The 57,671-nt window shown below is 33.2% G+C and carries 54 protein-coding genes, 3 tRNA genes and 1 riboswitch (1 of these 58 only partly in view); of the genes, 24 read left to right on the top strand and 33 right to left on the bottom strand.

Going from position 1 to position 57,671, the window contains the following annotated elements:
* The first annotated feature begins 93 nt into the window (after positions 1 to 93).
* Both FcAc13_RS06850 and ribB read left to right on the top strand, forming a co-directional pair.
* Positions 94 to 810 (top strand): epoxyqueuosine reductase QueH, encoded by a 717-nt coding sequence (locus tag FcAc13_RS06850; protein ID WP_187755460.1) that lies wholly within the window; start codon positions 94 to 96, stop codon positions 808 to 810.
* Between the two features lie 195 nt (positions 811 to 1,005).
* Positions 1,006 to 1,143: riboswitch (FMN riboswitch) on the top strand.
* A 110-nt stretch (positions 1,144 to 1,253) separates the two neighbouring features.
* Positions 1,254 to 1,931, top strand: a complete 678-nt coding sequence (gene ribB / locus FcAc13_RS06845) for a 3,4-dihydroxy-2-butanone-4-phosphate synthase (RefSeq protein WP_187755459.1) — start codon at positions 1,254 to 1,256, stop codon at positions 1,929 to 1,931.
* 50 nt (positions 1,932 to 1,981) lie between these two features.
* Here the strand turns inward: ribB and ruvX are convergent, their stop codons facing one another.
* From ruvX to rsmE, 5 genes are all read right to left on the bottom strand, one after another.
* A complete protein-coding gene (gene ruvX, locus FcAc13_RS06840) occupies positions 1,982 to 2,398 on the bottom strand; it encodes a Holliday junction resolvase RuvX (protein WP_187755458.1) in 417 nt (138 codons plus the stop codon).
* A gap of 3 nt (positions 2,399 to 2,401) precedes the next feature.
* Positions 2,402 to 2,959, bottom strand: a complete 558-nt coding sequence (locus FcAc13_RS06835) for a YqgE/AlgH family protein (protein WP_187755457.1) — start codon at positions 2,957 to 2,959, stop codon at positions 2,402 to 2,404.
* Positions 2,960 to 3,050: 91 nt separating this feature from the next.
* The gene (locus FcAc13_RS06830) at positions 3,051 to 3,503 is read right to left on the bottom strand and encodes a GNAT family N-acetyltransferase (RefSeq protein ID WP_187755456.1); all 453 of its coding nucleotides are present in this window, start codon (positions 3,501 to 3,503) and stop codon (positions 3,051 to 3,053) included.
* Positions 3,503 to 4,468, bottom strand: coding sequence for a glutathione synthase (gene gshB, locus FcAc13_RS06825; RefSeq protein ID WP_187755455.1), 966 nt, complete (start codon positions 4,466 to 4,468; stop codon positions 3,503 to 3,505). Before gshB ends, FcAc13_RS06830 begins: the two co-directional genes overlap by 1 nt.
* 144 nt (positions 4,469 to 4,612) lie before the next feature.
* On the bottom strand, positions 4,613 to 5,338 hold the full coding sequence (gene rsmE / locus FcAc13_RS06820; protein WP_187755454.1) for a 16S rRNA (uracil(1498)-N(3))-methyltransferase: 726 nt from the start codon (positions 5,336 to 5,338) through the stop codon (positions 4,613 to 4,615).
* A 199-nt stretch (positions 5,339 to 5,537) separates the two neighbouring features.
* Between rsmE and folB the strand changes: the two genes are divergently transcribed.
* The 4 genes from folB to FcAc13_RS06800 all read left to right on the top strand — a co-directional run bounded on the left by folB (position 5,538) and on the right by FcAc13_RS06800 (position 7,882).
* Positions 5,538 to 5,909 (top strand): dihydroneopterin aldolase, encoded by a 372-nt coding sequence (gene folB, locus FcAc13_RS06815; RefSeq protein ID WP_187755453.1) that lies wholly within the window; start codon positions 5,538 to 5,540, stop codon positions 5,907 to 5,909.
* An 11-nt stretch (positions 5,910 to 5,920) separates the two neighbouring features.
* A complete protein-coding gene (locus FcAc13_RS06810) occupies positions 5,921 to 6,895 on the top strand; it encodes an MBL fold metallo-hydrolase (RefSeq protein WP_187755452.1) in 975 nt (324 codons plus the stop codon).
* A 343-nt stretch (positions 6,896 to 7,238) separates the two neighbouring features.
* Positions 7,239 to 7,445 carry a hypothetical protein gene (locus tag FcAc13_RS06805; protein ID WP_187755451.1) on the top strand — a complete coding sequence of 69 codons (207 nt, stop codon included), beginning with the start codon at positions 7,239 to 7,241 and terminating at the stop codon, positions 7,443 to 7,445.
* 8 nt (positions 7,446 to 7,453) lie between these two features.
* On the top strand, positions 7,454 to 7,882 hold the full coding sequence (locus FcAc13_RS06800) for an EamA family transporter (protein ID WP_187755450.1): 429 nt from the start codon (positions 7,454 to 7,456) through the stop codon (positions 7,880 to 7,882).
* 286 nt (positions 7,883 to 8,168) lie between these two features.
* Here the strand turns inward: FcAc13_RS06800 and moeA are convergent, their stop codons facing one another.
* The 3 genes from moeA to FcAc13_RS06785 form a co-directional block, all read right to left on the bottom strand.
* Positions 8,169 to 9,410, bottom strand: coding sequence for a molybdopterin molybdotransferase MoeA (moeA, locus tag FcAc13_RS06795; RefSeq protein WP_187755449.1), 1,242 nt, complete (start codon positions 9,408 to 9,410; stop codon positions 8,169 to 8,171).
* 114 nt (positions 9,411 to 9,524) lie between these two features.
* A complete protein-coding gene (gene ychF, locus FcAc13_RS06790; RefSeq protein ID WP_187755448.1) occupies positions 9,525 to 10,616 on the bottom strand; it encodes a redox-regulated ATPase YchF in 1,092 nt (363 codons plus the stop codon).
* A 477-nt stretch (positions 10,617 to 11,093) separates the two neighbouring features.
* The gene (locus FcAc13_RS06785) at positions 11,094 to 11,822 is read right to left on the bottom strand and encodes a copper homeostasis protein CutC (protein ID WP_187755447.1); all 729 of its coding nucleotides are present in this window, start codon (positions 11,820 to 11,822) and stop codon (positions 11,094 to 11,096) included.
* 101 nt (positions 11,823 to 11,923) lie between these two features.
* On the opposite strand from FcAc13_RS06785, the gene FcAc13_RS06780 reads away from it, so the two are divergent.
* On the top strand, positions 11,924 to 13,117 hold the full coding sequence (locus FcAc13_RS06780; protein WP_187755446.1) for a sugar efflux transporter: 1,194 nt from the start codon (positions 11,924 to 11,926) through the stop codon (positions 13,115 to 13,117).
* 88 nt (positions 13,118 to 13,205) lie between these two features.
* On the opposite strand, the gene FcAc13_RS06775 is transcribed toward FcAc13_RS06780, so the two are convergent.
* Entirely contained in the window at positions 13,206 to 14,669 is a 1,464-nt protein-coding gene (locus FcAc13_RS06775; protein WP_220679932.1) for an aminoacyl-histidine dipeptidase, read from the bottom strand.
* Positions 14,670 to 14,825: 156 nt separating this feature from the next.
* Here FcAc13_RS06775 and gpt point away from each other — a divergent pair, with 156 nt between their 5' ends.
* The 4 genes from gpt to proA all read left to right on the top strand — a co-directional run bounded on the left by gpt (position 14,826) and on the right by proA (position 19,650).
* Positions 14,826 to 15,374: a xanthine phosphoribosyltransferase gene (gene gpt, locus FcAc13_RS06770; protein ID WP_187755445.1), complete on the top strand. Its 549-nt coding sequence runs from the start codon at positions 14,826 to 14,828 to the stop codon at positions 15,372 to 15,374.
* A gap of 89 nt (positions 15,375 to 15,463) precedes the next feature.
* A complete protein-coding gene (locus FcAc13_RS06765) occupies positions 15,464 to 16,750 on the top strand; it encodes an alpha/beta fold hydrolase (protein WP_187755444.1) in 1,287 nt (428 codons plus the stop codon).
* 31 nt (positions 16,751 to 16,781) lie between these two features.
* Positions 16,782 to 17,882: a glutamate 5-kinase gene (gene proB / locus FcAc13_RS06760; protein ID WP_223064549.1), complete on the top strand. Its 1,101-nt coding sequence runs from the start codon at positions 16,782 to 16,784 to the stop codon at positions 17,880 to 17,882.
* Positions 17,883 to 18,393: 511 nt separating this feature from the next.
* The gene (gene proA, locus FcAc13_RS06755; protein ID WP_187755504.1) at positions 18,394 to 19,650 is read left to right on the top strand and encodes a glutamate-5-semialdehyde dehydrogenase; all 1,257 of its coding nucleotides are present in this window, start codon (positions 18,394 to 18,396) and stop codon (positions 19,648 to 19,650) included.
* A gap of 62 nt (positions 19,651 to 19,712) precedes the next feature.
* On the opposite strand, the gene trhP is transcribed toward proA, so the two are convergent.
* From trhP to FcAc13_RS06635, 24 genes are all read right to left on the bottom strand, one after another.
* Complete coding sequence (gene trhP / locus FcAc13_RS06750; protein ID WP_187755443.1) at positions 19,713 to 21,089, bottom strand: prephenate-dependent tRNA uridine(34) hydroxylase TrhP; 1,377 nt, start codon at positions 21,087 to 21,089, stop codon at positions 19,713 to 19,715.
* Between the two features lie 628 nt (positions 21,090 to 21,717).
* Positions 21,718 to 21,791: transfer RNA gene (locus FcAc13_RS06745), tRNA-Cys, on the bottom strand.
* A 37-nt stretch (positions 21,792 to 21,828) separates the two neighbouring features.
* Positions 21,829 to 21,904 (bottom strand) — tRNA-Gly (locus tag FcAc13_RS06740).
* Positions 21,905 to 21,934: 30 nt separating this feature from the next.
* Positions 21,935 to 22,022, bottom strand: a tRNA-Leu gene (locus FcAc13_RS06735).
* 758 nt (positions 22,023 to 22,780) lie between these two features.
* Positions 22,781 to 23,215 (bottom strand): A24 family peptidase, encoded by a 435-nt coding sequence (locus FcAc13_RS06730; protein ID WP_187755442.1) that lies wholly within the window; start codon positions 23,213 to 23,215, stop codon positions 22,781 to 22,783.
* Between the two features lie 128 nt (positions 23,216 to 23,343).
* Entirely contained in the window at positions 23,344 to 24,597 is a 1,254-nt protein-coding gene (locus FcAc13_RS06725; protein WP_187755441.1) for an RCC1 domain-containing protein, read from the bottom strand.
* A 382-nt stretch (positions 24,598 to 24,979) separates the two neighbouring features.
* Positions 24,980 to 26,224, bottom strand: coding sequence for an RCC1 domain-containing protein (locus tag FcAc13_RS06720; RefSeq protein WP_187755440.1), 1,245 nt, complete (start codon positions 26,222 to 26,224; stop codon positions 24,980 to 24,982).
* A gap of 380 nt (positions 26,225 to 26,604) precedes the next feature.
* Entirely contained in the window at positions 26,605 to 27,855 is a 1,251-nt protein-coding gene (locus tag FcAc13_RS06715) for an RCC1 domain-containing protein (RefSeq protein ID WP_187755439.1), read from the bottom strand.
* Between the two features lie 12 nt (positions 27,856 to 27,867).
* A complete protein-coding gene (locus FcAc13_RS06710; protein ID WP_187755438.1) occupies positions 27,868 to 29,892 on the bottom strand; it encodes a VWA domain-containing protein in 2,025 nt (674 codons plus the stop codon).
* 17 nt (positions 29,893 to 29,909) lie between these two features.
* The gene (locus FcAc13_RS06705) at positions 29,910 to 30,698 is read right to left on the bottom strand and encodes a TadE/TadG family type IV pilus assembly protein (RefSeq protein WP_187755437.1); all 789 of its coding nucleotides are present in this window, start codon (positions 30,696 to 30,698) and stop codon (positions 29,910 to 29,912) included.
* A gap of 17 nt (positions 30,699 to 30,715) precedes the next feature.
* Positions 30,716 to 31,195 (bottom strand): TadE/TadG family type IV pilus assembly protein, encoded by a 480-nt coding sequence (locus FcAc13_RS06700; protein ID WP_187755436.1) that lies wholly within the window; start codon positions 31,193 to 31,195, stop codon positions 30,716 to 30,718.
* Between the two features lie 22 nt (positions 31,196 to 31,217).
* Positions 31,218 to 32,387 (bottom strand): hypothetical protein, encoded by a 1,170-nt coding sequence (locus tag FcAc13_RS06695; RefSeq protein WP_187755435.1) that lies wholly within the window; start codon positions 32,385 to 32,387, stop codon positions 31,218 to 31,220.
* 17 nt (positions 32,388 to 32,404) lie between these two features.
* Positions 32,405 to 33,844 (bottom strand): type II and III secretion system protein family protein, encoded by a 1,440-nt coding sequence (locus tag FcAc13_RS06690; protein ID WP_187755434.1) that lies wholly within the window; start codon positions 33,842 to 33,844, stop codon positions 32,405 to 32,407.
* A gap of 1 nt (position 33,845) precedes the next feature.
* Positions 33,846 to 34,712 (bottom strand): SAF domain-containing protein, encoded by an 867-nt coding sequence (locus FcAc13_RS06685; protein WP_187755433.1) that lies wholly within the window; start codon positions 34,710 to 34,712, stop codon positions 33,846 to 33,848.
* Between the two features lie 62 nt (positions 34,713 to 34,774).
* Positions 34,775 to 35,995: a tetratricopeptide repeat protein gene (locus FcAc13_RS06680; protein ID WP_187755432.1), complete on the bottom strand. Its 1,221-nt coding sequence runs from the start codon at positions 35,993 to 35,995 to the stop codon at positions 34,775 to 34,777.
* 86 nt (positions 35,996 to 36,081) lie between these two features.
* A complete protein-coding gene (locus FcAc13_RS06675) occupies positions 36,082 to 36,933 on the bottom strand; it encodes a type II secretion system F family protein (protein ID WP_187755431.1) in 852 nt (283 codons plus the stop codon).
* A 15-nt stretch (positions 36,934 to 36,948) separates the two neighbouring features.
* Entirely contained in the window at positions 36,949 to 37,878 is a 930-nt protein-coding gene (locus FcAc13_RS06670) for a type II secretion system F family protein (protein WP_187755430.1), read from the bottom strand.
* Complete coding sequence (locus tag FcAc13_RS06665) at positions 37,875 to 39,182, bottom strand: TadA family conjugal transfer-associated ATPase (protein WP_187755429.1); 1,308 nt, start codon at positions 39,180 to 39,182, stop codon at positions 37,875 to 37,877. The genes FcAc13_RS06670 and FcAc13_RS06665 overlap by 4 nt, the downstream gene beginning before the upstream one ends.
* Before the next feature lie 255 nt (positions 39,183 to 39,437).
* On the bottom strand, positions 39,438 to 39,653 hold the full coding sequence (locus tag FcAc13_RS06660; protein ID WP_187755428.1) for a Flp family type IVb pilin: 216 nt from the start codon (positions 39,651 to 39,653) through the stop codon (positions 39,438 to 39,440).
* A gap of 318 nt (positions 39,654 to 39,971) precedes the next feature.
* Positions 39,972 to 40,229, bottom strand: a complete 258-nt coding sequence (locus FcAc13_RS06655; RefSeq protein ID WP_187755427.1) for a Flp family type IVb pilin — start codon at positions 40,227 to 40,229, stop codon at positions 39,972 to 39,974.
* A gap of 413 nt (positions 40,230 to 40,642) precedes the next feature.
* Positions 40,643 to 40,975 (bottom strand): DMT family transporter, encoded by a 333-nt coding sequence (locus tag FcAc13_RS06650; RefSeq protein WP_187755426.1) that lies wholly within the window; start codon positions 40,973 to 40,975, stop codon positions 40,643 to 40,645.
* A 140-nt stretch (positions 40,976 to 41,115) separates the two neighbouring features.
* Positions 41,116 to 42,075: a tRNA dihydrouridine(16) synthase DusC gene (gene dusC, locus FcAc13_RS06645; RefSeq protein WP_187755503.1), complete on the bottom strand. Its 960-nt coding sequence runs from the start codon at positions 42,073 to 42,075 to the stop codon at positions 41,116 to 41,118.
* Positions 42,065 to 42,820 (bottom strand): molybdopterin-synthase adenylyltransferase MoeB, encoded by a 756-nt coding sequence (locus FcAc13_RS06640; protein WP_187755425.1) that lies wholly within the window; start codon positions 42,818 to 42,820, stop codon positions 42,065 to 42,067. The genes dusC and FcAc13_RS06640 overlap by 11 nt, the downstream gene beginning before the upstream one ends.
* 437 nt (positions 42,821 to 43,257) lie before the next feature.
* Positions 43,258 to 43,803 carry a cysteine hydrolase family protein gene (locus FcAc13_RS06635; RefSeq protein ID WP_187755502.1) on the bottom strand — a complete coding sequence of 182 codons (546 nt, stop codon included), beginning with the start codon at positions 43,801 to 43,803 and terminating at the stop codon, positions 43,258 to 43,260.
* A 269-nt stretch (positions 43,804 to 44,072) separates the two neighbouring features.
* On the opposite strand from FcAc13_RS06635, the gene aspS reads away from it, so the two are divergent.
* The 13 genes from aspS to xerC form a co-directional block, all read left to right on the top strand.
* A complete protein-coding gene (gene aspS / locus FcAc13_RS06630) occupies positions 44,073 to 45,833 on the top strand; it encodes an aspartate--tRNA ligase (protein ID WP_187755424.1) in 1,761 nt (586 codons plus the stop codon).
* A 54-nt stretch (positions 45,834 to 45,887) separates the two neighbouring features.
* Positions 45,888 to 46,340 (top strand): dihydroneopterin triphosphate diphosphatase, encoded by a 453-nt coding sequence (nudB, locus tag FcAc13_RS06625; protein ID WP_187755423.1) that lies wholly within the window; start codon positions 45,888 to 45,890, stop codon positions 46,338 to 46,340.
* A gap of 179 nt (positions 46,341 to 46,519) precedes the next feature.
* A complete protein-coding gene (gene agp, locus FcAc13_RS06620; protein WP_187755422.1) occupies positions 46,520 to 47,794 on the top strand; it encodes a bifunctional glucose-1-phosphatase/inositol phosphatase in 1,275 nt (424 codons plus the stop codon).
* Between the two features lie 268 nt (positions 47,795 to 48,062).
* Positions 48,063 to 48,806: a YebC/PmpR family DNA-binding transcriptional regulator gene (locus tag FcAc13_RS06615; protein WP_187755421.1), complete on the top strand. Its 744-nt coding sequence runs from the start codon at positions 48,063 to 48,065 to the stop codon at positions 48,804 to 48,806.
* The gene (gene ruvC, locus FcAc13_RS06610; protein ID WP_187755420.1) at positions 48,806 to 49,288 is read left to right on the top strand and encodes a crossover junction endodeoxyribonuclease RuvC; all 483 of its coding nucleotides are present in this window, start codon (positions 48,806 to 48,808) and stop codon (positions 49,286 to 49,288) included. The genes FcAc13_RS06615 and ruvC overlap by 1 nt, the downstream gene beginning before the upstream one ends.
* Positions 49,289 to 49,455: 167 nt before the next feature.
* Complete coding sequence (gene ruvA, locus FcAc13_RS06605; RefSeq protein ID WP_187755419.1) at positions 49,456 to 50,076, top strand: Holliday junction branch migration protein RuvA; 621 nt, start codon at positions 49,456 to 49,458, stop codon at positions 50,074 to 50,076.
* 47 nt (positions 50,077 to 50,123) lie between these two features.
* A complete protein-coding gene (ruvB, locus tag FcAc13_RS06600) occupies positions 50,124 to 51,134 on the top strand; it encodes a Holliday junction branch migration DNA helicase RuvB (protein ID WP_187755418.1) in 1,011 nt (336 codons plus the stop codon).
* Positions 51,135 to 51,892: 758 nt separating this feature from the next.
* Complete coding sequence (locus FcAc13_RS06595; protein WP_187755417.1) at positions 51,893 to 53,584, top strand: ShlB/FhaC/HecB family hemolysin secretion/activation protein; 1,692 nt, start codon at positions 51,893 to 51,895, stop codon at positions 53,582 to 53,584.
* A 724-nt stretch (positions 53,585 to 54,308) separates the two neighbouring features.
* Positions 54,309 to 54,440 (top strand): LPS translocon maturation chaperone LptM, encoded by a 132-nt coding sequence (gene lptM, locus FcAc13_RS06590; protein WP_187755416.1) that lies wholly within the window; start codon positions 54,309 to 54,311, stop codon positions 54,438 to 54,440.
* A complete protein-coding gene (gene lysA, locus FcAc13_RS06585; protein ID WP_187755415.1) occupies positions 54,440 to 55,687 on the top strand; it encodes a diaminopimelate decarboxylase in 1,248 nt (415 codons plus the stop codon). The genes lptM and lysA overlap by 1 nt, the downstream gene beginning before the upstream one ends.
* A gap of 249 nt (positions 55,688 to 55,936) precedes the next feature.
* Positions 55,937 to 56,761 (top strand): diaminopimelate epimerase, encoded by an 825-nt coding sequence (dapF, locus tag FcAc13_RS06580; protein ID WP_187755414.1) that lies wholly within the window; start codon positions 55,937 to 55,939, stop codon positions 56,759 to 56,761.
* Between the two features lie 22 nt (positions 56,762 to 56,783).
* Positions 56,784 to 57,554: a DUF484 family protein gene (locus tag FcAc13_RS06575; RefSeq protein WP_187755413.1), complete on the top strand. Its 771-nt coding sequence runs from the start codon at positions 56,784 to 56,786 to the stop codon at positions 57,552 to 57,554.
* A 99-nt stretch (positions 57,555 to 57,653) separates the two neighbouring features.
* On the top strand, positions 57,654 to 57,671 hold the 5' portion of the coding sequence (gene xerC / locus FcAc13_RS06570; protein WP_187755501.1) for a tyrosine recombinase XerC. Its footprint extends 876 nt past the window's final position; the window shows 18 of its 894 coding nt (coding positions 1-18); the start codon lies at positions 57,654 to 57,656; its stop codon lies off the right edge, out of view.

Here is a 57,671-nt window from a genome sequence, read left to right as displayed (position 1 = left end):
ATCCCTGTATAATTCTTTTTCATAAATAATACAATACCCTAAAAAGAATAGGGTTAATATTTTTATCTAATATAAATAGAGTTCCAGTTAATTATGTTAATCAATGCAACCCATATTTTAAAAAATCATAATCCCCATAATAAAATCAACTATGATGCCATTTTAAAAACGATGATTGAATCTTGGCAAACGGATGCTATTAAACCAAAAATTTTAATTCATAGTTGCTGTGCACCTTGTAGTACTTATGTATTGGAATATTTAGCACAATATGCGGATATTACGATTTATTTTGCTAATTCTAACATTCATCCAAGATTGGAATATGAACTACGCAGTCAAGTGCAGCAGAAGTTTATTCAGGATTTTAATGATAAAACGGGGCATAACATAAAGTTTTTAGAAGCACCTTACCAACCTGCCGAATTTTTAAAACAAGTGGAACATTTACGTAATGAACCAGAAGGTGGCGCTCGCTGCCATATCTGTTACAAAATGCGCTTAGATTTAGCGGCAATTAAAGCGCAAGAATTAGGATTTGATTATTTTGCTAGTGCTTTGACCTTGAGTCCCAAAAAAAATAGTCAAAAAATTAATGAACTAGGATTTGAAATTCAAGAGTTTTTTGCTGTCAAATATTTACCGTCCGATTTTAAAAAAAATAATGGATACAAACGATCAATAGAGATTTGTAAAGAATATGATGTTTATCGGCAATGTTATTGTGGATGTATTTTTGCAGCTAAACAGCAAGGTATAGATTTTAAAATTATAGTTGAAAATGCTAAAAATTATTTAGCGTCTAAATAAATTCTTTAATAATTATAGACGACTTACTTTTGAAATCAGTGGTAAAAATAGGTATTGAGAACTGTATTTAAAAAAAGTGTGATTATGAATGTTTTTTATAGGTTAGCCCATAATCAATTTTAAAGCTGGAATTATTTTATTAAATTGATTTTTTCCTGCCAAAGCAAGTATTATAATAGCAATATCAGTTTAACTGATAATTCTCAGGGCGGGGTGTAAGTCCCCACCGGTGGTGATAGCCCACGAGCACTTGATTTTATTTAAAATACAAGGTTAGCAGATTTGGTGAAATTCCAAGGCCGACAGTAAAAGTCTGGATGAAAGAGCGTTGCTTATTTACCTTACACTATAATTATCATTAATGCTTTTTACTATGATAATAATTCTCGATGGTCAAGCACTTGCCCTGGTTCTGGTAGTAAATGAAATAAGGAAAATTTACCATGAATCAGCAATTATATAATACACAAAATTCTATTCACAATACCTTTAATTTAGCTGAATTTGGCTCGCCAATTGAACGTGTTGAGCGGGCTATTGCCGCATTACAAACCGGTAACGGCGTTTTAGTATTAGATGATGAAGATCGTGAAAATGAAGGCGATGTAGTTTGGGTTGCCGAAAATATTACGGTTGCACAAATGGCACTTACGATCCGTCACGGAAGTGGTATTGTTTGTTTATGTATGCCACAATCATATTGCGATAAGTTGCAATTGCCAATGATGGTGAGTAAGAATACCAGTAAAAATCAAACTGCTTTTACTATTAGTATCGAAGCCGCAAAAGGGGTTACGACGGGTGTGTCAGCAAATGACCGAGTAACGACTGTAAAAGCTGCGGTAGCTGATGATGCTAAGCCAAGTGATTTGCATCATCCTGGACATGTTTTTCCTTTAGTCTCTCAAGAGGGGGGGGTATTAACGCGTAGAGGTCATACCGAAGCGTCAGTGGATTTGGTGAGATTGGCTGGTTTTAAACCTGCTGCGGTAATTTGTGAGTTGACTAATGATGATGGTACGATGTCGCGAGCCCCACAAGTAGTGGCATTCGCCAAACAGCACCATTTACCCGTTGTCACAATTGAAGATCTTGTTCAATACCGGCAACAAAATTGTTAAGTTGATCTCGTTTATGTCGTATTTATAGTGAGCAAGCTTGGCTTTGTTCACTATTTGACGATATTATCAAACCAACTTTCTAATATAATAACGGCAGATCCCGCATCGATTTTGCCTTTCTTTAATGCCTGAAATCCACCCTTTTCAAATAATTGCGCTTTTGCTTCAACGGTTGATAATCGTTCATCCTGTAGTTGTACTTGAAATCCAAAACGTCCATGTAAACGATTAGCGAATTTTTTTGCTCGTTGTGTCAGTTCTTGCTCAGTTCCATCCATATTCAGTGGTAAACCAACTACCAAGTAGTCTGGTTGCCATTCAAGTAATATTTTTTCTATTTCTTGCCAATTTGGTTTACCATCACGCGCCTTGAAAGCACATAGCGGTCGGGCGGTTCGAGTAATATCTTGCCCAATTGCTGCACCTATGCTATAAGTGCCAAAGTCAAAAGCAATCACAGTAGCCATTGTTTAAGCTTTTCCCATTTGTGTTGACATAGTTTCAATATTGACACCGATTGTTTGAGCTGCCATATTCCAACGCTCAGCTATCGGTAAATTAAAAATAATATCAGTATTACTAGGTGTAACTAACCAATCATTTTTTGCAATTTCATGTTCTAATTGCATATGGCTCCAACTGGCATAGCCTAAAGTTAAAAAAAGATCTTTAGGTTGGTTTTCTGAACCAATTGTTTTTAGAACGTCTAAAGATGTAGTTATCATAATCTCATCTGATATAACAATACTCGATGAAAACCCTGACTGTGGGGTATGTAAGATAAATCCTTGTTCTTCAGCTAAAGGCCCACCATTGAAAACTAACTGTTCCAATTCAGCACAATTTTTATAGGGTGTGATATCAAGACGTGATAATACAGTTTGTACAGTAAGATCAATGATGGGTTTATTAACTATAATACCCATCGCACCATCGCGATTATGTTCACAAATAAAAACTACTGAATGACTGAATAATGGGTCATTTAATGTGGGCATGGCAACAACAAAATGGTTTTTTAAATTCATGGTCTATTATCTTAAATTAAAAATCGCCATTCATTAAGAATGATGCGATAAAAAGATATCAATATCACTATTTCAACCTGTTTGACGGCATTTATAAGGCACATTTGCCAATTTTGATTGTATGATTGACAATACATGTCATCAATAGCTCAGGTTCGTTCGTTTCTTCATTGAGCGATTGATCTACAACTTGAAAACCTTGGGATTGATAAAATGCAATAGCTTGAGTATTTTGTTTATAAACTAGCACGTTAAGTTGATTATGTAATTGCTTAGCTTTAGCAATTAAAGCTTTACCAACATGTTGGCGACGATATTGTTCATCTACAAATAGGCCAGATATGTAATTATCCATTAAGCCTATAAATCCCCTTACACCATCAATGTCTTGCACAAAAATAGTGGAAGCTGGAATCAACATTTTAACTAATTCAAAATTGTTTTCAAAAAATTGTGAATCAATAAACGGGTGGGCTTGTTGATTTCCCTTTAACCAGATTGACATGATGGTATCTAAATCTTTAGTTTGATATTCTCTTATCATTATTTAACCTTATCTTTCAAGTTAAGACGTGTTTCAATTGCATCCATTAACATTCCGGTAATAGACAATTCAGGATTAGCTGCCTCGATTTCACGTACACAGGTTGGACTTGTGACATTAATTTCGGTTAATTTATCACCAATAATATCAAGTCCTACAAATATCAATCCCTTTTCTTTTAGTTTTGGTCCAATTGCATTGGCGATTGCCCAATCAGATTCCGATAACGGTCTGACTTCGCCATGTCCCCCAGCAGCTAAGTTACCACGAGTTTCACCTTGTTGGGGAATACGGGCCAAACAAAACGGTACGGGTTGTCCATCGATCACTAATACACGTTTGTCACCCTCTTTAATCGCGGGGATATAGGTTTGCGCCATACAATATTGACGATTATGATTCGTTAATGTTTCAATAATAACAGATAGATTAGGATCATCGACTTTAACACGAAATATCGACGCGCCACCCATACCGTCAAGTGGTTTTAAAATGATATCATGCTGTTTTTGAAGAAATTGTTTTATCAATGCGGTTTGCCTAGTGACTAGAGTGCGTGGAGTAAATTGGGCAAACCAAGCTGTAAATAGTTTTTCATTACAGTCACGCAGACTCTGTGGTTTGTTGACCACTAAAGTTCCAGCATCTTCTGCACGTTCTAATATATAGGTGGCATAAATAAATTCTGTATCAAATGGTGGGTCTTTTCGCATTAAAATCACATCAAGATCACCTAAAGGTATTGTCTGTTCTTCCCCCAAATCAAACCAATGATCTTTATTATTGTAAACAGTGATAGTTCTGGTGGTTGCATAAGCTTGACCATCTTCCAAATACAGATCATTCATCTCCATATAGTAAATTTGATATCCACGTGATTGCGCCTGTTCTAACATGGCAAAACTGGAATCTTTTTTCAGTTTTATTTGACTAATTGGGTCCATTACAATACCAAGCTTAATCATGAGCACTCCTTTATTGATGAAACTCTGCTAATTGATAAACAATCAAGATCTTTTTACTAGTATATACCTTTGAGTAAATAAGATGAAATAATTTACCTGACAAGTGGTAAATCAAATTGATAGGATTTAATCACAACTATCTTATCATCCTAAATCACCAAATTTTAGTTGTAATGCGGTTATAGCAGTTAATGCAACTGTTTCAGTGCGTAATACACGAGGTCCTAAAAGAATCTCAATAAATTGCTGGTTAAGCGTCATCGCTATTTCGGCTTCGGTTAAACCGCCTTCAGGACCAATTAGTAATGCAATTTTAAGATGATTTAAGTGCAACTGATTAATTCCTGATGACGCACGGGGATGAAGTGTAAGCTTAGTATAATCAGATAATTGTGAGCACCAGGTTTCTATTTTTGTCACGGGACGAATTTGCGGAATTAGGTTGCGACCACATTGTTCACAAGCTGATTCAGCTATACGTTGCCATTGCTGAACTTTTTTTGACAGCCGCACAGCATCAAGTTTCACACCACAACGTTCTGATAGTAACGGTGTAATTGTTGTAACGCCTAATTCGACAGACTTTTGAATCGTGAACTCCATCTTTTCACCACGGGACAGTACTTGCCCTAAATGAATATTTAAAGGGGATTCACGATTTTGTACAATGGTTTCTTGGGTTTGTACTATTAGCGTTTTTTTGGTAATTTGTTGAATGATAGCTGGGGTAATAGTATTACTTCCATCAAATAAAGTAATTGAATCGCCTATACGCATTCTCAATGCTCTGACAACATGATTAAAAGCGTTCTCATCAAGCTCAATAGAACTATTAGCTAAAATCGGTTTAGGTTGATAAATTCTTACCATAATGAGATAACTGAAAAAAGTGATTAATAATTAAATAAATTATAGCGTAAATAGATAAGATTAGGTAATCTCTTACTATCAGATTATGCATATTTATACTTTTCGAAAGTAATGTGAACAGATTGAATTTAATTTTAACTAATCGTGCATGTTGGCTATGAATAATATTGCTATGCCAAGGTAAAAAATAGGATGTAAAATGTTTAAAGATCGCGTTTTTATCGAAGGATTATCTATCATAACGACTATTGGCGTGTATGAGTGGGAAAAAAGTATTAAACAAAAACTGATTCTTGATATTGAAATGGCTTGGGATAATCGTATTGCCGGTTTAAGTGATGATGTTAACGATTGTTTGAATTACGCTCAAATTAGTCAGGCAATTATCGATTATTTACAACATCATCAATTTAATTTAATTGAAAGTGTTGCTGAAAATGTGGCAGCGTTATTAATTGATCACTATTTTACGCCGTGGGTAAGAGTTAAAGTGAGTAAACCCACAGCAGTGGCATCGGCTAGGAATGTCGCCATAATGATTGAAAGACAAAAAGAAAATATAAACTATTGATTGAGAGAAATATGTTTTATAAAAACCCTTATTATGATGCTAATAAAAAGCATCATACCCCTACAGGCTTTTGTAACTTGGAACCTTTTGTTATAAATCCTATTGATTTTGCTAAATGGCGTAAGCAGCGTAAAGTTATAGCTCCTATTGGTGGTTATAAAGCGTTTATTGAAAAATGGTTTCAAACGGCTGATTTTTCCGCGATTGAAAATGGTATTTGGTGGCTAGGACATGCTTCCACATTAATTAAAATTAATCAGAAAACGATCCTCACTGATCCAGTGTTTAGCAAATGCGTATCACCTTTACGTTTTATTGGACCTAGACGCCGTACACCTTGTCCAACCGCGGTGGCTCAATTACCGAAAATTGATGTTATAGTCATATCGCATAATCATTATGATCACTTAGATTACCCAACTATTAAACAACTGATAAAACGTTTTCCTGATGTTATCATTTGCGTTCCATTGGGTTTAAAGCCTAAATTATTAAGTTGGGGAGCGAACCAGGTTGTTGAACTTGATTGGTATGATAATTTAGATATATCGGGCTTAAAATTAACCGCTATACCGGCACATCATTGGAGCCGACGGGCAATATTTGATACCAATCGTACATTATGGTGTGGCTGGATGATGGAATATGCTAATCGAACAATATATTTTGTTGGTGACACAGGTTATGCAAAACATTTCAGTGAACTGAAACAATTATTTCCCAATATTGATGTGGCATTAATTCCTATTGGTTGTTATGCTCCACGTTGGTTTATGCACAATCAACATATAGACCCACAAAATGCGTTAAAGATTTTTAAAGAATTGGCATGTAAACGAGCCATTGCCATTCATTGGGGGGCATTTGAACTTGCCGATGATCCACTTGATGAACCGCCTAAAATATTGCAATCAATGTCTGAACCTAATCTTGATGATGAACAATTATTTACGATATTAAAAATTGGTGAACATACATCAATTTAATAAAAAAATAGTCAAAATATTATTTGTTAACTAAATCGGAAAAACTGTTTACTTGTCACATTGGAAGATTATGGTAATTGGCCAATAAATGATATTGGTTTAATTATAACGTAAACATTAATATATCGTTATTTTAATGAGTTATTAAAATTTTAGTTTTAGTGTAAATAACAATTGAAAAATATATGATTGAGCATATTATAAATAAAAATAAATTATATTTATATCAATAAACTAATTTCTTTGGTTCAAATTAGCTTATTAATGAATCAATTCAATTAACATGATACATAGTATTATTTGAAGTATAAGCGATGATAAGTTTTAATTATAAGGAATATTTATGCAAAAAATTGGTATATTTATTAGTTTACTGGTTATTTTTATCGGTTTGGCAGGATGTGGAGGGAAAACCGATCCAGATCATCCAACTCAATGGTCGAAACCAGAACCAGTATTAGAAGGATGCGATGGTGTAATGCTGAATTCTAAACAGTGTCAGGACAATCCTGGAAATCAGCAATTATTGATTAAAATTGATAATAAATAGATAAATATATGAGCGCTTGGTTAATTTATGCTTTATTATCCGCTATAACCGCAGCTGCTGTTGCAATTTTGGGAAAAATAGGGCTTCAACATTTAGATGCTAATACAGCTACGGCTATAAGAGCTGTTGTAATGGCGATTTTTCTTGTTGGCGTGGTTGTAGTACAGGGTAAATTACAATTAATTCAGACGGTTGTTCAGGATAAAAAAGCAATTTTTGTCATAGTGTTAAGTGGTATCGCTGGGGCTTTGTCTTGGTTATTTTATTTTATGGCGATTAAAGTTGGTAAAGTTTCGCAAGTTGCGCCAATTGATAAGTTAAGTGTGGTATTTGCTGTTTTATTTGCGATAGTGTTATTTGGCGAAAAAATTTCAATTTGGGCTGGTGTCGGGGTTGCTTTAATAGCCATTGGCGCAATTTTAGTCGCTTTAAATTAACAAATTTTTGATATTAGTTTAGTCATTTTTTGTAAATTGAATCATTAATGAAATCTTTTTGATTATTAAAACAGTTTTATTATAAGCGTAATCTTTATAACAAATTAACTTTTCTCTTTATAGTTATAATTAATATTAAATTGATTATGCTAAATTTTTTCAGTTATATTTAACTAATTATTGATTTGATATCAATTAGATTAACTTATTTGCTTTGTTTTAGGCACGTTTTTATTTTCTAGTAGCGATTTTCTAAATTCATTCTTAACTCCGTCCCGGCTATAAATCAACTTAAAATTTTATCAAATAGTTCTACGTTAACTAGTTCACCTTTTTGGACGTTGCCCCGTTCAGCTTCTAATAGAATAAAACAATTAGCCTGATTGAAAGATGTCGTAATGTGCGAACCTTGCTGACTAGTTGTGCTTACAACCAATTCACCATGCTCATTATTGTGTAAGTAACCACGTTGAAAATCCATTCTACCGATTGTTTTCTTTAAATAATTACTTGTTTTAACTTGAAAGGTTAATGGTTTAAATTGTTGTGTTTGACCATATAAACCTAAAATAAGAGGGCGCACTAATTGATAAAACGTTACAATTGATGAAACTGGATTACCTGGCAATCCACAAAATAGTGATTGGTCAATATGACCAAATGCAAATGGTTTTCCTGGTTTCATCGCTATTTGCCAAAAATGAATTTGACCAATTTTTTCCAGTGCTTGTTTGATATAATCAGCATCACCAATCGACACACCACCACTACTTATGACAATATCAGCAAGATTTGCAGCTTGTTTTAAGGTATTTGTGATAAGGTTTAAATCATCATTAACAATACCTAAATCTATCACTTCACAGCCGAGTGCTTTTAACATTAGCTTAAGGGTAAAACGATTACTATCATAAATGCTATTAACTGTTTTTAGCGGTTGTCCAATCGGGGTTAATTCATCTCCTGTCGAAAATATGGCCACTCTTAGAGGTTGAAAAATATTAACTTGATTAATTCCCAATGTAGCAAGGGTCGCTAATTTCGCAATGGTTAACTGTTCGCCTTTAGTGAAAATTTCAGTTCCTAATTTTACACTTTCACCGATAAAACGAATATTTTGCCCTTGTTTAATTGTTTGAGTATTAAATTTAATGCCATGAGCGGTTATATCGACATCTTCTTGCATGATAACAGCATAAGCATCTTGGGGAACGGCGGCACCGGTCATGATACGAAGGCAAGTTTTTTCTGGCCAATTAATCTGTTTTTGTTCGCCAGCTAGTAGGCGTCCAGCAATCGGTAGGACGGTCATTGCGCAGTCTATATCTTGTTTTCTAACTACATAGCCATCCATAGCTGAATTATTAAAAGACGGAATATTCATTGGTGATAAAATCGTTTCAGCGAGATAACCATTCACGGCATCGATTAATTCAACCGTGTGATATGCATTGTAATTCTTGGATTTTATGGTGGCTAAAATAGATTCTCTTGCTTCAGAGAAAGGTAAAAGAACTGATTTTTTCATAACTTAAAAGCCTTGTTTTTATCACTTAAATATTGGGCGAATCATTTAGTTATTTACTTTATGCATAAAATGAAAAAAGCCCTAAAAACACATAGGGCTTTTTATTCAATAATTTTATACATTAAAGAGGAAATTCATTATATCGCCATCTTGTACAATATAATCTTTACCTTCTGAACGCATTTTGCCAGCTTCTTTAGCGCCTTGTTCACCTTTATATTTGATAAAATCGTCAAAAGCAATAGTTTGTGCTCGAATAAAGCCTTTTTCAAAATCAGTATGAATTTTTCCAGCCGCCTGTGGCGCGGTAGAACCGACGGTGATTGTCCAGGCGCGAACTTCTTTTACACCAGCGGTAAAATAGGTTTGTAAATTTAGTAGTTGATAACCAGCTCGAATCACACGATTTAATCCTGGTTCTTCAAGCCCCAAATCTTGCATGAATTCATCACGTTCCTCATCATCTAATTCAGCAATTTCAGCTTCTATTGCTGCACATACCGGAACTACAACTGCATTTTCTTTAGCTGCAAAAGCGTGAACCTTGTCTAAATAAGGATTATTTTCAAAACCATCCTCATTAACATTGGCGATGTACATTGTTGGTTTTAACGTTAAAAAACTTAAATACTTAATTGCATTGATCTGTTCTTGATCTAAATTGAGCGTGATAAGTTTATTACCTTGCTCTAAATGCGGTAAGCAATATTCCAATACATTTTGTTCGTATTTTGCATCTTTATCGCCGCCTTTAGCTTTCTTTTGTACACGTAAAATTGCTCGTTCACAAGTATCTAAATCGGCAAGTGCTAATTCAGTATTGATCGTTTCAATATCCTCAATGGGATCAATTTTACCAGCAACATGAATAATATTATCGTTTTCAAAACAGCGTACTACATGACCAATTGCTTCAGTTTCACGAATATTGGATAAAAATTGGTTGCCCAATCCTTCACCTTTTGAAGCCCCTTTCACTAATCCTGCAATATCAACAAACTCCATAGTTGTTGGTAATGTGCGCTGTGGTTTAACAATTTCTGCAAGTTGATCTAATCGTTTATCTGGCATTGGTACCACGCCGGTATTAGGTTCAATTGTACAAAAAGGAAAATTAGCCGCTTCAATGCCGGCTTTTGTTAATGCATTAAATAAGGTTGATTTGCCAACATTTGGCAAACCAACAATTCCACATTTAAATCCCATATTCTAACCTTTTCTAACCATAAAAATGGCTGGATTATACCTTATTTTCGATTGTAACGATATAAAGAAATGTTTATCGATGATGACTGTTTAGCTTTTATCACAAAAAAGAATTAAATTATATAGGTATAACCGTTGTGTTCGATTGAACAGTGAGTTTGACTTGTTTTAACCAAGCAAGAATGAATAGAGTGCGATAGTTGAATATGGATAAATTAATAGTATTTACTTAATTAAATAAATTGCAAGTTCAGCTAATTACATAAATTGTTAAGTGTGGGCAATTTTTAAGATAGTAGGTATTCATTTCAATAGGTAGACGCAGTTATGAATAGTGATTGAATTGCGTCATCTTAAATAAAGCAAACAGACTTTTAGATAAATATTATTAATGTTTTAAAATCAATCGCTTAATGCTTGGTGTTTATCAGTTTAAGTCGTTTGCTTAACTTTTTTAATGATTTAGCAAGATAAAAACTATAATAAAAGTTGTTTCATTTTTTCTACTTCATCAGGATCTATGCTAAAGCGAATAAATTCATCCTGTTTAGTATGACTCATACAGACATTTTGATTTTGATATTGCATTGGCGAAGGCAATGAACGACTAGCTGAAGAGTGAAATTCTGTTATTCCAATTGCTTTAAATAAAGCTAAATTGGTTGAACGAATGCCACAACCAGGCATAATTAAGGTAGATTGGCTGAGTTGGTGTAATTGCTCGATTAATTTTATTCCCTTAACGGCATCTTGCTGTTGACCAGATGTTAAAATGCGATCTATACCCAGATCATTAAGTTGATTGAGCGCTAAAATAGGATCAACACAAACATCAAAAGCTCGATGAAAAGTTATCGATAATCCATCAGCTGCTTTAATTAATTTTAAAAGATTAATAATATCTAGCTGTCCATTACTGACTAAACAACCAAAAACCACACCAGGATAATCTAATTCGCGTGCAAGTTGAATATCATTTATCATGCTGTTAATTTCAGTTTGGCTATAGTAAAAATCACCACCACGCGGTCGAATAATTGGGTGAATAGCAACGGGTAATTTCAATTGCGATAATTGTAATAAATCGCCATAACTGGGTGTTAATCCTCCTTCATTGCGACCAGCACAAAATTCAATGCGATCAGCACCATGATTTATCGCTGTAATGACATCATTAATGCTATAACAACAAACTTCAAGTTTCATATTTACCATTATAATTAGTGAGTGATAGTAATTATTATAACGCTTGTTGATATTTGTTTCAGGTCTATAATAGACCAAATAACTATTTATTTGGGTTTATCATGTACCGTCAATTCGCTAATCATAATAATATTCTGATTTTTATATCTTTTCTGTTTTCTGCATTTATTATCGGTATTGCCAGTGCACTACAATCACCAACTTTAAGTCGATTTTTGACTTATGAAGTGGCTGCAAATCCAATTCAAGTCGGAGTATTTTATTCCATTAATGCCATTGCTAGTATTGTTGGCAGTTTTTTATTAGCAAAATATTCTGATAGTCACGGTCAAAGACGTTATATAGTACTATTTTGCTGCTTAATGGGAATAGGTAATAGTGTTGTTTTTGCATTAACACGCAATTATTATTTACTTATTACCGTAGGCGTATTTTTTGCTGCGTTAGCCTCTGCTGCAATGCCACAAATTTTTGCCTTAGCGCGTGAATATGCTGAAAAAACTAAACGGAATGTGGTTGTATTCAATTCACTAATTAGGGCGCAATTATCATTGGCGTGGGTTATCGGACCTCCATTATCTTTTGCATTAGCAATCAGTTATGGTTTTAATCTGCTCTATTACAGTATTATTGGCATGTATCTTATTGCCATGATTATAGTCAACTTTTGTTTACCTGCGATACCACGAACACCTAAAACTTTTACCAGTATTGAATCATCCACTAATCCAATAGAGCAATCTTTATTTAAAAATCATAATATTATTTTTTTATTTTTAGCTACTGTTTTTATGTGGACGGCGAATATGATGTATATCATTGATATGCCATTATATGTTGATCAAGTATTGCAACTTGCAGATACTTTGCCTGGTAAATTAATGGGGATAGCGGCTGGGTTAGAAATCCCTGTCATGTTAGCCAGTGGTTATTTAGTCCCGAAATTTGGTAAACGAAATTTAATGTTATTTGCTATTATTTGTGGTTTATTTTTTTATCTAGGTGTGATTACTTTTTCAAATCAATGGGCTTTGATAGGATTACAGATATTCAATGCATTATTTATTGGTATTGTCGCCAATATTGGTATCATTTATTTTCAAGATTTATTACCTAATCGGATGGGGGTTGCGACTACATTATTTAATAATGGCGTAACATGTGGCGTAATATTAAGTGGAATGATTCAGGGCTTCGTGACGGATTTTTATAGTCATCAAGTGATATACTATATTGCTACCGTGATGATGGGATTATCATTATTGTTATGTGTGCAAGTTAGAAATACCAAATAATATTAAAAAATACCTTACCAATTTAACGATCATTGTATATCAGTTAGCATTAAAAAAGGGCCTTAGCCCTTTTAATTTTGTTAGTCGATTACTTTAATTGATCAGCGGATTTTAAAATAGCACATAATAAAGACCAATATTTTTCAACACTTTGAATATTGACTTTTTCGTCGGGTGAATGTGGTGAAACAATAGTTGGGCCAATCGAAATCATATCCAGATGAGGATAGTGTTTAGTAAATAAACCACATTCTAATCCAGCGTGAATAATCATGATTTTTGCTTTTTGTGCGAAGATTTGGTTGTATTTTCCTTCAGCTAATTTTAGTAACTGTGAATCTAAATTGGGTGTCCATCCCGAATAACCACCACTGATTTCATAATTAGCATTAGCTAATTGGCTATGCGAAATTAACGTTGCGACTACGGCATCTTTAGCTGAATCGACTTGCGAACGAATTAAAAAATAAGCTGAAATTTGATTTTCTTTTATATCAACAATACCTAAATTTAACGATGTTTCTACAACAGTTGGCATATTATCGCACATACGTATTACACCGTTTGGTGCACTATTAAGCCAGTTGATCAATTTTTGTTGATGATCAGCATTAAGAACGCGCTTCAATTTATCTTGTGAAATTTCTGTGGCAATAAATTGAATTGATGGTTCAACATGATTTAATTCACTTTCTAAAACCTGGTGATATTGGGTGATTAAAGATTGAAATTTTGCTAAATCTTGACGATTTAAAGAGATTTCAGCGAAGGCCTCACGAGGAATCGCATTACGTAACGAACCACCGTAAAAATCAGCTAAACGAAAATTTATTTCTTGAGCATATTCAGCAAAGAAGCGTACTAATAACTTAATAGCATTACCTCGTCCAAGATGAATATCACAACCTGAATGACCGCCTTTTAATCCTTTTAGTGATAAACGTAAAAAGGTGTCATGTACCTCTGGAATCACAGCATAATTAATGGCAAATGTTGATTTAAAATCAACACCACCAGCGCAGCCAGTGAAAATCTCACCTTCATCTTCGGAATCAGTGTTGATAAGATAATGGCTTTGTAACCAGTTTGGTTGTAATCCAAAAGCTCCCACCATACCGGTTTCTTCTGAAACAGTAATCAATACTTCAATTGGCCCATGTTCAACTTCAGGATCAATAAGAACCGCTAAGGCAGAAGCAAGTCCAACGCCATTATCGGCCCCAAGGGTGGTTCCTTTTGCCTTTACCCATTCTCCATCAATATAAGGTTTGATTGGATCGACTAAGAAATCGTGTTGCGTTTCTTCATTTTTTTGGGGCACCATATCCATATGCGCTTGTAAAGCTATTGATGGTATATGTTCCATACCATTTGTTGCTGGTTTTCTTAATAAAACATTGCCTACTTTATCTAAATGACACTCAATTTTATGGCGATTTGCGAAATCAACCAAATATTTGGTAATCATCTGTTCATGATGTGATGGATGGGGAATTTGACAAATTTGATTAAAAATAACCCAAAGTGAATTAGGTTTTAAAGAAGTAAGCATAATAATCCTCAAATATTCTATTAATAAATAGTAGTTTTTATTTACTACTCACACTATAATAAGGTGCAATTTTACATCCATTTCGAGTCGATTGATATTGTAATTTGAATTGCGCATTATCAGTTTACTCAATTAATCATGAAATTGCAGGTATTTATGTCATTAAATCAACAATCAACTGAACAAGAACTTTTAGCACAAGAAATTAAAGCCAAAAAACAAATCAAAGCTGAAGAAATTGCCGAAAAGAAAAAATATACGGTAACTTGGGAAATGGTACAGATGTTTGGTCGAGAACTATCTGCCAAGTTATTACCCGCATCACAATGGAAAGGGATTATTGCCGTGAGTCGAGGTGGGTTAGTGCCAGCAGCAATTTTGGCCAGAGAATTAAGTATTCGTTATGTGGATACTGTCTGTATTTCTAGCTATGATCATAATCAACAACGTGAAAAAGTCGTTTTAAAACGTGCCGAAGGAGATGGAGAAGGTTTTATTGTTGTTGATGATTTAGTTGATACTGGTAGTACTGCACATTCAATTCGCGAAATGTATCCAAAAGCTAAATTTGTTACCATTTTCGCTAAACCAGAAGGTCGTCCTTTAGTTGATGATTATATAGTGGATATTCCGCAAGATACATGGATTGAACAACCCTGGGATATGGGGGTTACTTTTGTTAAGCCATTGTGTGATCAAAAATAAATTTAAATATGAATCATTTATTACGCTTTTTTTATTACTAATTATGATAATATTTCATTACATAATAAGTAATAACAAAAGCGAAGATGATGAACGAGAAAAATTTATCTGAAAAATTATTTAAACCTAAATTTGATTACCCTGAAACGTCAACTCTTGTTACGCAAATCAAAAGTGGCCAACAACTGACCAATTCATTTTTAGATAGTGAAGGAAATAGCTGTTGGTATCGTGCTATCAATCGCTTGTCTTGGCAATGGCGTGGTTTACCTTTCATTGAAACAGAAGAGGTTTTATCACGAATTTCAATCTCAAAAAAAAGAAGATCCAATCCAAATTGGCTTGATACTGTCGTTGGTTACCAGTCGGGTAATTGGATTTATGAGTTTTGGGCTCAGGCGACAAAATGGCAAAAACAAGCAGACTTTGACGAACAATTAACTGTTGCTGAGTCCGAATTTGAAGCATATCATTCAAAATGTCACCAATCGTGGTTAATGGCCAGTGGTTTTATGACACTTGCGGGATACCCTTATTTTCGTAATGATGATTTAGCAAATCAGGCTGTTTTACTGGCTTATCGTTATTATCGCCATGCAATGGATCATTCACCTTTTATAGTTAAAGATCTTGATTTCAATCTTAATGATAAGGTTATAAAAGCTATTTTACATACACCTTTAAAAAAGAGTGATCCTATACGCGCATTCCCGGTGGTTTTACTTTGTTCAGGTTTAAATGATTTACAGATTGATTTTTATCGTTTCTTTATTGAGCATTTGGCACCACTCGGTATAGGATTATTGACTGTTGATAATCCATCGATGGGAAATAGTAAGCATTTTAATTTATCACAAAATACTTCTATAATTCATCAAGCTATTTTAGAGCAAATTAGAACTGTTCCATTGATTGATTATCAAAATGTTATTTTATTAGGTTATCGGTTTGGTGCTAATATTGCTACACGACTTGCCTATTTAATGCCTTCAAAAATAAAAGGACTGATAAATATTGCTCCAATTATTCATCAAATATTTATTGATCCACAAATGCAAGCTAAATTACCGATGATTTATCGTGATATGTTGGCTGATCGTATTGGTTTAAAAAACTTTTCTGAACAACAGTTACAAGCTGAATTAAAATTCTTTTCGCTTAAAGAACAACGATTATTAATTAAGCCATGTAATGTACCTGTTTTAAACATTTTTTATGAAGGCGATCTGCTAAATAATATAGAGGAAACTAAATTAATCACCTCTACTAAGTCAACTAAACTATTTAAAATACAATTGCTAACACTAAAACAAGATTTACAACAAAGATCTCAAAATCTGGCAAATTGGTTAAAAGATTTAGTTTTTCGATCATAATAATTTAAATAATGTTAAAAGTGGCGAAATTATGAAACCTCAAACATTTGTAATCAAACTGGGTACTAGTGTGTTAACATGTGGGAAAACATCACTAAATCGAGCCAGAATTCTTGAAATAGTAAGACAATGTCATCAGTTATATCAACAAGGACATAAGATTATTATTGTGACTTCAGGTGCTATTGCTGCAGGTCGCGAAGCGTTGGGTTATCCAGAATTACCCAACACTATTGCATCAAAACAGTTATTGGCTTCAGTTGGACAAGGCAAACTTATTCAACTTTGGGAACAATTGTTTTCAATTTATCAAATTGCTATTGGTCAAATGTTATTAACTCGCGCTGATTTAGAAGATCGAGAACGTTTTTTAAATGCGAAAGATGTATTACAAGCATTGTTGAATAATCATATTATACCCATTATTAACGAAAATGATGCCGTTGCCACAGCAGAAATTAAAGTGGGTGACAATGATAATTTATCAGCATTAGCGGCAATTTTAGCGCAAGCCAATAAATTGATTTTGTTAACCGATCAAGAGGGGTTATTTACTGCCGATCCTAGAAAAGACGCCACTGCTAAATTAATTAATGAAATTGCAACCATCGATGAACATTTGAAATCTCTTGCTGGCGAAAGTATTTCGGGATTAGGAACCGGTGGTATGAGTACAAAACTTCAAGCGGCAGAGATAGCCGGAAAAGCAGGTATTGAAGTGATAATTGCAGCAGGAAGCCGATCAAATGTTATTATGGATATTGTACAAAATGTACAGGTAGGTACGCGTATAAAACCCTGTCAAACTCCGCTAGAACATCGCAAACACTGGTTATTTGGTGCTCCACCAGCCGGCAGTATTACGCTTGATGATGGCGCTGTAAATGCCATTTTAACGCAAGGCGGTTCAATTTTACCCAAAGGTATCATTCAGGTATCAGATAATTTTTCTCGTGGTGAAGTAATAGATGTTTTAAATCATCATGGTCAAAGCATTGCAAGAGGTGTAACGCGTTATAATAGTGATGCTTTAAAGCAGATAGCCGGTCATCACTCGCAAGATATCAGTAAATTGCTTGGCTATGAATATGGTCGAGTTGCCTTGCATCGTGATGACATGATTACTATTTAACATTGATTTAAAAATAATGCCTATCAAATAGATTAAAAATTGATTAGCTATTAATAGTTAGGCTGTGAAATTTTTAATTTATTAAATTAATACTGAATTGAAATTAAATTTAGAACACGAAACAGCCAATTTGCTTTTCCATGATGGATAGGACAAATGACTATTAATGAAGTAATAATTTTTTACGTGTGCCATAATATTAGGCTATAAATAAAGCTCAAATAATTAGCGTTTTTATTATATTAGTATTAACTAAACTGTTCAGATTGCGTGAGTTAATAATAGCTGTATTTGCAATATGTGCTTTAATTTGAATTAAATTATCTTAGGCGTAGGCGTATATTAAGTTATCATTAATCATTCTCTAAAACGCTATGGTGAAAGCAGGATTGCATTTTTGAAATCTCCTAACGAATTCACTCAAGCATTAAATATTTCAAATAAAGATAAATCTAAATAATGGTAAATGGTTTAATTGAATGAGAACAAAGAGTTAAACAGGTAATGTATGATGATTAACCAGATAGGGAAAGCTGCTAAAACAGCAGCGTTTGAATTATTATTAGCAACCACATTACAAAAAAATAGGGCATTAAGTACGATAGCTGACGGATTATTACAATACCGCGATATCATTCTCGCCGCCAATCAAATTGATATTCAGTTTGCGCAACAAAATGGTTTGAGTGATGCCATAATTGATCGTTTACGCTTAACGGATGAACGATTGAAGGCAATTGCGAATGATGTTCGTAAAGTGATTACCTTAAAAGATCCGATTGGCGAGATAATTGATGGTTCGATTCTAGAAAGTGGTTTGAAAATTCAACGAAAACGGGTGCCGATTGGCGTAATTGGTGTCATTTACGAAGCTAGACCAAACGTCACCATTGATATTGCTACGTTATGCTTAAAGACAGGTAATTCGGCAATTTTACGAGGTGGTAAAGAAACCATTAATACCAACAAAGTCATGATTGAAATCATTCAGCAAGCTTTATTGCAAGCTGATTTGCCAATTAAAGCGATACAGTCGATCAATGATCCTAATCGTCAATATATCACCCAATTACTCAAACTTGATCAATATGTCGATATGATTATTCCGCGAGGAGGGGCTGCTTTGCATCAATTATGCCGTGAACAATCAACGATACCAGTGATTACCGGCGGAATAGGGATTTGCCATATTTTTATGGATGACACCGCTGATTTGGATAAAGCGTTACCGATTATTATTAATGCAAAAACTCAACGACCAAGCACCTGTAATACTTTAGAAACTTTATTAATACACCAAAACATTGCCAAAGAATTTTTACCAAGGTTACATCAGGTAATGACTGAGAAGGGCGTTAAGCTACATGTTGATAAGGAGGCTTTTTCAATACTACAATCAGCAGGATTTACTGCCATTGAACTTGTTACCGATGAACAATTACGGCAAGAATGGTTGTCTAATGATCTTAACATTGTGATAGTGGATTCATTAATGGCAGCAGTAAAACATATCCGTGAATATGGATCAGGGCATTCTGAGTCGATCTTAACGCGAAGTCTAGCTAATGCTGAACAATTTGTTGCTAAGGTTGATGCAGCAGCAGTATACGTAAATGCGTCAACACGTTTTACTGATGGTGCACAATTTGGATTAGGTGCTGAAGTGGCAGTGAGTACTCAAAAGCTCCATGCCCGTGGACCAATGGGATTAGAAGCATTAACTACCTATAAATGGATAGGTTATGGGGATGATTTAATACGTGAATAATCAATGAATACGAATACCAATAAAAATGTTTAAAGGTTAGGCGACTATAGTCGCCTAAAAAGTTATTTGCTTTGTGGATTTGTGGTAGTTGCCCCATTGCTAAAATTACGCATTAATAAGGCATAATCTAAAGGAATATTATCTGGAATAGCTAGATAAACAATATGGCCATCGCCTAAACCTGATTGCAAAGATTGGCCTTTTTTATTTTGCATACTTTCAATAACAAAGGTATGATTACCTTTTGGTGTCATCATTTCAACGCTATCACCAACTGAAAAACGATTTTTTACAATCACTTCGGCGAGTCCATTTAAACGTTGACCACTAAATTCTCCCACAAATTGCTGTTTATCGGAAACAGAATGGCTGTGTTCATAGTTTTGCATATCTTCATGATGATGACGACGTAAAAATCCTTCAGTATAACCACGATGCGCTAAAGCATCTAATTGAGTTAATAACTGAGGGTTAAATGGTTTGCCCTCTGCCGCTGCATCGATAGCTTGGCGATAAACTTGGGCAGTTCTAGCACAATAATAAAATGACTTTGTGCGACCTTCAATTTTGAGCGAATGTACGCCAATTTTAGTCAAATCTTCAACTAATTCTATCGCACGTAAATCTTTAGAATTCATAATATAAGTGCCATGTTCATCTTCATAAGCTGGCATAAATTCACCAGGACGACCAGACTCTTCTAACATAAAAACTTGATTAGTCGGTCCGCCAATACCTAATGTTGGTTCAACTTGGTTAATTTTAATTGGATCTTGTTTATGAACAATTTGTCCTGTCTCGTCTTGCTTACCTTCAGATATATTATATTTCCAACGACAGGCATTAGTACAGGTTCCTTGATTAGGATCACGTTTATTAATGTAACCTGATAGTAAACACCGTCCAGAATATGCCATACACAAAGCACCATGAATAAACACTTCTAGTTCCATTTCTGGTACTTTTTCACGTATTTCAGCGATCTCATCTAATGACAACTCTCGAGAAAGTACAATTCGTGTCAAGCCCATTTGTTGCCAAAATTTAACTGTTGCCCAGTTAACTGCGTTGGATTGGACTGATAGATGGACTTCCATTTCTGGAAAATGTTCTCGTACTAGCATGATTAAACCAGGATCAGACATAATAAATGCATCTGGCTTCATATCAACAACTGGTTTTAAATCACGTATAAAGGTTTTAAGTTTAGAATTATGTGGCGCAATATTGACTACGACATAAAATTTCTTACCTTGAGCATGGGCTTCATTGATGCCAATTGCTAAATTTTCATGATTAAATTCATTATTACGCACTCGCAAACTATATCGAGGTTGACCTGCATATACGGCATCAGCTCCATAAGCAAATGCATAACGCATATTTTTCAATGAGCCGGCAGGGGATAGCAGCTCTGGTTTAGCATATAAAATTTCCATTAAGAAAATGCCTCTGATTTCAAGTCAGTACTAAGTTAGGATACTTAGTTATTAAGCAAATAAATAAGGCGCAGATTTTACGCTTTGATGTGAAGAATAGCAAATGTAAATTTACTGAGGAATGTCAAAGTGTTTATTTTATCATTATAAAAAGTAAGCTAATTTTTTGGTCAATAGCAGTAATTGACAATGAGTGTGGTGCAATAAATCCTGATTGTTTTAGCATAGCATTTATCAAATAACTACACTTATTTTATATATGATTGAGAATCGTATTTTTACAATTCTAATCCTTTTGGTATTTAAATTCAGTGATTGCTTTATAGCGGTTCAATATTATGCAGACATAAATAAAATATCCTTTCACTGTTAAAATTATTACATATATATTTTCCTGGAAGCTATTTTGATAACTCAATAAGATGGCTTGAGTTTGTTAACCAAGCCTTCGTTTTTAGAATCAAAAAGAAATTATATAAGGTAGTTAATTGTTTAGTGGCATGATATTGAACTGAATAATTCGTTCTAAAAGTTATTTAAAAAATATATATCTTCACCAAATTATATAAAGTAGATTTATATTAAATTTTTTAATGAATAATGGGGAACAAATTTGAAATATCTATTATGGAGGCGCGTCCCGGAATCGAACCGAGGTCCACGGATTTGCAATCCGCTGCATAACCACTCTGCCAACGCGCCATTTATCTCTTTATTAAGTAAATCGTTTTAGATAAATTGGAGCGGGAAACGAGGTTCGAACTCGCGACCTCAACCTTGGCAAGGTTGCGCTCTACCAACTGAGCTATTCCCGCGTAGACGTTAATTAGTTTTCTAATTAATATTGGTGCCCGGGGCGAGACTTGAACTCGCACGGCTAAAAAAGCCGAGGGATTTTAAATCCCTTGTGTCTACCGATTTCACCACCCGGGCGAAAAACACATCACTAAAGTAATTGCGTTTTGAATGATGTGCATTTTAACGATTATATCTTTTGAGTCAACAATATTTTTAAATAAATCGTTTGATTGGTTAATGTTTAGTTAATTTCAGAATTAGAATTACGCTTTTCCTTAAATTCAGCTTCCAAAACTAACCACAATAGTTAATGTAATGAATTAAATTTAACCAAATTTATTTATTGCTCAAAAAGTTTATAAAGAAGTGAGGTATAATCTAGTTATATTTAAAAGTGGCTAATTAAAAATTGACAAGGTGATTTTGTTAATAAAACACGATTAATCTTATATAGGAATATTTTTTATGTTTATATTAATTATAAATTGTTAAGCGTGAAATTGAATCTTACCATTAGAATTAGTGTTAACATTAATTCTGTAATAAAAATAATTTAAAAAATATCGATTTACAATTTAAGTTTGAATAACTTAAATTGAACCTTTAAATTGATTAACCAGCAGTAGAGGAATTTAGCTACAACAATATACAAAATATATTTTTTACTAATAAATAATGCCAACGTTATTACGATTTTTTATAAGAATACTAAATAACAAAGATTAACAAATGAGTTAATTTTCTATTTTTACTTTGCATTACTATTTCTATTTTCTTAATTAAAATTGGTAGGATAATGACAGCAATTTTAAATAAAAATAGCAATTAGATGGCGTTGGTACACACACTGACGCATGTGATATTAAAAGATAGTTTTATCTGCAACTTTTCGATTACAGTGCCAATTTTAGATAAGTGATAATGATATAACTCAAACTAATTGCTACTCCATACGGAATGGTTACTGTGGATTTTGTGATGGTTTTTCTGATTAATGCAAATATAGCGAGTGGTAAACCCAAAAGAGTCATCAATATAAAAAAATCCCAAATTTGTTCAGTAGGTAAGGATAGCAATAACACACTAATTAATTTTATATCACCGGCTCCCATTATATTAAAACAGAATATTAAAAGACCAATAACAAAGAAAATAAGCGCAGCAATATAGTTAAGCTCTCCACTACCAATCAAAAAATTGGCTAGGATAATTATAAATACGGCGATGACAATTGAATTGTGAATTATTCTGAATCGGATATCTGTATAACAAACTACAATTAAAATCATCCAAATTAAAAATAAACAAATATTATTTAGTAAAAACATTCTGACTTAACCTAATATTTTGGTAGATATCATGATATAAAAATTTTTTATATCATGATGTACGATTAAACCTTTTATAATCATCTGTTAAGGGCTACACTTCTTTACTGTTGAAGGTATTTAGTAATCTATTTACCTTGTCCTGCAATATAGTCATCACCATAAGCCTTTTTCATTTGATTAACTACAAAACTACTCATCGGTCTACCAGGCCATCCAATATTTCCTGCACGCCCAAATTTATGGGCAGCACCGTAGCCAACACCATAAACGTCACCTTTGTCCGTCCAATAGATTAGATGATGTTTACCGCCATCGACTTTAGTGATAGTATCGTAGTGATTACGCTTTATAGGAACTCCTCCACCTATGTCATAGCCTTCTGCTCCCCAAGTATAAATATCGTTATCAGAAGTGATAGCAAGGGAACTAATATAACGACAATAAAGTGTTTTAACTTTTGACATTATCATGACTGGTACTGCGGTTAAACCACCGTATCCTTTACCTAACATTTTCAAATTACCAATACCCCACACTTCACCATTATCAAGTAAATATTCAGTATACCCTTCGCCACCACAGATATATTCGACTTTGTGACCATCAACTTGAATGTTCAATGGTACTGGTCTATCACGGTATACGTGCGCACCTCCGTTTTCGTAGCCAAAACTATTATGCTGATCATCCCCCCAACCAAATATTTGACCGGAAGCATTTACCGCATAACCACCTTCATAGGCAGACCCTATAAGCACAACAGCTTGATTATTAAAATATTCTTGAGGAATTTTTTGAATACCATTAATTGCTCTTAATGTGCCATTGCCCGTTTGGCCATAAATACTGTGACCCCAAGTATAGACTTCACCTGATTTAGTTAAAGCCATTGAAACGTATTCTCCAGCGCCAATTTGGATTACGCTTTGACCCTCCAAAATACGACATGGGGTATTGATGTAAGCAGCACGACAGACAAACGCCCCTGCTTCAAAAAAACCGTTTTGTCCCCAACCCCAGACATCACCTTTATCATCAAGGGCTAAAATATGATAAGCACCACCAACAGCTTGAGTAATACTAATTTTTTCGTCTAAAAATTTTTGAACACGTTGTGGGGGAGATGCTTCATTATGTGGGTTATGCCCAAGTCCTGATATACCCGCATTACGAAATCCCCATATCCAAATATCTCCATTTTCAATAGTTACTCCAGTGTCAATCATACTCGTACCACCAACGCCGCCATAAGGAACTATAGAAAATGTAGCTCCTATTTCAAAATCCGTTACTTTCTCAACTTTATCATTGCCGATTACAAAGACAGAAGTAAAAAATGTTATTAAAAAAATAACATAATTAAATATTTTACGCTTCATTTTTATTATACCTTTCTGTTATTTTTAGATGAAATTACCTGTTTCAGCTTCAATAATTTCACAAATTATTTCAAACACATCCAAATCATGTTTGGTAATATGAATGCATTTTTTATACCTACCACCATAAGAAGCTTATTTAGATGATAGTTTTATAATAAAAAAATAGACATTTATAATGTCTATACTTTGTATAAAAATTAGCGTAATAATTTTACCTATTTTATTGTCTTTAGAAAAGGAACAGTTAGCGGTTTAGCATAAAAATAATTTCTGCTATCACACTGAACTATAAAAATTTATTATATTATGATATCTGATGAAATCTCCTAATAACATTTGGTTACGCTATATATTATATAGCGGAAAAAGATTAAATGATTTATTGTCCTTGTCCTGGAATATAATCATCGCCATAAGTTTTTTTCATTGTTTTAATTACAAAACTAGTCATTTTCCTACCAGGCCATCCATAAATTCCAGCATACCCAAATTTGAATTCATTACCGTATCCAACACCATAAACATCACCTGTATCAGTCCAATAGATAATATGATGTTTACCGCCATCGACTTTAATAATATTTTTATGGTGATTACGCTTTATCGGAGATGAACCGCCCATATCATAGCCTTCTGTTCCCCAAGTATAAATATCGTTATCAAAAGTGATAGCAATGGAACTAATATAACGACAATAAAGTGTTTTAACATTTGACATTATTTTGACTGGTACTGTTGTTGTTCCAGATCTCGCCCCAATACCTAATTGTCTCTTATCACCTAAGCCATACACATCACCATTATCAAGTAAATATTGAGTAAAACCATTACCGCCACAGATATAATCGATTCTATTCCCATCAACTTGAATATTTAATTCTATTGGTCTCACACGTTGCGTGCTTTCTGGGTAGCCGAAAGAGTTTAATTCATCATCCCCCCAACCAAATACTTGACCAGAAGCATTTACCGCATAACCACCTTCATAGGCAGCTCCTATAAGTACAACAGGTTGATTATTGAAATATTCTTGAGGTATTTTATGGAGTCCAATAATTGGGTATTTATTACCAGTGCCTACTTGAGCCAAATCATTATGTCCCCAAGTATAGACTTCACCTGATTTGCTCAAAGCCATTGAATTGTATTCTCCAGCGCCAATTTGGATTATATTTTGATACTTTAAAATACGACATGGGGTATTGACGTATGCTACATTACAGACACCCGCACCGGCTTCCTTATAACCATTTTGCCCCCAACCCCAGACATCACCTTTATCATCAAGTGCTAAAATATGATAACCACCACCAGCAGACTGGATGACATTTTTGTTTTCTTTAAATAATTCATTAACATATTGTGGGGGAGAGCTATTCAATACGAAGAATCCATTTCCTGATTGACCAGAACCACGAAATCCCCATATCCACACATTACCATTTTCAATGGTTACTGAAGTGTCAATCATATTTACACCTCCAACGCCACCATAAGGAACCATAGACAATGTAGTTCCTATTTCAAAATCTGTTACTTTCTTAACTTTCTCATTGCAAATTACAAAGACAGGAGTAAAAGATGTAATTAAAAAAATAACATAATTAAATATTTTACGTTTCATTTTTATTATGCCTTTCTGTTATTTTTAGATGAAATTACTTTTTTCAGCTTCAATAATTTCACAAATTATTTCAAATACATCCAAATCATGTTTGGTAAGATGAATGCATTTTTTATACCTATCACCATAACAAGCTTATTTAGATGATAGTTTTATAATAAAAACTAGACATTTATAATGTCCATACTTTGTATAAAAACTAGCGATATAATTTCATATATTTCATTGTCTTTAAAAAGACACGGTTAGCGGTTTAGAATAATCATCATTATTGCTATTACTTTAAGCGATGAAAATTTATTATATTATGATATTCGATGAAACCTCCTAATAACATTTGATTCCGCTATATATTATATAGCGGAAAAATATTAAATGATTTACTGTCCTTGTCCTGGAATAAAATCTTTGCCATAAGCTTTTTTCATTTCATCAATGACAAAATCCATTTTATTACCAGGCCATTGAACATTGTCAGAATTTGTTTTATTAAGTTTATGGGCAGCACCGTAGCCAACACCATAAACGTCACCTTTGTCAGTCCAATAAATAATATGATGTTTACCGCCATCGACTTTAGTTATATTTTTATGATGATTACGCTGTATCGGAGATGTACCGCCCATTTCATAGTCTTCTGTTCCCCAAGTATAAATATCGTTATCAAAAGTGATAGCAATAGAACCAGCATAACGACAATAAAGCGTTTTAACATTTGACATTATTTTGACAGGTTTTGCTGTTTTTCCTGTTTTTGCCTCAATCCCTAACTGTGAATTAAGCCCCATACCCCATACTTCACCGTTATCAAGCAAATATTCAGTAAAACCTTCGCCGCCACAGATATAATCCACCCTGCGACCATCAACTTGAATGTTTAATGGTACCGGTCTAGTACGATATACATGCTCATCGCGGTTTTCGTAGCCGAAACTGTTATGTTGATCATCCCCCCAACCAAATATTTGACCGGAAGCATTTACTGCATAACCACCCTCATAGGCAGCACCTAAAAGTATAACAGGTTGATTACCAAAATACTCTTGAGGTATTTTATACATACGATTTATATCATCTTGTCTTCCATTGCCTATTTGGCCATAACTTCCGTGACCCCAAGTATAGACTTCACCTGATTTACTTAAAGCTAGTGAAACATATTCTCCAGTGCCAATTTGGATTATATTTTGATACTTTAAAATACGGCAAGGGGTATTGATGTATGGTTGATTACAAATACCAGCACCCGCTTCATTTTTCCCGTTTTGTCCCCATCCCCAGACATTACCTTTTTCATCAAGGACTAAAATATGATAACCACCACCAGCTGATTGGATAATATTAACTTTCTCGTTTAAAAATTTCTGAACACGTTGTGGGGGAGATACTTCATTATACGCGTCATATCCAAGTCCTGATATACCCGCATTACGAAATCCCCATATCCAAATATCTCCATTTTCAATGGTTATAGAAGTGTCAATCATATTAACACCTCCAACGCCACCATAAGGAGCCATAGACAATGTAACACCCAGTTCAAAATCTGTTACTTTCTCTTTTCCAGTAGCAAAGACAGAAAAAATCGATGCTATAAAAAAAATAACATAATAAAAAATACTACGCTCCATTTTTATTACTCTCTATTTCCGTAAAATAAAATTACCTGTTTCAGCTTCAATTATTTCACGAGTTATTTCAAATACTTCAAGTTCATCACTGGCGAAATGAAGATATTTCTTATAATCATCGCCTCCAGATGCAGTTGTAACCAATCCACTATTCGATGTTTTATAAGACGACTTTACACAATTAACCCATGGTCCGAATTCTTGTTTAGCTTCATCTTCTGACAAACTATCAATCGATTTTCCTGCATATATTGGCGATAGTTTTATATAATGAAAAGACGTACTTTTAACTTGATTATTTAGAAAAACTCTCCTTGTAGTCAAACATAAATCCTTTTTATTAAGAAAAGTCTCAGTTAGTTTCTCAGCCCCAGAATCATCTTTACCATCACTTAAAACGATAAAAATTTTATTATCACCTTTACCTTTATATAGTATTGGTATAGAGGTCAAAAAACCAGACATAGTATCGGTTCCCCCACCAGGTTTCCAAGATGCTTTTCCTAAAATATCGGATATTTCTGAGGCACTAGTTAGATCAACCAAATAAGGGCCATTTTTAAAGAGGGGGACTTTCCAATAAGTACTATCAAATAATTCAGATTCATGCAATTTACTTTGACCCGCAAACATAACCCCGTTGTTATATAAAGGGGATGAACACATAGCTTGGAATGGTGTAAAATCTGATGTAGCAGGAACAATAGGGCGGGTAAAAGTAATTGGTTTATAGTTGTGCGCAAACAAATTATTTATCGTACCATCGAAATCTATCGTATTATTATTAGCTAAGGATAAATGATTGTTATAACCGGAATCATCGGAATACATGTAATCATACAATTGCACCATGTAAGCATATTGTTTTTCAACTTTTCGCCGATTAGAATCAGAAAGTGGATAATCTTTCTGATCAATACCACAAGAATATCTGTATTTAGCAAATGCGGTAGAACCAGGTGTTTGGTAATTTTTCTTACAATAACCTGCTGTTTGTAACTGATAGTCATTAAAATAATTTTTTGCAGGTCCGACAATTTTGGAATAATATTTATAGTTATAATAATCTAGATAATAGAAAATAAAGCTAGAATGATCAATACCAAAGAAACCAGTACCCATCTGAACACCAAAATAGGTGTAATTTAAATAATTGGTTATTTTGCCTGCATCTTTTAATTTTTTCCATTCTCTGAAAAAAATATTTTTGTTTGCCCAAAATTCAAAATCTATTGTATCAAAGGGGTTTTTTAACTTATAAGGTACTGAACAGGAATAGGATTGTCCTCCTAAAATATTTTTTCCATTATTTGCAATTGGAACACCAATATCATAAGGTATTAATGCATATGAGTATTCTTCAGGTTGAGAATAAACATCTACTATTTTTTTAATGGCTGACATCGCTGCATTAATTCTGATTTTTGGTTTAATTGATGATGTACCTTCCATTATTTCAGAGTATTTATTACAATTACCATCAGACTCTAAACAGGTGGATGATCCTGAAAAATCAGCAATAAAAGCGATGTCATATTTGTTAAGATTTATTTCTTGTCTACGAGTATTACCATAACCTTTCTGATCATTATTTACATCTATGGAAGAACCAAGTTTACCTAAGGAATCCGATTTTATTAATGCATCGACTTTACGATTATAAGAAATGTAATATTCTTTTTTCTCCTTATCATAAATAACATCTAGCATGCTATCGGTGTCATAAGAATTGGCATTAATTTCATTTTTTAAATAATAATTAATGTAACTTTGAGCTATTGCTTTGTTTTCTAGATTAGCTTTTAGACCTTCATTTTTATTATTTAGCGCCAATACTGCTAACGATGCCTCATTAGTTGCTTCTGAAACAGCAATTTTATCTCTAAGAGTTTTCGAAGTATTTATACTAAAAGCAAAACATAATGCAATTGTTGGTAACATAATAGCAAAAGGTATAATAATGCTACCAGCGTTATCGTTAAAAAAGCCAAATATAAATTTTTTTTGTTGATTAAATATTTTTTTAGTTTTTTTCATAATGACCTTCTTAATTATCATTGATGATAAGAGGGGCGGTAAATATATATTGGGCAACCCTCACGCGCATCACTTAAATCATTACAACGGGAAATGACAGTTGTTTCGCTACATAAGTTAGGGAGCAATCTATTATTTTTATTTTGCCTGTTATTAAATTTTAAAAATAAGCTTTCGTCATTGTTAATACACATACTCACTCTATATAATGGTATGTATCGACCATAGAGTGGTTGTAAATCAGCAGCTTGGTCTTTAGTTCTAAATACTCTTTTCACAAAAGGAGCAAGTTTAGTATAGTCTTTATTTCCTATGGAAGTCTCAGCCATATTAGGGCGATTTTTAAGATATTCCTTAATGTCATTATTACACGCGCTATAAGTACATGACGAAAAGCTTATTGTTTTGAGCTGGTTAGAATTATATATAATTAAAGGTTGATTTTGATCCTGCTTTATAAATAAAGCATCAATTCTAATTGAAACATCTTTGTTTAACAACTTCTTAGCTAATGCTTGCGCTTCTTTAACTTGATCAACGGTAAATAATTCATAACTTTTAAATTGCTCATAAGTGCTGCTACGATCACTTATTGTATCGTCTATCTTAGGGTACAAAGCGGATCGTTCTCGAAATAATGAAGCAACTGTATAGTTAGTTCGTTCTAAATTATCTTGCAAAGTAACAGTATTATAAATATCATAAACGACACACAATATCATTACAAACACGAAAAAAACGCCTGCAAATTCAATCGAAATAACACCCTTACGATTTTTTATAAATTTTATAATATTAGTTATCATGATCTTATAGCCTATGATTAAGAATGAAATTCACGATAAACTATAGTTCTTCTTGTTACAGAAGAATCAGCTAATCTTGTGAATGCTGAAGCAAAAAGAGGGTTATATTTATAAGATACATAGTAATAGATGATTTTACTATCTCCTTTTAATGAACCGCTACATTGCTCATTAATAACTTCTTGAGTGTTTTTACAATATTTAACGATAACATTTAAGCTATTTTTATCAGTAACTATTCCCCATAAAGATAATTCATTTTTTAATTCTTCAGAAAAAATATCAGCATAGCCGCTGGAGTTTTTAATTACATCTTCTGATAATGATACTCTTCGTGCTATTTCCGAAGATACAAGATTGAGCGATGAAGCAATAAACATTAATCGACTCATTTCCAATACAAAAATAAATAATAAAATTAAAAGGGGGAAAACTAAAGCAAACTCTATTGATATCACCCCTTTTTTTTGTTTTATTAATCTAGCTAAGATGCACATAATTATGTTTTCCTGTTATAAATCATTTTTTCTTTTTCTTAGCAAGAACAGAGAAAAATGAACGATGTGGTTGAGTGGAATCTTTTTCAATTCCCATGACGGCAGTCGAAATTACGTCAATTTCTGATGAATTATACGCCTTCTTAAATTTTTCATTACTAGAAATATAATTACGTCTAAAATTAATTGTTTTTCCAAGAAACTCTTCGATATCACTATCTTGCAATGAGGAAGTTTTATCAATAGGTTGATTATCATTTACACAAAATAAAAAGCGTTTATTAAGGATCAATTTATTTTTTTGACCAATCCGATTAATTTCTTCAAGTGCATTTTTAGCAATTTTTATTGTATAAGGATCACGATTTATAACGAAAATGACAATATTAGATAAGTTAACAATACTTTCAAAATGTTTCATTGTAGAGTGTAAACCAATGTTCTGATCAAATATTGTAATGTTAAATGAAGTAGTATCAAGGAAATCATATTTACCGACTTCATCATCCTGTTCAATTTTCACTCGAAGAAATTCATTTATTTCTGTAACTGAGCCTTCTTTATCTATTGGTGTTTCAAGGATAAAATCAGCGTTTCGACTCGTTGAAGCTCCTTGAATATACAAAATAGGGAATTTTGTTGACTGGCTAATATTTTTCAAAATATGGACAATTAGTGATGATGTACCAATACCCCCTTTACATCCAAAGAAAGTAACTACACTACCAATTCTTTTACTGGTATTTTCTTTAGATTCACTACGCATATAAAGAATGTTAGATATTCGATCTAGCTGACTATTTTCTAATAGAAAATGAATTCCTTTTTTTGATAACGCTTCAGCAAATGAAATCGAATCATTATTACCAACTAAAATTGTACTAGCTTTGATCGGTATAAAACGATTTATTTGAGCTGATATTTTTTCAACATCTCCTCTATTATTTATGTCAATAATAAAAACATCAAACTCGCTCCATTTTGGATTTTCATCAATTTCTTCTATTTCTAATGATAAAACTTCGATACTTAATACATTGTATAAATAAAGAATAGAGCGAACATTATCAATAACTGACTGACGTGTACTTATAATTACCACTCTATAAGCAGAAATCTGTCCTTCAACAATATCTTGTTTTATTTCATTATTGGATGATGTTTTTTTATTGTTGCTACTAAAAAGTTGCATGTTACCCTCGATGTTACCTATTCAATAAATCCCATATAATTAACAAATTTTTCACTTTCGTTAGCTAATGGTAAAGTTTGTTTGTGCTGCTTTTCCATATTGTTGTTAACATTAAAAAATAAATTTACAGCCTCAGTTCTTTCAAATATAGGAAGCTCTACATGCTCAAAACTATCCTGTGGGGTTACAATATTGACTGTTGCAAAAACAATTAGTTCCGTTTTACCTCTAGTTACTGCGGTGCTACGTGCTAAGGCACCTAAAATAGGAATATCACCTAGAAATGGTATTTTACTTAGTGCTTCTTCATCCTGCTCAGATATTAATCCAGCAATGACGAAACTATCCCCATCAGCAATATCTATTGTCGAACTTGTTTTACGAGTGCGGAGCGTTGGAACATTGAAATTATTGAATTGATAAGAGCCCGAAACCGAACTAAACTCATCAGCTATAAATAGACGAACACGTTTGTTATTATGTACTTTAGCCCCAACGAGAAGTTTAATACCATACTCTTTATATGATACTTTGGCTGAGCTATCACTATCACCTGAACTTATAACAGGTATTTCACCACCAACTAGAAATGACGCTGTTTCACCAGATAATACGGAAAGATTTGGCTCGGCAAGCACTTTGGCTAATTTATCATTGTTAATTGCGCGAATCGTAGTAATAATATTATGGATATCGAAGCCTTTTTTTAAACCTAATAAAGTAAATTGTCCCAAGGTATTTAACGTAAATGAGCCGGAAGACGTGCTCTCTACAAGATTTGCACCTTGCCATTCAATACCGAGAGAGTTAGTAAAATCTTTACTTACTTCAACAAAAGTTAATTTAACATTAACTTGGGTTTCTTGGATAACTTCAATTTTGTCTACAATATTAAAATATAGTTGTTTATCCAAAAATTCTAAACGTATACCATCACCACCATCTGAACCTTTAGCTCCAACTTGTATTAATTCACCCTTTTCTCCGACTAATGTACCAATAAAATCAAGAATTCTTTTCTTAGTTTCTGTATCAGGTACATTACCACTTACTACATAAGTAAATTTTTCTCCATACATTCCAGATGCATATTGGGTTATGTTAATGTTACTATTAGGGAAATCCCGTTTAACTCGATAAACTACTTGAGATAAAACAGGATCAACAATAAAAGTATCATCTAAAATAATGTTGTCATCATTATCATAGGCTACTAGGCCAGTTAACCCGTTGCTTTTCGCATAAACAATAAGACTTTTTTCACCAATAATCTCATAATTTGCCACAGCGTCTTTAGCTATAAATACTGTACGAATTTTTTCAGGTAAGTTTATTGTTTTACTTTGCCCGGGTTGTAAATAGTGGGTTTGAGATAAAGCTATCTGTGGTAGGAATAATAGCGAAAATAATATAGCCACGCTAAATTTTCGTTTATAATATTTTTTAAAAATTAGCATTTTAGTTTCCTCTTAACCTGGAAATTGGTTTGCGATTAAAGATCTGTTGTTTTGATTCAGGCCAAGTTTTTTCTTTATCTGCTAGAAGGAATAATCCTTTGTCAAAACTTTCGTTGAAGGTACTAGGATATAACATAACAATTGAGTTTGTCATAAGTGTTCTAACTAGCTTTATTTCCTCGTTAGTTAATACTAAATCAATTCTACCCAATCTTTGACTATCGTATGAAGAATTCGTATCAGCATTTTCTATATATAGAATTTTTTTGCCAGCAATAATAGGCTTTATAGTTGTATTAGAAAAATTCCGACTTGGTGAAACCACATTAGCATTATCAATACTTGCTTCAACACCTTGTTTTTCTAATCCATATAATACATATATATCAATAAGATCGCCAATATGTAAGTTCTTCAATAAATATATATCTGCTTTAGCAATTTCGACTGGAAATATGAATTCGCCTTTTTTTAAGGTTAATGTTCGATACTCTTCGCTATAAGGAGACGCTATGAGATTTTTTTGAATTAGCGATTCTTTTTGTATATTATTTTTGGTTGCATAGTTTTCAATTTCCCCTGCATCAAGAACATACTTTGCTTTATCAAATGTATCAATATTAACTTCAATCGTTTTAAAATAATAATCTTTTGCTTTTAAAATCGTATTTGAAGAAATATCTGTCTTAGCAACGGCAACATTAACCATTTCTGTCACTGGTTTTGGCGGCGGAGCCACAATGACTTCAACCTCCCTTGGCTGTGTTGGTGGTTCTACAGGTGGCGAATCTGACGGACTAGTGAAAAGCAGAGCTAAACCTATTAATAACATTATAATATATAAAATAATGAGTTTATTATTTTTCATATCAATCCAAACCTACAGTAAATTTTTATTATCATTTTATCGTTATTTTATTTGTTATTAGATTAGTTTTTTATATAAAAGTCAATTGCTAAACAGTGTCCTATTTTACCTTTACCCATATAAGATATTTTAGGTTCTGAGACATTTTTAACTTGTATATTGATAATTAATGTTTTATCAACGTTATATTGTGCAGTTACATTTGTAAAATTACGATCACTATTTTTTATTTTCTTTATAATTTGATCGGTATTTAATGCAGATAGTTCAATATTTAGTATTTTAATTTGTACTAAATTACCACCTACCATAGTTATATTATATTGTTCACTAGCGAGTTTATTGTTAGTTTCTAAAACGATACGAGAAAATGATGCATGTTCGCCCGAACGAGCAGCCATTAAACGATTTCCTTGTTTATTTAATGGGGCATTAACAGTATTGTTAGAGGCATTACTGGTAGGTTTATCTACTGCTTTGTTCAGAGCATTTTGTTCTCTTTCATACGTTTTTTTCATTTTATCAGCAGTTGGTACCAATTCATTAAAATTAAAATTATTATTTGGCTCTACTTTTTTTAACTCTTCAATCAAAATTGTTGGCTGCTTTGAAATTTTATGTTCAATACAAAATTGCTTAGCAATAGTTAATTTATCTAATTTTACTAATGTAAAGAGAAGATTGTGTAATACTGTTTTATTACGATAACCTTTATTATATAAAATATTCAAATAATTATAAGCAGTTAGATAATCTTTATCCATAATAGAGAGAGTTGCTAAATTATTGAGAACTTTATTTTCATCATAAAATAATTCTCTGGATTTATTAAATGAATAACGAGCTGCATCAAATTGCCCCAACTTAACTTGTACAATTCCTTTCAAATTGTAAGCTTCTCCATTTTTAGGATTATATTGCAATGCTTGTTCTAAATATTTAATGGCTTCTTGATAACGAGGAATTTTAATTTCCGAGAGAACTCGACCATACAGTACCAAAACATTGTCATTTTTTGTTTTAGTAACAATCGGATTTAATACTCGTTCAGCAGAATCATAATCCATCGACAAATAATAAGCTTGAGCAAGTTTGTAACGAGTTTTTTCTGAATCAGAATGCTTTAATTGTGTTTTATAAATTTCAATTAAACCACCGTAATTTTTAGTTGTTTCAAGTATATAAATCTTCTGGTCTTCAGCAAGATCTCTGTTAAAAGAACTATTTTGGCATCCTGTCATAATTACAAGAATCGCAAATATAAATAGATATTTTGCTTTCATAATGCTTCCTATTAGCTAAGATTATTAGGTTACTTAAATTTAAATTATTTTGATTTAAATATACTGATTTATATTTTTTTAATTAACTAGCTCGATTTTAAGTCAAGAATTTTCAAAATGATAGGACCAACAATAACGACTAAAACGGGAGCCATTATAAAACCCATCAAAGGCAAAGTCATCTTAGCCGATAAAGCAGCAATTCTTTCTTCAATTGTAAGCCGTTGTAATTCTCTTATTTCACTTGAGAGATCCAATAAAGCATCATATATCGAATTACCGTAGTTGATATTTCGTTTCAATGTGGTACAAAACATTCTCATTTCTCTACTTGGAACTTCACGATAGATAAGGTCAATTGCTAATTCTATACCATTTACTTCCATCATTAGACAAGCGCGTTCTAAAATAGAAGCGATATCTTTATTAATATTATCTACGCGTTTGCTCAAATAATTAAAACCGTTTTCAACAGTCATGCCTGATTTTACCATAATCGCCATCATGTCAATGATGAGTGGCAAATCTCTAGATATTATTCTTATTCTTTTTGCAGCTTGCATTTTAACGATTTTCTCTGGAACAATAATGACGAGTATAATGGTGATTACGATTATTATAGCGAGTATTTCTTGACTAATTTCAAACAAATCAAATATCGTGTTAGTTAAAAAAACCACACCAAAAATAATTACGGTAGCGTAAACTTTCCATATCTGCTGTTCTTGAAAACGACTTAAAAAATTAATCGTAGCACTATTTTTTGCTACTATCTTTTCAAAAGCGATAGTATTACTATTTTTAGTGATATTTTGAGGCTTAATAACTTCTTCATTTAATAATGCATTTAATGCTTGCTTTTTTTTATAATGTTGGTATTCGCTATATAGTTCTTTTATTGCAAAAAAAATCAAGCAGAATGAAAAAATTATTGACATTATTAATGATCCTATTTAAATAGCTTTGCTAATCATCTTTTTAATGAATAAAATACCAATTACTTCACTAGCTATCACGTAGTAAATAATATATTTCCCCGATTCAGTATGCATAAGATAATTATAAGTTTCTTCTGAAATACCTTTAAGCATAAAGATAAATAATGGTGGCATAGCAGCTAAAATGAGTAACGTCATTCTTAATTCAGCTGTTTTACCATCTCGGATTTTTGCTAAAACAGTATTGCTCGATATCATTTTTGATAATTTATTTAAAATATCTTTCAGTTCCCCTCCACCATCTAAATTGACCATAATGGTTAAAATAAAAAAATAATATTCGGGGAAAGGCAATTGACGGTAGGAATTGAGTAAAACATTTTGTGGATTTTCACCAACATCAAACCGGTTAGAAATTTCTCTCATAACACTACCAACTAGTCCTGATTGTTGATTAGCACATTCTCTGAAAGCGATAGATATAGAGGAACCAGAACTGATTACACCAATCATCGTATTGATAACCTCGGGAAAGTCACTATAGAATTGTTTTCTTACTCTATGTTTTATAACAAATATCATACCCAAAATAGTAAAAAGAGAACTAGTTGGAATAACGATGAAAATATCTAATTCAACATAAAAATTATTTAAAAATAGTCCAACTATATTACCGAGAAAAATTATTATGATTAAATGCATTTTACTTGGTGAATTACTAATCAATAAATCATAATTTTTTTGTATACCTTTTAAGGTAGATTGAATTAAATTTTGCCAAAAAGATCCTTTTAGTTCATCCATTTTACTTTCTAATATAGCGATAGAAGATGGAGTATCAATACTGACCTGTTTGAAAATCTGTAAACGTTCTTGTTTGCGCTTTAATGAAATTAGACTAAGAACTGATGCCAAAGCCAATGCTATTCCAAGTATTATATTCATGATTCTTGATGACCCCCAGCATTTTTCATTACCTCTTCCAATACATCAATTAAATTATAGTATTGAGCACCTTCATAAAGAGCTGAACGCCTTACTAACCCATTACATACGAAATTACCTTGAATTTTTCCATCGACATCTCTCTCATCATCAATTTCAAATTTAAATACATCATGTGTAACGATATTTTCTGATTCAATTCCAATTACTTCGGTAATACTAGTCACTTTACGTTGACCATCAGGTAGCCGAGATACCTGAATAATAAAATTGACAGAAGAACTAATATAGCGTCGAATAGCAGTAATTGGCAGCTCAGATTGCCCCATAATTACCATACTTTCTAAACGTGCTAATGCATCACGAGCTGTATTAGCATGCAGTGTAGACATTGAACCATTATGGCCAGTATTCATAGCTTGAAGCATTTCAAAAGCCTCTTCACCACGACATTCCCCAAGAATGATCCGATCAGGACGCATACGTAGGGCATTGATGAGTAAATTACGCATTGTAACTTGCCCACGGCCATCTTCACCGCCTGCACGTGTTTCTAATCTTACTACATGATCTTGCTGTAAACGTAATTCAGCAGCATCTTCTAAGGTTATGGTTCGCTCATAATCATTAATAAACTGTGATAAAGCATTTAACATGGTTGTTTTACCCGAACCAGTTCCTCCCGATACAATAATATTCATTCGGCATCGTGCTGCGATAACTAAAAAATTAGCCATATGCTCATTTAACGAGCGAAAATTAATCAAATCGGAAAAACTTCGACTACCTTTACCGAACTTACGAATGGAAAGGGAAGCACCATCAATTGCGATAGGTGGAATGACGACATTTAAACGGCTACCATCAGGCATTCGTGAGTCGACTAATGGATGAGCTTCATCAATATTTTTTCCGATTTTATTGACTAAACGTCTCGCAATATCAATTAATTGACGATCATTTATAAAAAACTTACTTGTTTTAACAAGCTTTCCACCACGTTCTACATAGATGCTATATGGACCATTAACGAGAATATCATTGACTGAATCATCATTCATTAAAGAATCTAATGGACCGTAACCAACGATCTCATCACAAATCATGCTAGCTAAGGTATTCGAATCATCAATAGAAATATAAGCTTTCCCAGAAGTCACTATGTCACGAATAATAAAAGAGATCTCACGTGTAACTTTGCTAGGATCACTTTTTAAATCTTCAATAAGGTCTAGATCAAGTGCTTGGAAAACAAGATCTCTTATATTTACCCACTCAATAGGTACTTTGTTTTGTTCGCTCATTTGTTATAATTTCAATGTTAAATTTTTAAATTTATTTGGCAAAGATATAGATCGATTATACAAAAATAAGATATGAATTATTTTAATTATTATAAAGTGAGTTAACTTTAAAAAACGACTTCCTTAATAAAATTATTAAAACACCATAATAGTCCAATAAGAATCCACAAAAATATTTTTAATAAGATTTCTTAATCACAGAAGAACAACTCTATTCAATAAAAATTCAATAACAATTTCGCACTTTAGCTATCTTTACGTAAGCATACGATTAAGAGCTTCTTGCATTGCTGTCCACATGCTACTTTGCATTACTCCAAAACTACCATTACGACTAAAAACTAAAAATACAGTTACAGAAACTCCAGCAATTAAAAAAGCGAATTCAAGAGCTGTAACTCCATCTCGTTTTTTTATGAAAAAAACCACTGCATTTTTTACTTTTAAATAAGAACAATCTAAACCAATCATAATTAATCCTTCTTGTTATAATATAGTATCGAAGAAAGAATTTCTAATAAAAAGCGTTTCACACAGCTTTCTTACATATTTTTAATGTGACTATTAATTAGTTAAATCAATAATAGTATCTATAATTTGTTCAGGCTATCAAATTTTTTGATTAAATAATTGAAATGCTATTTTTCTAATATAGATTATTATTTGCTAAAGTAACACAGTTCAAGTATTATGAAACGGCTTTTCTAAAAAATCACATCTACTAAGATCCTTTTGAATATTCAGAGTAAGTAGATGTGATTTTTCATCCTAATTAACTGTGATTAAGAATTAGCTAGCAGCACCACCAGCACCACCAGAACCAGAAGCCATTAATGTTGTTAATTTGCTTGATAATGAAGAGAATACACCTTTAATTGATGAGCCGAAGCTACCATCCGAGCTGAATACAACTAACACAACAGATGCCACACCAGCTGCAACAATAGCATATTCAAGAGCAGTAACACCATCTTGCTTACGGATGAAATCAGCTGCACGGCTTTTAGTTGTGTAATATGTGGATACTACGTTATTAAATAATTTCATAATTTACTCCTTTCATTATTATGGATAGATATTGTTTTTAATATTATCCTCTTTCATTGTTATTTAAGGTTACTATTATGGATAAAATAGCACACCATTTTAGAATTGTTTAAAAATGCTTAACAAATTCTTGGCACATTATAGCCAACAAAATATTTAGTTTCAATAGAAGTAATCTAATAAATAAGTTAAATGAAGTGATAAAAAACTAATATAATTTGGTTTAATCAAAAAATTCATTATGGTAAATTTTTTTTTTACAAAAAAAACAATTAATTATAAAAAAGTGATGAATTAAAAAATTTTATAGTTAATTTATCTAAGATTTAAAAATAAATTTGATTTAGATGTTGTGGGGGGGGTTGCAAATAATCGTTTATTAACAGCAGCACTTTAATGTTAAATCAATATCATTAATCTATTTTTACGTTAGAAAATAAGTTAATGATTACAACACCGACAATAATTAAACTTAATCCAATGAATGCGGGTAAATCTAAATTTTGTTTAAAAATAAAAATACCAATCAATGTGATACAAATAATTCCTATACCGGACCAAATTGCATAAGCAATCCCGACAGGCATAGTTTTTAGTACTAAGCTTAGAAAGAAAAAGGCAATAAAGTAGGAAGCTATTGCAATAACCGTTTGTAACAGATTAGTAAATTGATTAGATAATTTTAAAAAACTGGTACCAATTATTTCAAAACTAATAGCTAGGAATAGGAAAAAATACGCTTTCAATCTTAACCTTTAAAATTAAATAGTAGAAAATAAAAATATTGATTTTATTATTAATTATATAATATTAATTACCAAAAATGTTAATTTTTATAAAATTTTTTTAGTTCTTAAATAAATCATACTCATTCATAATGATGAGGTTATTTAAAATGTAAAGCCTCTATTATGTCATGTTGTGTATTTAAAGTACGTATTTTTGCCAGTAGTGTTTGCGCTTCGGGATAATGTTGTTTTAAATAACTTAACCACTGCTTGATTCTTGCTGAATGATAAAGTGGTTTATGTTGCAATTGTTTGATGAAAGATTTTTTAGAAGCATATTTTTGTAAAATTAACATGATCTCTTGCCAACTTAAAGGTGTGTCACCAAATCTAATGATATTGGCCAAATTAGGGATAGCTAAGATACCTCGTCCAATCATAATATTATCTGTTTGACTTTGTTCGATACATTTTTGGGCAGAGGCTGCACTTATTATTTCACCGTTGGCGATTACGGGTATATGAAGCCTTTTTTTTATATTACCGATGGTTAGCCAGTCGATTTTATTGGCTTGATAGCCATCATTTTTAGTTCGTCCATGAATCACAATTTCTGTTGCACCTCCTTGCTCTACCGCATCAGCAATTTCAAAACAGTGTGACTTATCGGCAAATCCTAAGCGGATTTTGACTGATAACGGTGCCGTGTAACCAATTTTTTCTCTTACTTGTTTGGTTATCTGATAGATTAATTCCGGTGATTTTAATAAAAATGCACCGCCTTGATTACCAACTACCGATTTAGCTGGACAACCACAATTAATATCAATTCCAAAAGATCCTAATTCAATAGCTAATGCGGCATTTTCAGCCATCAGTGCTGGAATTTGCCCAAGTAATTGAATGCGCACCGGTGTATCAGAGTGAGTTTTACCCCCATGATAAAGTTCTGGGCAAAGTCGGTAAAACGTTTTCTTCGTTAAACGATGATCTGTGACACGCACAAACTCCGTTACACAATAGTCAAATTGGTTAATACTGGTTAATAACTCACGCATTGAATAATCTAAAACACCTTCCATTGGTGCTAGAATGATCTGATTAACTTTATCTATCATATTGGCAAATAGGGCAGTTTGGTTGTTTAACAATCGTCAATTCATTAAATTGCATTGTCATTGCATCAATCATTAGTATGCGACCAATAAGCGGTTCGCCATAATTAGTTAGCACTTTAATGGCTTCAAGTGCTTGGGTTGCACCAATAATTCCGACTAGTGGCGACATAATGCCAGACTCTACACAGGTTAATTGTTCTTCATTGTATAATTGGCTTAAACATTGATAACAAGGTTGGCAATTTTGATAAGTAAAAACACTGATCAAGCCCTCCATTCTAATAGCAGATGCTGAAATAAGTGTTTTTTTTAATTGATGACAACAACGGTTAATTTGCAGACGTGTAGTTAAATTATCACTACAATCAAGGACTATATGATGCTCACTAATGGTGGCTAATAATGCTTCAGAACTTAGCTGATGTTCAATACAATTAATCTTTATTTCTGGTCTGTATTGATGTAAAGCATGTCGAGCAGCATAGACCTTTTTTAGACCTAAAGAAGTTTCAGTATACAAAATTTGCCGAGATAAATTTGATTCACATACTGTATCAAAATCAACTAAAGTCAATTGACCTATACCAGCATTACATAAATATAAAGCAGCATTACAGCCTAAGCCACCAACGCCAATAATCAACGCGGAACAATTTTTCAACATTGTTTGTTTATCAATATCAAATCCCTTTATAGAGATTTGGCGATCATAGCGTAATAATTCTTTATTGCTGAGTGGTAACATGAACTTATTAGTAAAACCTTAATGTAATTATGATAGCATAGAAACGCTTAGATTTTTTCATTGATAATTATTTTTGCGTAAAATTTATTGCTTTAAAAATTTTGTGATTATAACCAAAACATGTATCTATTTATTATTTATCAAATTGTAATAAAATGCGTTTAGCCTCTTTTATCAATAAATGTTAATAATTTACCTAGCGTTTTCAGTAAATTTAATATTTAAATATGTTTACATAAAAATTTGTTACTATTTAATCTTTAACATTAAATACCATTTATTTCCAACAATCACAATAATATCAAATAAAAACAGCAATAAATTGTATGAGGGCATTTGTCTATATTTAGCATCATCATTAACATTAACGCTAAAATAAACATTAGGCTTGGTAAGCACCGAATTTTGTCATTTCAATATTATTTTGTTGCAGTTATTTAAACGAGAGTTGCGCCTAAGGTTTTTTCAAAATGATTCAGTGCCCATTGATGACCATTTTGATCAAAACTAGCCACTGCATTTTTATGAATGACGATTTTATATCCCAAATTATAGGCATCAATAGCAGTATGTAAAACACAAATATCCGTACAAACACCAATTAAGTGTATTTCAGTTATTCTTCTTTCGCGTAGACGTAAATCGAGCTCTGTTCCACAGAATGCCGAATAATAGCGTTTGTTAAGCCATTTTATATTAGGATGTGATTGATGCTTTTCATACAGTTTCTTTAAACCTCCGAAAAGTGTTTGCCCTTTAGTTCCAACAATATTATGTGGAGGAAAAAGGGTATTTTCTGGATGATAACGATCATTTGAATCATGAGCATCAATAGCAAATACAATAAAATTGTTTTGTCTAATAAATGACTCAGTTGTTCTAATCATTGCGGATTCGATTGCTTGACCGGCTAAACCCACTGTTAAAGCGCCATCTTCGGCGATAAAATCATAGGTATAATCAATTGAAATTAATGCTTTCATCATAATTGAGTTATTTTATAAGGATGATAGAGCATATTCATAAATTTCTAATCTGACAACTTTTATTTATTTTTTAAAAGAAATATTTAATGAGAATGATCAAGTTTATTACACTCAATATGTGTTACAGAAGCTGGTAAAATCTAAATCGCATTAAAAATTAACTATTAATAAAATAAATCAGGAATATTTATATTAACAGTCTTTATACAATAAGAAATTGTTTTATAATAGCTAACATTTTTGCATTAGCACACAGGATATATTAAATGAGAACCATCTATTGCGGACAGCTTAACGCCACATATATTAATCAAGAAGTAACATTATGTGGTTGGATAAATAAACGCCGAGATTTCGGTAAAATAATTTTTGTTGATCTACGCGATCGAGAAGGTATTGTACAAGTCTATTTTGATCCAGAGTATGATCAAGCATTTAAACTCGCTGCTGAATTACGTAATGAATTTTGTGTTCAAATAAAAGGTAAAGTGCGCGCAAGGATTGAAGGACAAACCAATCACGATATGGCAACAGGAGAGGTCGAAGTTTTAGCAACGGACCTTATCATTTTTAATCGTAGTGATGTACTACCGTTAGACTTTAACCAAAATAATACTGAAGAACAACGTCTAAAATACCGTTATATTGATTTACGTCGTCCTGAAATGACAAAAATTTTTAAAACTCGTGCAAATATTACTGCTTTTGTACGTGAGTATATGAACGAACATGGTTTTCTGGATATTGAAACACCAATGTTGACTAAAGCTACGCCAGAAGGGGCAAGAGATTATTTGGTACCTAGCCGAATACATAAGGGCGAATTTTATGCTTTACCGCAATCACCTCAAATCTTTAAACAACTATTAATGATGTCAGGATTTGATCGATATTATCAAATTGTAAAATGTTTTCGTGATGAAGACCTACGAGCTGATCGTCAACCTGAATTTACCCAAATTGATGTTGAAACTTCATTTATGACGGCAGAACAAGTCCGGGAAATTATGGAAGCGATGATTCGTGGTCTATGGCATAAATTGGTAAATGTTGATTTAGATCCATTTCCGATAATGACATTTGCAGAAGCAATGCACCGTTTTGGTAGCGATAAACCAGATTTACGTAATCCTCTTGAAATTATCGATATTGCAGATATCGTTAAACATGTTGAGTTTGGTGTATTCTCAACCCCAGCAAATGATCCTAAAGGCCGTGTGGCATTACTTTGTGTACCAAATGGTGCAATATTAACTCGTAAACAATTAGATGAATATACTAAATTAGTAAGTGTTTATGGTGCTAAAGGATTGGCTTGGATTAAAGTTAATGAGCGAGCGAAGGGGTTAGAGGGTGTACAAAGTCCGATCGCCAAATTCTTTACGGCTCAGCAAATGGAAGCTTTATTAGATCGCGCGAAAGCGAATGACGGCGATATTTTATTATTTGGTGCGGATAGCTATAAAGTTGTTTGTGATGCCTTAGGCGCATTAAGATTAAAAATAGGTAAAGATTTACAACTTACTAATGAACTAGCTTGGGCACCTTTATGGGTTGTCGATTTTCCGATGTTTGAGGAAACAGAAGATGGTTTAAGTGCCATGCATCATCCATTTACATCACCAAAAGATTATACGCCTGAACAGTTAAAATCTGATCCGCTTAATGCTGTTGCCAATGCTTATGATATGGTTATTAATGGTTATGAAGTAGGTGGCGGCTCAGTTCGCATTCACCGTAATGAGATGCAACAAGCCGTATTTACCATTTTAGGTATCGATGAACAGCAACAACGTGAGAAATTCGGCTTTTTACTTGATGCCTTAAAATTTGGGACACCACCTCATGCTGGCTTGGCTTTTGGATTAGATCGTTTAACCATGTTATTAGCGGGTACCGATAATATTCGAGATGTCATTGCATTTCCAAAAACGACCGCTGCCGCTTGTTTACTCACTGATGCACCTAGTCCGGCGAATCCAACTGCGTTAGCGGAACTAGGTATCGAAGTTGCCAAAAATTGTTAATAATCTTTTAATTAAAGCGTTAAAATAAATTTAACGCTTTATGGCTATTTTTAAATGAAATATAAAAATCCTGAATCAATTCTTGTTGTAATTTATTGTTCTAAAACGCAACGTTACTTAATGTTACAACGTCAAGATGATCCTAGTTTTTGGCAATCAGTAACTGGGAGTTTGGAAGAGGGAGAAATACCATTTCAAACCGCATTACGAGAAGTTAAAGAAGAAACAGGGATTGATATTATTCTTGCGGGGTTAGTGTTAAAAGATTTACAATATGCCATTGAATTTGAGATTTTTCCCCAATTTAAGCATCGATACGCTCCAAATGTTAATATTAATAAGGAGCATTGGTTTAGTTTAGATCTTCCACAGGAAATCGTTCCCATGCTTACTGAACATTTAGCTTATCGATGGTTACCATTTGCCGAGGCACAACGTTTGACACCATCATGGAATAACCGCCAGGCTTTACAATCTATTGAGCAATCCATTGCTAATCAATTCTAATGTTAATTGAATTGAAATTTCTTAAATGTGATAAATATATCAAAAATTAAATTAATCCTATGTTATAAATTTAAACTATTAATCACGTTAAATACGTATTAATTTTATTGATCAGAATGAGAATAAAATAGCTTTATATTGATAAAGCAAATTAATTAAAATAAGGGCATGAGGATAAGATGAAAATAGGTAGTTGGAAATTTAGAAGTCAGAACCTTTTTATTACAATATCATTACTTTTACCAATTTTAACCGCTGAAGCCGTAGAAGTACCCGACTATACTTTAGAACAAGTGGTTATCTTTAGCCGTCATGGCTTAAGAGCACCATTAGCTACTCCAAGTAGTACATTGGGTCAATTAACCTCTCATCAATGGCCTCTATTGGATACAAAAGCAAGTTATTTAACGACTAAAGGTGGCGTATTAGAAAGTTATTTTGGTCATTATATTCAAGAATGGTTAGTCGATAATCAATTATTAGATGATAAAAAATGTCCTACAGAAAAAGACATTTTCTTTTATGCAAATAGCATGCAACGAACTATTGCTACAGCGCAATATCTAGCATTAGGTGCTTATCCTGGATGTAACGTTTTTGTTTATCATAAAGAAAAAATGAATACTATGGATGCCTTATTTAGCTTAAATATTCGCGATGACAGTGAGCAATTTAAACAACAAGCAATTGCATCAATCAACCAAAATGCAGGTGAAAATGGTATTAACGGGTTAAATCAACGTTTACAATCTATCTATCAAAAAATGGAGCAAATCATTGATTACCAAGGTTCGGTGTCTTGTGAAGGGATTGAGCAATGCCATTTAACTAACCTCGATACAAATATTAGATTAGTTGCTGGTGAAGAACCAGGAATAACGGGTCCTTTACGCATAGGTACATCTCTAGCAGATGCTTTTATACTACAATATTATGAAGGCATACCACTCAAAAAAATTGCTTGGGGTAATATTGATTCAGTTGACGAACTCAAGCAACTTGTTTCGATTAAAGAATATTACAATAGCATTGTTTTTGGAGCGCCAGTTATTGCAAATTATGTTACAAAAAATCTGCTTTCATATATTTATGATAGCTTTGCAGAGTCATCCGTGAGACCAAAAGTAACGGTATTAGTTGGTCATGACTCTAATATTGCTTCACTATTATCCGCATTGCAGGTAAAACCGTATCACTTACCTAATCAATTTGAAACTACGCCAATAGGCGGTAAGCTCTTTTTTGAACGTTGGAAAGATAATCAGACCGGTAAACAACTAATGAAAATTGAATATATCTATCAATCAACCGAACAAATTATCAATATGGCAATATTAAATCGACACAATCCGCCGCAAGTCGTCACACTACAATTAACTGATTGCCCTACCGATCAACAAGGATTTTGTGATTATGAAACCTTTAAGACTCAACTCGAACGTTTAATACAATAATGATATTCATGCTGTTGATTTAATGGACTAAGTTTAACAGTGTTTAAATTGAATTAATTTTAAACATATTTTTGATGTTAAATTTAATAACAAATTCAGTTAGACAATGTTTATATTTCGCTTTATTGGTTGATATCACAATTAATACTAAGCTTTTCAAAAGCAGATTCTTCAGATACTAATTGTAAGAAACAGATATGAATTTATCGAAAAAATATGCTAAAATGCGGCAATTTTTGAAAGAGCAAATTACTTTTGGAGAATTTTTATGGCAGGTCACAGTAAGTGGGCTAATACCAAACACCGTAAAGCGGCACAGGATGCCAAACGTGGTAAAATTTTTACTAAAATTATTCGTGAACTGGTTACCGCTGCAAAAATTGGTGGTGGTGATCCAGCAGCAAACCCGCGTTTACGTGCAGCAATGGATAAAGCATTGTCTAATAATATGACGCGTGATACGATGAATCGAGCTATTGCTCGAGGTGTTGGTGGAGAAGATGATAGCAATATGGAAACTATCATTTATGAAGGATACGGTCCAGCTGGCACAGCAGTTATGGTTGAATGCTTAAGCGATAATCGTAATCGTACTGTTTCTGAAGTTCGTCATGCTTTTACGAAAACTGGTGGTAACTTAGGTACTGATGGTTCAGTATCTTATTTGTTCACTAAAAAAGGTGTTATTTCTTATCCTACCGGTACAGATGAAGATAAAGTCATGGATGCTGCATTAGAAGCTGGAGCTGACGATGTGGTAACTTATGATGATGGTGCAATTGATGTTTTTACCTCGCCAGAATCTTTTGGTGAAGTTAAAGATGCTCTAGATGCCGCTGGTTTAGTATCTGAAGCGGCAGAAGTATCAATGATTCCAGCAACAAAAGTTGATTTAGATGTTGAATCAGCACCTAAGCTATTACGTTTGATAGATATGCTCGAAGACTGTGACGATGTACAAGAAGTTTACCATAATGGTGAAGTTTCTGATGAGGTTGCAGCGACGTTATAATGTCTATCATCTTAGGCATAGATCCTGGTTCCAGATTGACGGGTTACGGGGTAATTCGTCAGGTTGGACGTCAAATTAATTATCTCGGCAGCGGTTGTATCAAAACTGCTGTTGATGATCTACCCACTCGCTTAAAACGTATTTATGCTGGCGTGAGTGAAATTATTTTACAATTTCAACCTGATTATTTTGCCATAGAACAAGTCTTTATGGCTAAAAATGCTGATTCAGCGTTGAAACTTGGTCAAGCACGTGGTTCGGCTATTGTAGCCGCTGTTAATCATGAATTACCCGTATATGAGTATGCGGCAAGATTAGTCAAACAATCTGTTGTCGGTACGGGAGCTGCTGATAAAAAGCAAGTACAGCATATGGTGAAAATGTTGTTAAAATTGCCTGCCTCTCCACAAGCTGATGCTGCTGATGCGCTTGCTATTGCAATTACGCATGCTCATATGATCTATACTTTAATTAAAAAATAACAATCAATCTACTCTTGCTGGCTAAATTGCTTAGCTAATTGCCTGTCAGTTAGAATCAATAATTTTAGATATTTAACTAAGGCTGTTTATTTATACAGTTTCTACTTTATTCTTTCTATGACATAGGTTAAACTGCTAAAAAATTTTACTGAATGATAGGGATTGAAATGATTGGTCGCTTGCGTGGGATTATTATTGATAAACAACCGCCGGAAGTTTTGATTGAAGTTAATGGTGTAGGTTATGAAGTCTCGATGCCAATGACGTGTTTTTATGAGTTACCCGATAATGGGCAAGAAGCGATTATATTAACTCATTTTGTTGTGCGCGAAGATGCTCAGTTACTATATGGTTTTAATAATCAACGAGAACGCGCACTGTTTCGTGAACTCATTAAAGTCAATGGCGTTGGTCCAAAATTAGCATTGGCTATTTTATCGGGTATGTCAGCTTCGCAGTTTGTTGCAGCAGTGGAACAAGGTGAAATTAAAACATTAGTTAAATTGCCTGGCGTAGGTACTAAAACAGCCGAGCGCTTAATTGTTGAAATGAAAGATCGATTAAAACGATTTGACTCAGAATTGCTCAATTATGTTCAGGAACATAATACTGTTAATCATACGATTTCAGATAGCACTCTGCAAAATCAAGTAGAAAACGAAGCAATCTCAGCATTAATAACACTGGGTTATAAACCTCAGGAAGCGAGCAAAATTATCAACAGAGTGTTAAAGCCAGATATGAATTGTGAAACTTTAATTAAAGAAGCACTTAAATCAGCGTTATAATAGATCGCTAAATTTAGCATAGCCAATAAGGGATAAGAGTATAAGTTATGATTGAGGCAGATCGCTTAATATCACCCACAGGTCAAAAAGAAGACGATACGTTAGATCGTGCTATTCGCCCAAAATATTTAGATGAGTACATTGGTCAACCTCATGTTCGTGAACAAATGAAAATCTTTATACAAGCAGCTAAGCATCGTGGTGATGCTTTGGATCATTTATTGATTTTCGGACCACCAGGATTAGGTAAAACGACACTAGCCAACATTGTCGCAAATGAACTCAATGTTAATTTACGTACGACATCGGGCCCGGTACTGGAAAAAGCGGGGGATTTAGCCGCCATGTTAACCAATCTAGAACCTCATGATGTGCTATTTATTGACGAAATTCATCGTTTATCGCCAGTAGTGGAGGAGATTCTATACCCTGCAATGGAAGATTATCAGCTTGACATTATGATTGGAGAAGGTCCTGCCGCACGCTCTATAAAAATCGATTTACCACCTTTTACCTTAATTGGTGCTACAACGCGAGCTGGATCATTAACATCACCATTGCGTGATCGCTTTGGTATTGTACAACGATTGGAATTCTATCAAGTTGCCGATTTAGAGTATATCGTTAGCCGCAGTGCCAAATTTCTAGGTATGGATTTGTCTGCTGAAGGAGCACATCATATCGCTAAACGTTCCAGAGGTACGCCGCGTATCGCTAATCGATTATTAAGGCGTGTCCGTGATTTTGCCGATGTAAAATCAAATGGTATTGTCGATTCAGAAATTGCCACGCGAGCTTTAGATATGTTGGACGTTGATATCGAAGGTTTTGACTTTATGGATCGTAAACTATTGCTGACGATTATTGAAAAATTTATGGGAGGTCCAGTAGGTTTAGATAATTTAGCTGCAGCAATCGGTGAGGAGCGCGAAACTATTGAAGATGTTTTAGAACCTTTTTTGATTCAACAAGGTTATATTCAACGTACACCTCGAGGGCGGATGGCTACTCAACATGCTTATCGACATTTTGGCATTATTTTTGAGGATAAAAAATAATTACTATAAAGTGGTTTTTTTCAAAAATACTGATCACAAAAATTGACCATTCAAGATTAATAAAAATATATAAAAAATTGCCATTTATGAATAATGTTACAGCCAAATCAAATAATAGAAATTTTGTAATATTAAACCCATATTATTGTTGGTTATATAAATAAAGTATATTTAATAGAAGATAATCAACCGACAATGTTAATATATTATAATTGATGGAAAACATAGCAGAGGCTTAATCTAACTATATTGGTATGAAATATGTCAATAAACATGATCAACACTTATAAATAGATCATTCAATCTTATGCTTAGAGCAAAGCTAAAGATATTTATTCAACACTTAATTTTCAATATGCTAAGTTCATCGCTTTTTCTGATATTCAAACAAATTAATGATACATAATAATTCTATTAAATTCATTTCAGTCATGATATAGATCAACTTGATATAATGATTAAGAGGCGGGATATTTAGTGACTGTATAATTAACCTGTATTAAATCTATGAAATTAGGTATTGTTTGCCATAATTAGTTATCATTATAATTATCTCATTGATATTTATTATTTTTATATCATATCCAGAACAGATTATCAAATTTATATAAAAACAATAACTTAATAATATAAATAAAAAAGTTAAAAATAATCAACGATAATTTCTCTTTTTAAAATATTTTTTTCAGGTAGACTTGGGCGACATTACGTTTTCTTCATTTAATCATTATCTTACAGTGTATATTATGAAAATCAGGATGAGTCGATATAAATGGTTGGCGGTGTTGGTATGTTGCGCAATAACTGATAATGTGTTAGCTATTGTTGAGCCATCATCTAAAGAAAGTGAAATTAGTAATCAGCAGTTGATTTATCAACAAGAACGACAAAAAGCATTAGAAAATATCTTAACACCGCAATCACCATCAGTACGTTTAATGGCACCGGTAGCTTCAGGTGATTTGCTAAATTTTCCACAAGAATCCATTTGTTTTAATATACAGCAGGTAGAACTGTTAGGGCGCGAAGATTTGCCGTTTACCATACCACTTAGTGGCTTATCACATCAGGCTGAAGGACGATGTTTAGGTGGTCAAGGAATTAATTTGCTAATGACGGCTCTGCAAAATCGCTTAATCAGTTATGGTTATATTACTACTCGAGTGGTGGCGCCAGAGCAAGATTTAACCCGTGGTACATTATCGTTATTATTGGTCAAAGGAACAGTACGCCGATTTTTGTATAGACCTGAAAGTGATACTTATGCAAATTTGAATAGTGCTATGCCAATAAAGGAAGGCAAACTACTTAATCTGCGGGATATTGAGCAAGGGTTAGAAAATCTACAACGGGTGCCGACAAGCAGTGCAAAAATGCAGCTAGTACCTGGAAATAAGCCTGGCGAGAGTGATATTATTATCACACGTAATCAGAGCAAATATTGGCGGATTGGGGTTTCATTAGATGATTCAGGTAGTAAAGAAACGGGACGTTATCAAGGAAGTCTGACGTTATATTTAGATAATCCACTAGCACTAAGTGATACGTTTTACATCAGTGGTGGCCATGATATTAATGGCAAAAGTGCATACGGATCAAAAAACTATCTGTTTTCGTATACCGTTCCGTTTGGTTACTGGCAACTTAGTGCATCATGGAGCGGTAATACCTATCATCAGACTATTGCCGACATTGTCAAATATGAATACCGTGGGCGCAGTAAATATTTCAATGCACAACTCAGTCGAGTCATTCACCGTAATGAAACGCAAAAAACAACCATTAGTTATGGTATTAATTTAAGAAATTCGCACAATTATGTGGATGATACCGAAATAGAAGTTCAACGCCGTAATACCACCAACTGGCGATTAGGGGTGCAGCACCGCCACTATTTTGATCGTACTGTATTAGACATTGGCGCCACTTATCAAAAAGGTGTACGTTGGTTTGGTGCTGATGTAGCACCCGAAGAATATTCAAATACAGGAAGTGCCTTAACAGACATAATTCAATTAAACCTATCTTTACAGGTACCATTTAGTTATGCTGAGCAACATTATTTTTACCTCCTGCAATATCAAGGACAGATGACTCGCGGTAATAAATTAACGCCACAGGATCGATTCTCAATTGGTAGCCGCTGGACTGTGCGCGGATTTGATGGTGAACAGATCTTAAGTGCAGATAATGGATGGTTTGTACGTAACGAATTGTCGTGGTATACACCGTATAATCAAATGTTGTATTTCGGTTTAGATGCTGGAGAAGTGTCAGGCGCAAGTTCTCAATATTTACTAGGTAAACGTTTAATCGGTAGCACTATCGGTTTACGTGGTGAAAAATTTGGTATAGATTACGATATTTTTGCTGCTGCGCCTATTCATAAGCCTAAAAAGTTTGAAACGGATGATATTAATTTTGGTTTTAATTTTAATTGGACCTACTGATATGTTATGAATACAGTTGAATAACGAAAGTAATAGGGCTTAAAATTTAACAGCAATTAAATTATGTCAGGGTAAAAGATTAACTTTTTATAAATAATAAAAACCTAAACTGGCAAAATGTTAAACTTGAGCAGTTATAATAAATACTTGCATCATGTTATTACCGAGGTTTTGATGTAGTCAATATCATTATTGGCTACACAAAGTGATTAATTGTTTATTACAATTGTGCTAAAAATTTGTTCCTCTATTCGTTATTATTCTGAATTTGTGCAAATTATAGGCATAATAAAAGGGTGGTTTCAATTATCCAATAATTCTTATATGGTGATTAAAATTTGAGTATCATATAGTTTATCTTATACAACGTATCAATAGAAGTTTGTAGTTAATATTTCCTTTTTAAAATTACAATATGCTCGTTGCTCTGCAAATTAAGGGAAGCAAGATGAGCTGTTTTTGCTTAGATTAAGCTAAATATTGATAAATCAAAAGTTAGTTAGATTTAACAATTAGATTAAAATTTTATAAATCAATAGAATATATACAACTATAATATAAATTAATTATTAATTCTTCGTTATTAATTTTTTATCAAAATATAATATTGCCGTAGCTTATTCAGCATGAATTTTATAGAATAGCCAGCATATTTTTGACTGATTAGTCACTTATTAATATAACGTTTATTAAAAAGTTACCATATTTATAAGAAGAAATTATTATGAGAATTTTTGCTACCGTTTTGTTCATAAGTTGTTTACTAACTGCTTGTGGTTTTAAAGGTCCATTGCATTCCCCCGATAGTCATACTACACATATTAACGCTAATTCTATTTCTAATCGGGTGGTCTAATGGACTTTTTATCTTATCAAAATGGGCAATTATTTTTGCAAAATAATGCTATAGCAGATTTAGCTAAATTATATGGCACACCCTTATATGTCTATGATGAAGAATATATAAAGGAACGATGGCTTGAATATGACAATGCATTAGCTGATCGTAAACATTTAATATGTTATGCGATCAAAGCTAATAGCAATTTAGCTATTTTGAATTGTTTGGTTAAATTAGGTTCAGGATTTGATATTGTCTCACAAGGCGAATTGGAGCGAGTGTTACGAGCCGGTGCGGATCCTAAAAAAGTAGTCTTTTCAGGGGTAGCTAAGTCGGTTAGTGAAATTGAACGCGCTTTAACTGTCGGTATTAAGTGTTTTAATGTTGAATCAGAAGCTGAACTTGAACGTATTCAATCAATAGCTCAACGATTAAACATCATAGCACCTGTATCGCTCAGAATTAATCCTGATGTCGATGCTAAAACCCATCCTTACATTTCAACCGGTTTGCGAGATAATAAATTTGGGGTTAGTTATAGCTTGGCAATTGGTATTTATCAAAAAGCGCAAAAAATGTCACATATTGCCATCGAGGGTATCGATTGTCATATTGGTTCGCAGTTAACTGAAATACTACCTTTTCTGGATAGTGCGGAACGTATACGGGTATTATTTGATCAATTGATTTCTATTGGTATAACCATTAAACATATTGATTTTGGTGGTGGATTAGGTGTTTGTTATGATGACGAAATACCACCTCAAATTGTTGATCTGATCAATGCTTTAAAAAATAAATTCGCTGATTATCCTGAAGTGGAGTTGTTATTTGAACCAGGTCGTTCGATTGTCGCTAATGCAGGTTTATTAGTGACTAAAGTAGAATATACAAAACATCAGGATAATAATCATTTCGCAATTGTTGATGCCGGTATGAATGATTTAATTCGACCTTCATTATATAAAGCATGGATGAAAATTATGCCAGTTCAGCAACCAAACCCTGATGACCAGATGTATGACTATCAGATTGTAGGGCCGATTTGTGAATCCAGCGATGTGTTAGGTCGAAATCGTCAACTGGCAGTAGAGCAGCATGATTTATTAGTTATTTGTAGTGCAGGAGCATATGGTTTTAGTATGGCATCCAATTATAACAGTCATCCTAAACCCGCTGAAATCATGGTTAATCAATTTGGACATCGCTTAATTAGACAGCGAGAATCTTATGATATGTTGTGGCAAGGTGAAATTATTTAGTTATAAAATTCTTTTATAAATTAGTTTCCTGTTGTCTTTTAGGGAATGTTAGTTGCTTAATAAAAGCAGTTATCATTCTTTTTTTTATAATTTATTCTTTATTTTCAAAGTATTATTCTAAAATAAACTCATCCGAATGTTACAATCTGTTTAAGTCATACAATAATAGCTAGTTGATTGAGTCGCTGTTATAATGTGCTACATCTAGTAGCAATAAATACGTATATAAGTATGTAAAACAGGTTTAGTATGAATTTTTCTAAAATGCATGGTTTGGGCAATGATTTTATGGTAGTGGATGGGATTACGCAAAATGTTCATCTTTCACCAGAGACTATTAAACGTTTAGCTAATCGACATACGGGGGTAGGGTTTGATCAACTGTTATTGGTAGAGCCACCTTATACACCAGACACTGATTTTCATTATCGTATTTTTAATGCTGACGGTAGTGAAGTTGAACAATGTGGTAATGGTGCGCGTTGTTTCGCTCGGTTTGTTCGTTTAAAGAGCCTAATTAAAAAAAATGTATTAAAAGTTAGCACACAAAAAGGCATCCTTATTCTTACGGTTAATCCTGATGAAACGGTTCGGGTAAACATGGGGACACCAATTTTTGAACCATCTAAAATACCTTTCAAAGCGATTAAAGAAGAAAAAACTTATATCATGCGAACTCAAGAACAAACCATTCTTTGTGGGGTAGCTTCAATGGGAAATCCTCACTGTGTGATACAAGTTACTGATGTAAATCATGCTCAGGTAGCTACCTTAGGCCCGGTTTTAGAAAATCACGAACGGTTTCCAGAACGAGCAAATATTGGTTTTATGCAAATTGTAAATCGGCAAAATATTAAGTTACGAGTTTTTGAAAGAGGGGTAGGCGAAACGCAAGCTTGTGGTACTGGAGCTTGTGCCGCAGTGGCAATTGGCATTAATCAGGGATTATTAAATAATAAAGTTAAAGTAAATTTACCGGGTGGTGAGTTATTTATTGAATGGAAAGGGGGGAATGCTCCACTTTTTATGACCGGAACCGCGACCCATGTTTATGACGGTTTTATTACCTTATAATGTCCTTAATAAGAGTAAGATTATGAGTTTTAAGCCCAAACGAAATCAAAGCAACTTTTTGGCCAAACAGCGTGTACTATTCTTACGTAAGAAAACGAATAAAAAAAATGCGCACGCTAACTATTTGCTGGATGATGACCAAGTTAGTCAGTATTTATCACAAAATCCAGATTTTTTTATTCGTAATGCTAGACAGATTGAATCAATGACTATTCCTCATCCAGTGCGTGGTGTTATTTCTTTACCAGAATGGCAACTAGCTCGACAGCGCAATAAAATCCAACAGCTTGAAGCAGAAATTACGCTGTTAATGGAAAATGCTAGTTTAAATGAAAAACTATTTGAATCTATAATGACATTGTTTAATCAATTGTTGCAAGCTAACGACATGTCAGATTTGCAAACTCGTCTAACGCAATGGGCAAAATCGCTGGGGCTTATTGATGCATATCTTTATCTCTTTGATGATAAATGGCAAATTGCTCCTCCTTCCAATTATAATTATTTGGCAATTTCTCCAGAAAAGTTTGATTATATACGTGTTCGCCATTTGCAGTTTAATTTTCAATATTTAGGTCAACTTAATCCAACTGAGTTAGCTCTCCTGATTCAGGATAAACATTTCATTGGCTCGATAGCCATGACATTGCTAGGTGAATATGGCGATCTTGGCGTTTTAATTTTTGCTAGTCGTAGTAGTAGTCATTATCAAGAAGGTCAAGGTACTATCTTATTAGAAAAAATAAGTATTTTACTGCCACTAATTATTAAACGTTGGATTGCACGACGATAATTGAGTTTAACTATATATCACATTCAATTAATCTATAGAGAATATAAATTAGGTAATATTTTGACAGATCATGCTACCCATTACAGCCAGTATAGTAAAATGTTAACCAAACCGGTT

The sequence above is a fragment of the Frischella japonica genome, assembly GCF_014489845.1.
Lineage (GTDB): Bacteria > Pseudomonadota > Gammaproteobacteria > Enterobacterales > Orbaceae > Frischella > Frischella japonica.
Note: the sequence above shows the minus strand (reverse complement) of the source record. Positions and strands in the feature narration are given on the sequence as shown.

Excerpts from the sequence above, each read along its gene's own strand:
- FcAc13_RS06850 (WP_187755460.1), top strand. The coding sequence starts at position 94 with ATGTTAATCAATGCAACCCATATTTTAAAAAATCATAATCCCCATAAT.
- ribB (WP_187755459.1), top strand. The coding sequence starts at position 1,254 with ATGAATCAGCAATTATATAATACACAAAATTCTATTCACAATACCTTT.
- ruvX (WP_187755458.1), bottom strand. The coding sequence starts at position 2,398 with ATGGCTACTGTGATTGCTTTTGACTTTGGCACTTATAGCATAGGTGCA.
- FcAc13_RS06835 (WP_187755457.1), bottom strand. The coding sequence starts at position 2,959 with ATGAATTTAAAAAACCATTTTGTTGTTGCCATGCCCACATTAAATGAC.
- FcAc13_RS06830 (WP_187755456.1), bottom strand. The coding sequence starts at position 3,503 with ATGATAAGAGAATATCAAACTAAAGATTTAGATACCATCATGTCAATC.
- gshB (WP_187755455.1), bottom strand. The coding sequence starts at position 4,468 with ATGATTAAGCTTGGTATTGTAATGGACCCAATTAGTCAAATAAAACTG.
- rsmE (WP_187755454.1), bottom strand. The coding sequence starts at position 5,338 with ATGGTAAGAATTTATCAACCTAAACCGATTTTAGCTAATAGTTCTATT.
- folB (WP_187755453.1), top strand. The coding sequence starts at position 5,538 with ATGTTTAAAGATCGCGTTTTTATCGAAGGATTATCTATCATAACGACT.
- FcAc13_RS06810 (WP_187755452.1), top strand. The coding sequence starts at position 5,921 with ATGTTTTATAAAAACCCTTATTATGATGCTAATAAAAAGCATCATACC.
- FcAc13_RS06805 (WP_187755451.1), top strand. The coding sequence starts at position 7,239 with ATGCAAAAAATTGGTATATTTATTAGTTTACTGGTTATTTTTATCGGT.
- FcAc13_RS06800 (WP_187755450.1), top strand. The coding sequence starts at position 7,454 with ATGAGCGCTTGGTTAATTTATGCTTTATTATCCGCTATAACCGCAGCT.
- moeA (WP_187755449.1), bottom strand. The coding sequence starts at position 9,410 with ATGAAAAAATCAGTTCTTTTACCTTTCTCTGAAGCAAGAGAATCTATT.
- ychF (WP_187755448.1), bottom strand. The coding sequence starts at position 10,616 with ATGGGATTTAAATGTGGAATTGTTGGTTTGCCAAATGTTGGCAAATCA.
- FcAc13_RS06785 (WP_187755447.1), bottom strand. The coding sequence starts at position 11,822 with ATGAAACTTGAAGTTTGTTGTTATAGCATTAATGATGTCATTACAGCG.
- FcAc13_RS06780 (WP_187755446.1), top strand. The coding sequence starts at position 11,924 with ATGTACCGTCAATTCGCTAATCATAATAATATTCTGATTTTTATATCT.
- FcAc13_RS06775 (WP_220679932.1), bottom strand. The coding sequence starts at position 14,669 with ATGCTTACTTCTTTAAAACCTAATTCACTTTGGGTTATTTTTAATCAA.
- gpt (WP_187755445.1), top strand. The coding sequence starts at position 14,826 with ATGTCATTAAATCAACAATCAACTGAACAAGAACTTTTAGCACAAGAA.
- FcAc13_RS06765 (WP_187755444.1), top strand. The coding sequence starts at position 15,464 with ATGAACGAGAAAAATTTATCTGAAAAATTATTTAAACCTAAATTTGAT.
- proB (WP_223064549.1), top strand. The coding sequence starts at position 16,782 with ATGAAACCTCAAACATTTGTAATCAAACTGGGTACTAGTGTGTTAACA.
- proA (WP_187755504.1), top strand. The coding sequence starts at position 18,394 with ATGATTAACCAGATAGGGAAAGCTGCTAAAACAGCAGCGTTTGAATTA.
- trhP (WP_187755443.1), bottom strand. The coding sequence starts at position 21,089 with ATGGAAATTTTATATGCTAAACCAGAGCTGCTATCCCCTGCCGGCTCA.
- FcAc13_RS06730 (WP_187755442.1), bottom strand. The coding sequence starts at position 23,215 with ATGTTTTTACTAAATAATATTTGTTTATTTTTAATTTGGATGATTTTA.
- FcAc13_RS06725 (WP_187755441.1), bottom strand. The coding sequence starts at position 24,597 with ATGAAGCGTAAAATATTTAATTATGTTATTTTTTTAATAACATTTTTT.
- FcAc13_RS06720 (WP_187755440.1), bottom strand. The coding sequence starts at position 26,224 with ATGAAACGTAAAATATTTAATTATGTTATTTTTTTAATTACATCTTTT.
- FcAc13_RS06715 (WP_187755439.1), bottom strand. The coding sequence starts at position 27,855 with ATGGAGCGTAGTATTTTTTATTATGTTATTTTTTTTATAGCATCGATT.
- FcAc13_RS06710 (WP_187755438.1), bottom strand. The coding sequence starts at position 29,892 with ATGAAAAAAACTAAAAAAATATTTAATCAACAAAAAAAATTTATATTT.
- FcAc13_RS06705 (WP_187755437.1), bottom strand. The coding sequence starts at position 30,698 with ATGATAACTAATATTATAAAATTTATAAAAAATCGTAAGGGTGTTATT.
- FcAc13_RS06700 (WP_187755436.1), bottom strand. The coding sequence starts at position 31,195 with ATGTGCATCTTAGCTAGATTAATAAAACAAAAAAAAGGGGTGATATCA.
- FcAc13_RS06695 (WP_187755435.1), bottom strand. The coding sequence starts at position 32,387 with ATGCAACTTTTTAGTAGCAACAATAAAAAAACATCATCCAATAATGAA.
- FcAc13_RS06690 (WP_187755434.1), bottom strand. The coding sequence starts at position 33,844 with ATGCTAATTTTTAAAAAATATTATAAACGAAAATTTAGCGTGGCTATA.
- FcAc13_RS06685 (WP_187755433.1), bottom strand. The coding sequence starts at position 34,712 with ATGAAAAATAATAAACTCATTATTTTATATATTATAATGTTATTAATA.
- FcAc13_RS06680 (WP_187755432.1), bottom strand. The coding sequence starts at position 35,995 with ATGAAAGCAAAATATCTATTTATATTTGCGATTCTTGTAATTATGACA.
- FcAc13_RS06675 (WP_187755431.1), bottom strand. The coding sequence starts at position 36,933 with ATGTCAATAATTTTTTCATTCTGCTTGATTTTTTTTGCAATAAAAGAA.
- FcAc13_RS06670 (WP_187755430.1), bottom strand. The coding sequence starts at position 37,878 with ATGAATATAATACTTGGAATAGCATTGGCTTTGGCATCAGTTCTTAGT.
- FcAc13_RS06665 (WP_187755429.1), bottom strand. The coding sequence starts at position 39,182 with ATGAGCGAACAAAACAAAGTACCTATTGAGTGGGTAAATATAAGAGAT.
- FcAc13_RS06660 (WP_187755428.1), bottom strand. The coding sequence starts at position 39,653 with ATGATTGGTTTAGATTGTTCTTATTTAAAAGTAAAAAATGCAGTGGTT.
- FcAc13_RS06655 (WP_187755427.1), bottom strand. The coding sequence starts at position 40,229 with ATGAAATTATTTAATAACGTAGTATCCACATATTACACAACTAAAAGC.
- dusC (WP_187755503.1), bottom strand. The coding sequence starts at position 42,075 with ATGATAGATAAAGTTAATCAGATCATTCTAGCACCAATGGAAGGTGTT.
- FcAc13_RS06640 (WP_187755425.1), bottom strand. The coding sequence starts at position 42,820 with ATGTTACCACTCAGCAATAAAGAATTATTACGCTATGATCGCCAAATC.
- FcAc13_RS06635 (WP_187755502.1), bottom strand. The coding sequence starts at position 43,803 with ATGAAAGCATTAATTTCAATTGATTATACCTATGATTTTATCGCCGAA.
- aspS (WP_187755424.1), top strand. The coding sequence starts at position 44,073 with ATGAGAACCATCTATTGCGGACAGCTTAACGCCACATATATTAATCAA.
- nudB (WP_187755423.1), top strand. The coding sequence starts at position 45,888 with ATGAAATATAAAAATCCTGAATCAATTCTTGTTGTAATTTATTGTTCT.
- agp (WP_187755422.1), top strand. The coding sequence starts at position 46,520 with ATGAAAATAGGTAGTTGGAAATTTAGAAGTCAGAACCTTTTTATTACA.
- FcAc13_RS06615 (WP_187755421.1), top strand. The coding sequence starts at position 48,063 with ATGGCAGGTCACAGTAAGTGGGCTAATACCAAACACCGTAAAGCGGCA.
- ruvC (WP_187755420.1), top strand. The coding sequence starts at position 48,806 with ATGTCTATCATCTTAGGCATAGATCCTGGTTCCAGATTGACGGGTTAC.
- ruvA (WP_187755419.1), top strand. The coding sequence starts at position 49,456 with ATGATTGGTCGCTTGCGTGGGATTATTATTGATAAACAACCGCCGGAA.
- ruvB (WP_187755418.1), top strand. The coding sequence starts at position 50,124 with ATGATTGAGGCAGATCGCTTAATATCACCCACAGGTCAAAAAGAAGAC.
- FcAc13_RS06595 (WP_187755417.1), top strand. The coding sequence starts at position 51,893 with ATGAGTCGATATAAATGGTTGGCGGTGTTGGTATGTTGCGCAATAACT.
- lptM (WP_187755416.1), top strand. The coding sequence starts at position 54,309 with ATGAGAATTTTTGCTACCGTTTTGTTCATAAGTTGTTTACTAACTGCT.
- lysA (WP_187755415.1), top strand. The coding sequence starts at position 54,440 with ATGGACTTTTTATCTTATCAAAATGGGCAATTATTTTTGCAAAATAAT.
- dapF (WP_187755414.1), top strand. The coding sequence starts at position 55,937 with ATGAATTTTTCTAAAATGCATGGTTTGGGCAATGATTTTATGGTAGTG.
- FcAc13_RS06575 (WP_187755413.1), top strand. The coding sequence starts at position 56,784 with ATGAGTTTTAAGCCCAAACGAAATCAAAGCAACTTTTTGGCCAAACAG.